51 protein-coding genes and 1 tRNA gene (2 of these 52 cut by a window edge) are annotated in these 57,671 nt (G+C 43.6%); 45 read left to right on the top strand and 7 right to left on the bottom strand.

The genetic code is table 11. The annotated features are described in order from the left end of the window. The 8 genes from BMI76_RS08025 to ftsX form a co-directional block, all read left to right on the top strand. On the top strand, positions 1-1,141 hold the 3' portion of the coding sequence (locus BMI76_RS08025; RefSeq protein WP_075347056.1) for a PTS galactitol transporter subunit IIC. The gene continues 203 nt to the left of window position 1, outside the view; 1,141 of the gene's 1,344 nt are visible here — the last part of the coding sequence; its start codon lies off the left edge, out of view; its stop codon occupies positions 1,139-1,141. A 32-nt stretch (positions 1,142-1,173) separates the two neighbouring features. After that, positions 1,174-2,211: a galactitol-1-phosphate 5-dehydrogenase gene (locus BMI76_RS08020; RefSeq protein ID WP_075347055.1), complete on the top strand. Its 1,038-nt coding sequence runs from the start codon at positions 1,174-1,176 to the stop codon at positions 2,209-2,211. After that, a complete protein-coding gene (locus BMI76_RS08015) occupies positions 2,208-3,140 on the top strand; it encodes a tagatose 1,6-diphosphate aldolase (protein ID WP_075347054.1) in 933 nt (310 codons plus the stop codon). Before BMI76_RS08020 ends, BMI76_RS08015 begins: the two co-directional genes overlap by 4 nt. Positions 3,141-3,471: 331 nt before the next feature. Next, a complete protein-coding gene (locus BMI76_RS08010; protein ID WP_075347053.1) occupies positions 3,472-5,394 on the top strand; it encodes a fructose-1,6-bisphosphatase in 1,923 nt (640 codons plus the stop codon). A 925-nt stretch (positions 5,395-6,319) separates the two neighbouring features. After that, positions 6,320-7,438, top strand: a complete 1,119-nt coding sequence (queG, locus tag BMI76_RS08005) for a tRNA epoxyqueuosine(34) reductase QueG (protein WP_075347052.1) — start codon at positions 6,320-6,322, stop codon at positions 7,436-7,438. A gap of 49 nt (positions 7,439-7,487) precedes the next feature. Next, positions 7,488-8,583 (top strand): peptide chain release factor 2 gene (prfB, locus tag BMI76_RS08000; RefSeq protein WP_142355071.1). Its coding sequence is split into 2 segments (ribosomal slippage): positions 7,488-7,559 and positions 7,561-8,583, totalling 1,095 coding nucleotides; the frame shifts between segments, so codons are not numbered across the junction. Between the two features lie 66 nt (positions 8,584-8,649). After that, positions 8,650-9,342, top strand: a complete 693-nt coding sequence (gene ftsE, locus BMI76_RS07995; RefSeq protein WP_075347051.1) for a cell division ATP-binding protein FtsE — start codon at positions 8,650-8,652, stop codon at positions 9,340-9,342. After that, on the top strand, positions 9,335-10,270 hold the full coding sequence (ftsX, locus tag BMI76_RS07990) for a permease-like cell division protein FtsX (protein ID WP_075347050.1): 936 nt from the start codon (positions 9,335-9,337) through the stop codon (positions 10,268-10,270). Before ftsE ends, ftsX begins: the two co-directional genes overlap by 8 nt. Before the next feature lie 188 nt (positions 10,271-10,458). Here ftsX and BMI76_RS07985 read toward each other — a convergent pair whose 3' ends face one another. After that, positions 10,459-11,091 (bottom strand): MBL fold metallo-hydrolase, encoded by a 633-nt coding sequence (locus BMI76_RS07985; RefSeq protein WP_075347049.1) that lies wholly within the window; start codon positions 11,089-11,091, stop codon positions 10,459-10,461. A 125-nt stretch (positions 11,092-11,216) separates the two neighbouring features. On the opposite strand from BMI76_RS07985, the gene BMI76_RS07980 reads away from it, so the two are divergent. The 3 genes from BMI76_RS07980 to BMI76_RS07970 all read left to right on the top strand — a co-directional run bounded on the left by BMI76_RS07980 (position 11,217) and on the right by BMI76_RS07970 (position 14,184). Then, entirely contained in the window at positions 11,217-11,981 is a 765-nt protein-coding gene (locus tag BMI76_RS07980) for a (S)-acetoin forming diacetyl reductase (protein WP_075347048.1), read from the top strand. Positions 11,982-12,163: 182 nt separating this feature from the next. Continuing rightward, positions 12,164-13,342 (top strand): acetyl-CoA carboxylase biotin carboxylase subunit family protein, encoded by a 1,179-nt coding sequence (locus tag BMI76_RS07975; protein WP_075347047.1) that lies wholly within the window; start codon positions 12,164-12,166, stop codon positions 13,340-13,342. A gap of 89 nt (positions 13,343-13,431) precedes the next feature. Further along, complete coding sequence (locus tag BMI76_RS07970) at positions 13,432-14,184, top strand: esterase family protein (protein ID WP_075347064.1); 753 nt, start codon at positions 13,432-13,434, stop codon at positions 14,182-14,184. A gap of 77 nt (positions 14,185-14,261) precedes the next feature. On the opposite strand, the gene BMI76_RS07965 is transcribed toward BMI76_RS07970, so the two are convergent. After that, entirely contained in the window at positions 14,262-15,095 is an 834-nt protein-coding gene (locus BMI76_RS07965) for an alpha/beta hydrolase (protein WP_075347046.1), read from the bottom strand. 162 nt (positions 15,096-15,257) lie between these two features. On the opposite strand from BMI76_RS07965, the gene BMI76_RS07960 reads away from it, so the two are divergent. From BMI76_RS07960 to BMI76_RS07935, 6 genes are all read left to right on the top strand, one after another. Beyond that, complete coding sequence (locus tag BMI76_RS07960) at positions 15,258-17,723, top strand: bifunctional DnaQ family exonuclease/ATP-dependent helicase (protein ID WP_075347045.1); 2,466 nt, start codon at positions 15,258-15,260, stop codon at positions 17,721-17,723. Positions 17,724-18,058: 335 nt separating this feature from the next. Beyond that, positions 18,059-19,240 (top strand): pyridoxal phosphate-dependent aminotransferase, encoded by a 1,182-nt coding sequence (locus BMI76_RS07955; protein WP_075347044.1) that lies wholly within the window; start codon positions 18,059-18,061, stop codon positions 19,238-19,240. A gap of 3 nt (positions 19,241-19,243) precedes the next feature. After that, positions 19,244-19,759 (top strand): protease inhibitor I42 family protein, encoded by a 516-nt coding sequence (locus BMI76_RS07950; protein ID WP_075347043.1) that lies wholly within the window; start codon positions 19,244-19,246, stop codon positions 19,757-19,759. 26 nt (positions 19,760-19,785) lie between these two features. Then, entirely contained in the window at positions 19,786-21,132 is a 1,347-nt protein-coding gene (gene asnS / locus BMI76_RS07945; RefSeq protein ID WP_075347042.1) for an asparagine--tRNA ligase, read from the top strand. Positions 21,133-21,387: 255 nt separating this feature from the next. Then, the gene (locus BMI76_RS07940) at positions 21,388-22,479 is read left to right on the top strand and encodes an iron-containing alcohol dehydrogenase family protein (RefSeq protein WP_075347041.1); all 1,092 of its coding nucleotides are present in this window, start codon (positions 21,388-21,390) and stop codon (positions 22,477-22,479) included. Positions 22,480-22,504: 25 nt separating this feature from the next. Beyond that, positions 22,505-22,882 (top strand): RidA family protein, encoded by a 378-nt coding sequence (locus BMI76_RS07935; RefSeq protein ID WP_075347040.1) that lies wholly within the window; start codon positions 22,505-22,507, stop codon positions 22,880-22,882. A gap of 149 nt (positions 22,883-23,031) precedes the next feature. Here the strand turns inward: BMI76_RS07935 and BMI76_RS10775 are convergent, their stop codons facing one another. Both BMI76_RS10775 and BMI76_RS10770 read right to left on the bottom strand, forming a co-directional pair. Then, positions 23,032-25,602 (bottom strand): acyl-CoA dehydratase activase-related protein, encoded by a 2,571-nt coding sequence (locus BMI76_RS10775; RefSeq protein ID WP_180372835.1) that lies wholly within the window; start codon positions 25,600-25,602, stop codon positions 23,032-23,034. Positions 25,603-25,613: 11 nt separating this feature from the next. Continuing rightward, the gene (locus tag BMI76_RS10770; RefSeq protein ID WP_180372834.1) at positions 25,614-27,416 is read right to left on the bottom strand and encodes a BadF/BadG/BcrA/BcrD ATPase family protein; all 1,803 of its coding nucleotides are present in this window, start codon (positions 27,414-27,416) and stop codon (positions 25,614-25,616) included. A gap of 498 nt (positions 27,417-27,914) precedes the next feature. Here BMI76_RS10770 and BMI76_RS07925 point away from each other — a divergent pair, with 498 nt between their 5' ends. From BMI76_RS07925 to BMI76_RS07880, 10 genes are all read left to right on the top strand, one after another. Further along, positions 27,915-28,523 (top strand): TetR/AcrR family transcriptional regulator, encoded by a 609-nt coding sequence (locus BMI76_RS07925; RefSeq protein WP_075347039.1) that lies wholly within the window; start codon positions 27,915-27,917, stop codon positions 28,521-28,523. Between the two features lie 104 nt (positions 28,524-28,627). Further along, the gene (locus BMI76_RS07920; RefSeq protein ID WP_075347038.1) at positions 28,628-29,401 is read left to right on the top strand and encodes a DUF1003 domain-containing protein; all 774 of its coding nucleotides are present in this window, start codon (positions 28,628-28,630) and stop codon (positions 29,399-29,401) included. Next, entirely contained in the window at positions 29,394-30,284 is an 891-nt protein-coding gene (gene rapZ, locus BMI76_RS07915; protein WP_075347037.1) for an RNase adapter RapZ, read from the top strand. Before BMI76_RS07920 ends, rapZ begins: the two co-directional genes overlap by 8 nt. Further along, on the top strand, positions 30,281-31,258 hold the full coding sequence (locus BMI76_RS07910; RefSeq protein WP_075347036.1) for a YvcK family protein: 978 nt from the start codon (positions 30,281-30,283) through the stop codon (positions 31,256-31,258). The genes rapZ and BMI76_RS07910 overlap by 4 nt, the downstream gene beginning before the upstream one ends. Then, positions 31,255-32,166: a DNA-binding protein WhiA gene (gene whiA / locus BMI76_RS07905; protein WP_075347035.1), complete on the top strand. Its 912-nt coding sequence runs from the start codon at positions 31,255-31,257 to the stop codon at positions 32,164-32,166. The genes BMI76_RS07910 and whiA overlap by 4 nt, the downstream gene beginning before the upstream one ends. Positions 32,167-32,183: 17 nt before the next feature. Beyond that, positions 32,184-33,581, top strand: coding sequence for a C69 family dipeptidase (locus BMI76_RS07900; protein WP_075347034.1), 1,398 nt, complete (start codon positions 32,184-32,186; stop codon positions 33,579-33,581). A gap of 321 nt (positions 33,582-33,902) precedes the next feature. Further along, positions 33,903-35,426, top strand: coding sequence for a zinc ABC transporter substrate-binding protein AdcA (locus BMI76_RS07895; RefSeq protein WP_075347033.1), 1,524 nt, complete (start codon positions 33,903-33,905; stop codon positions 35,424-35,426). A gap of 174 nt (positions 35,427-35,600) precedes the next feature. Then, positions 35,601-36,551 carry a zinc-binding dehydrogenase gene (locus BMI76_RS07890; RefSeq protein WP_075347032.1) on the top strand — a complete coding sequence of 317 codons (951 nt, stop codon included), beginning with the start codon at positions 35,601-35,603 and terminating at the stop codon, positions 36,549-36,551. A 91-nt stretch (positions 36,552-36,642) separates the two neighbouring features. Continuing rightward, on the top strand, positions 36,643-36,990 hold the full coding sequence (locus BMI76_RS07885; protein ID WP_075347031.1) for a cupin domain-containing protein: 348 nt from the start codon (positions 36,643-36,645) through the stop codon (positions 36,988-36,990). Then, on the top strand, positions 36,983-37,288 hold the full coding sequence (locus BMI76_RS07880; RefSeq protein ID WP_075347030.1) for an acetate kinase: 306 nt from the start codon (positions 36,983-36,985) through the stop codon (positions 37,286-37,288). Before BMI76_RS07885 ends, BMI76_RS07880 begins: the two co-directional genes overlap by 8 nt. A 376-nt stretch (positions 37,289-37,664) precedes the next feature. Here BMI76_RS07880 and BMI76_RS07875 read toward each other — a convergent pair whose 3' ends face one another. From BMI76_RS07875 to yghU, 3 genes are all read right to left on the bottom strand, one after another. After that, positions 37,665-37,907, bottom strand: coding sequence for a type B 50S ribosomal protein L31 (locus BMI76_RS07875; RefSeq protein ID WP_003087628.1), 243 nt, complete (start codon positions 37,905-37,907; stop codon positions 37,665-37,667). Positions 37,908-38,000: 93 nt separating this feature from the next. After that, complete coding sequence (locus BMI76_RS07870) at positions 38,001-38,936, bottom strand: bifunctional oligoribonuclease/PAP phosphatase NrnA (RefSeq protein WP_075347028.1); 936 nt, start codon at positions 38,934-38,936, stop codon at positions 38,001-38,003. 70 nt (positions 38,937-39,006) lie between these two features. Next, complete coding sequence (gene yghU / locus BMI76_RS07865; RefSeq protein ID WP_075347027.1) at positions 39,007-39,798, bottom strand: glutathione-dependent disulfide-bond oxidoreductase; 792 nt, start codon at positions 39,796-39,798, stop codon at positions 39,007-39,009. Between the two features lie 101 nt (positions 39,799-39,899). Between yghU and add the strand changes: the two genes are divergently transcribed. The 18 genes from add to hisG all read left to right on the top strand — a co-directional run. Continuing rightward, a complete protein-coding gene (add, locus tag BMI76_RS07860; protein WP_142355069.1) occupies positions 39,900-40,916 on the top strand; it encodes an adenosine deaminase in 1,017 nt (338 codons plus the stop codon). 60 nt (positions 40,917-40,976) lie between these two features. Next, complete coding sequence (locus tag BMI76_RS10690) at positions 40,977-41,420, top strand: flavodoxin (RefSeq protein WP_142355068.1); 444 nt, start codon at positions 40,977-40,979, stop codon at positions 41,418-41,420. Between the two features lie 193 nt (positions 41,421-41,613). After that, positions 41,614-42,996 carry a Fe-S cluster assembly protein SufB gene (sufB, locus tag BMI76_RS07855; RefSeq protein WP_075347026.1) on the top strand — a complete coding sequence of 461 codons (1,383 nt, stop codon included), beginning with the start codon at positions 41,614-41,616 and terminating at the stop codon, positions 42,994-42,996. Between the two features lie 161 nt (positions 42,997-43,157). Then, a complete protein-coding gene (locus BMI76_RS07850) occupies positions 43,158-43,835 on the top strand; it encodes a TVP38/TMEM64 family protein (RefSeq protein WP_075347025.1) in 678 nt (225 codons plus the stop codon). 44 nt (positions 43,836-43,879) lie between these two features. Continuing rightward, positions 43,880-44,170 (top strand): chorismate mutase, encoded by a 291-nt coding sequence (locus BMI76_RS07845; RefSeq protein WP_075347024.1) that lies wholly within the window; start codon positions 43,880-43,882, stop codon positions 44,168-44,170. Then, positions 44,154-45,371 carry a chloride channel protein gene (locus tag BMI76_RS07840; RefSeq protein ID WP_075347023.1) on the top strand — a complete coding sequence of 406 codons (1,218 nt, stop codon included), beginning with the start codon at positions 44,154-44,156 and terminating at the stop codon, positions 45,369-45,371. Before BMI76_RS07845 ends, BMI76_RS07840 begins: the two co-directional genes overlap by 17 nt. Before the next feature lie 34 nt (positions 45,372-45,405). Then, entirely contained in the window at positions 45,406-46,641 is a 1,236-nt protein-coding gene (locus BMI76_RS07835) for a voltage-gated chloride channel family protein (RefSeq protein WP_075347022.1), read from the top strand. A 226-nt stretch (positions 46,642-46,867) separates the two neighbouring features. Continuing rightward, on the top strand, positions 46,868-47,212 hold the full coding sequence (rplS, locus tag BMI76_RS07830) for a 50S ribosomal protein L19 (protein ID WP_075347021.1): 345 nt from the start codon (positions 46,868-46,870) through the stop codon (positions 47,210-47,212). Positions 47,213-47,339: 127 nt separating this feature from the next. Then, a tRNA-Arg gene (locus BMI76_RS07825) sits at positions 47,340-47,411 on the top strand. A 341-nt stretch (positions 47,412-47,752) separates the two neighbouring features. Next, a complete protein-coding gene (locus tag BMI76_RS07820; protein ID WP_075347020.1) occupies positions 47,753-49,000 on the top strand; it encodes an FtsW/RodA/SpoVE family cell cycle protein in 1,248 nt (415 codons plus the stop codon). Between the two features lie 159 nt (positions 49,001-49,159). Further along, positions 49,160-49,720, top strand: a complete 561-nt coding sequence (locus tag BMI76_RS07815) for an HAD-IA family hydrolase (RefSeq protein WP_307770185.1) — start codon at positions 49,160-49,162, stop codon at positions 49,718-49,720. An 11-nt stretch (positions 49,721-49,731) separates the two neighbouring features. Further along, entirely contained in the window at positions 49,732-51,684 is a 1,953-nt protein-coding gene (gene gyrB, locus BMI76_RS07810) for a DNA topoisomerase (ATP-hydrolyzing) subunit B (RefSeq protein ID WP_075347018.1), read from the top strand. A 93-nt stretch (positions 51,685-51,777) separates the two neighbouring features. Beyond that, positions 51,778-53,502 (top strand): septation ring formation regulator EzrA, encoded by a 1,725-nt coding sequence (gene ezrA / locus BMI76_RS07805; protein ID WP_075347017.1) that lies wholly within the window; start codon positions 51,778-51,780, stop codon positions 53,500-53,502. A 242-nt stretch (positions 53,503-53,744) separates the two neighbouring features. Then, positions 53,745-54,038 (top strand): bacteriocin, encoded by a 294-nt coding sequence (locus tag BMI76_RS07800; protein WP_075347016.1) that lies wholly within the window; start codon positions 53,745-53,747, stop codon positions 54,036-54,038. 346 nt (positions 54,039-54,384) lie between these two features. After that, positions 54,385-54,600, top strand: a complete 216-nt coding sequence (locus BMI76_RS07795; protein ID WP_075347015.1) for a hypothetical protein — start codon at positions 54,385-54,387, stop codon at positions 54,598-54,600. A 942-nt stretch (positions 54,601-55,542) separates the two neighbouring features. After that, positions 55,543-56,589, top strand: coding sequence for a histidinol-phosphate transaminase (gene hisC / locus BMI76_RS07790; protein ID WP_075347014.1), 1,047 nt, complete (start codon positions 55,543-55,545; stop codon positions 56,587-56,589). Then, positions 56,586-57,548, top strand: coding sequence for an ATP phosphoribosyltransferase regulatory subunit (locus tag BMI76_RS07785; protein WP_075347013.1), 963 nt, complete (start codon positions 56,586-56,588; stop codon positions 57,546-57,548). The genes hisC and BMI76_RS07785 overlap by 4 nt, the downstream gene beginning before the upstream one ends. Positions 57,549-57,556: 8 nt before the next feature. Further along, positions 57,557-57,671, top strand: partial view of an ATP phosphoribosyltransferase gene (gene hisG / locus BMI76_RS07780; protein WP_075347012.1) — the beginning only. It continues 533 nt past the right edge of the window; only the first 115 of its 648 coding nucleotides appear in the window; it begins with the start codon at positions 57,557-57,559; its stop codon lies off the right edge, out of view.

Raw genomic sequence — 57,671 nt, 5'->3', positions numbered from 1 at the left:
AAATTTTGGCTTAAATCTCAAGGTCGTTGATGTCGGCTGGCCAGGCATGTCACCGATTACTTGGGCCAGCAAAATTGCCTTGATTGCTATTCCCATTGCTATTTTAGTTAATATTGTCATGCTGCTTTTGAAAATGACCCGTGTGGTTAATGTTGATATTTGGAATGTATGGCATATGACTTTCACCGGAGCAATAGCCTATGCAGCAACTGGCAACTACTGGATAGGGATTCTTGGTGTCATTGTCCATGCTGTTCTTGCTTATAAGTTTGGTGATTGGTTCCGCTACGATACTGAGGAGTATTTTGGGCTGGAAGGTATTGCGGTTCCTCACGGAACATCAGCTTATATGGCTCCCTTTGCGGTTATGGTGGACGCTTTAATCAGTAAGATTCCAGGTCTAAATAAGATTACTATTGACAGCGACAAAATCGAAAAGCGTCTGGGAATCTTTGGTCAGCCTGTTATTGTCGCCTTCTTCTTAGGTATTATTATTGGGATTTTAGCTGGTTACGATGTTAAGGCAATTCTTCAGTTAGCTATTAAAGTTGCTGCCGTTATTTCCTTGATGCCTAAGGTTATCAAGCCAATTATGGAAGGTTTGATGCCTATTTCAGAAGTGGTTAAAGAAAGACTTTCGAAACGCTTCAAGGGCAGTGAATTTCTTATCGGTTTGGATCCGGCAATCTTACTTGGCGACCCAACCGTTGTCTCTGCAGGTTTGATTTTTATCCCACTCAGTATTGTCATCGCTCTTATTGTACCGGGCAATCAAGTTTTACCGTTTGGTGATCTGGCGACTATCGGCTTCTTTATTGCCATGGGAGTTGCAGTGCATAATGGTAATTTGTTTAGAACCTTAATTTCAGGTTCCGTTATTATGTATATTACGGTTTGGATTGCCAATCAATCTGTCGGCCTGACAACTAAGCTGGCACAAACGACAGGTACTTTATCTGATACCAGCGGTAAAGTTGCTGCGCTTGACCAAGGTGGATCACCGATTACCTATATCTTTACGCAGCTTTTTCATATGACAAATGCTTTGGGACTTGCGGTTATTGCAGTGATTTATGCAATTGGACTGTATATGACCTGGGCCCGCTTTAAAAAATTACAAAAGGCCAGAGAGGGTCAGTAAAATATATATTATGAATTGAAAGAAGATGATTGATGATGAAGGCAGCAGTCCTAGTAGAAAACAATAAGCTTGAAATACAAGACCTTGATAAACCAGTCCTTAAAAACGATGGAGACGTCTTAATAAGAGTTGCCTATGCGGGTATTTGCGGCTCAGACTACGTTCGTTTCTTTGAAAATCAGGCAAAGTTTTATCCCATTATTTTGACCCATGAATTTTCAGGTATTGTTGAAGCAAGCAATTCTGATAACTATAATTCAGGTGACAAAGTAGCTATCATTCCTTTGAAACCGGATTTTGAGGATGAACAAAGCAAAAAGGGCAATTATTCACTGAGTGAACAGTATGGTTTTATTGGCTCTCGTGAAAACGGCGGTCTTCAAGAATATGTCATTATTCCTGAAGAAAACCTTGTTCATATTCCGGAGAATATTGACCTTCGTACGGCAGCTTTTATAGAACCGTTAACCGTCAGTCTCCATGGTTTCAAAGTCGCTGGCCTTAAAGATTTAGCTGTTAAAAAAGCAGCTCTCATTGGGATGGGCAGTATCGGACTTTTAGCCCTTCAAGTTCTGGTCAGTTACGGCTATGATGTGACGGCCTTTGACATTAGTGATGATAAATTGGCTTTATCACAGCAGCTCGGTGCTAAAGCAGCTGTCAACACTCGAAATAAGGAAGAACTGGCAGCAGCTTATAATCAGTTTGACTTTGTTGTTGAAACGTCCGGAGCTAATCAAAGTTACTACATTGTCAATAAATTAGCCGCGAAAAAAGGAACTATTCTTTATATCGGAACGCCGCATAAGGATCTGACTATTGATTTTCAAACTTTTGAATTAATTAATCGGAAAGAATTAACGGCATATGGTTCGTGGATGAACTATTCGGCACCGTGGCCCGGTAAAGAGTGGACTGAGGCTGTAGAGCTCTTTCAAAAGGGAGCTATTGCGATTGATCCTTTAATTGCAGCAGAAGTCAGTTTGGAAAGCTTTCCGACAATCTTTGCAGATTATCGTGAACATAAAATTGATGGGAAAATTTTTATTACAGTAAGAGGAGAAGAATGATGAACCATTTAGAAAAGTTAACAACTCCAAGCGGTGTCATTTCAGCTCTAGCTATTGACCAACGGGGAGCTCTTCGCCGGATGCTCGGTAAGGACACCTCTCAAAAGGAATTAGAAAATTTTAAAATCTTAGTATCAGAAAATCTGACACCTTATGCTAGCTCTATCTTGCTTGATCCTGAGTTTGGCTTGCCTGCTGCTACTAAGAGAGACAGTAAGTGCGGACTTCTTATGGCCTATGAAAAGACTGGTTATGATGCAGAAACACCGGGGCGCTTGCCTGATTTGATTGACAATGAGAGCGTTAAGCGGCTTAAAGAAAAAGGAGCCGATGCCATCAAGCTTTTAGTTTACGTAGATATTGATGAAGCTGCATCTATTAATGATCAGAAAAAGGCTTTTGTTGAACGTGTCGGTTCGGAATGTGCTGCAGAAGGGCTGCCGCTTTTTCTTGAAATTGTCAGCTATGATGCCAATATTTCTGATAAGAGGGAATACGCTAAAATTAAGCCTCATAAAGTGATTGAAGCTATGAAAGCCTATGCCGATCCGCGCTTCAATGTAGCTGTTCTAAAGGTCGAAGTACCAGTGGATATGAATTTTGTTGAGGGCTTTGGAGCTGATGCAGTTTACAGCAGAAAAGAGGCAGCAGCATTTTATAGACAACAAGCTGAGGCGACTAATCTTCCTTTTATTTTCTTAAGTGCCGGAGTTAGTGCTCAGATGTTTCGCGATACTCTTCGCTTTGCCAAAGAGAGTGGATCGACTTTTAATGGTGTTCTCTGCGGGCGTGCAACATGGGCAGGTGCTGCAAAAATCTATAAAGAAGCCGGAAGCGATAAGGCTGCCGACTGGCTCCAAACAATAGGCCGGTCAAATATTACTGAGCTGGGCAAACTAGTTGAAGATCTGGCGACGCCTATAAACTAGACAAAGGAGAATGGGACAGAAAATCAGTCATTCGAAGAATTTGATTTTGCTGTCCCACTCTCCTCTTTATTAATACTTCAAGAGACAAGATATGATTTCAGCGGTTACCTCGGACCTTTCTATTGCTAATATTTAGGATACTTAGCAGAATTCAGCAGGGCTTTTCTTGCATTTTTGACGGTATTTGAAAGGGCTGCCAATGCGGTCTGTTAATGATTGACAGCGCTGTCAAAAAGCTTTATAATCGTTATGCAGCGGCTGTTTGCTGCAGCAGTTTTTAATGATTGTCACCAGCTTCCTTTTGAGGGATTGCACAGCTAAAGGAGATCAAATGAAGGCCTTTTATCAACTACTTAAGGAAAAATTTCCTACCAGAGCAGATATTCTGACAGAAATTATCAATCTGGAAGCCATTTGTCATCTGCCTAAAGGGACTGAGCATTTTGTCAGCGACCTGCACGGTGAATATCGTGCCTTTGATTATATTCTGAGGACTTGTTCAGGTTCGGTTAAGTCTAAAATTCAGGAATGCTTTGACTTGTATCAGCTGTCTGCCATGGACAGCCAAGAATTCTGCTTGTTTGTCTACTATCCTGAACAAAAGATAGCTTTTGATAAGCAGGATCTCTCGCACAATGCCCTGCAGGAAAAACTGATTGCTTTGGTACCTATTCAGATTCAAGTTCTTAAATACCTCGGCAATAAATACACGCGCTCCAAGGTTCGCAAAAGTCTGCCTGCCAACTTTGCTTATATTATTGAGGAACTCTTGGCAGAAATCGAAAGGAACCCTGATAAAGAAGGTTACTTTGATGCAATTATTGATAAGATTACAGAACTCAATCAGCTGGAAGAGCTCGTCATTGCTCTGTCCTATGTTATTCAGCGTTTGGCTGTGGATGTTTTGCATGTTGTCGGTGATATTTATGACCGCGGTAAATACCCTGATATTATTTTAAACCGTTTGGAAAAGCTGCCTAATGTTGATATTCAATGGGGCAATCACGATATTACCTGGATGGGAGCCGTTTCGGGCTCCTATGCCTGTATGATTAATGTCATTCGCATTGCTGCCAGATACAATAATTTAACCTTGATTGAGGATCGCTACGGGATTAATCTGAGAAAGCTTGTGGATTACAGCCGCAAGTATTATCAGCCTGTACCGGCTTTTGATCCTATTTTGGACGAAGGCGAGCTGTCTCAGGAGGAAAACAACTTGCTGAATGTTGTGCAGCAGGCAACCGCTATTTTGCAGTTTAAACTGGAGAGCCGTTTAATTCACCGTCGGCCGGACTTTCAGCTGGAGCACCGTCAGGTTCTGGAAATGATTGATTATGGGCAAAAAACGATTTGCCTAAAAGGCAAGGATTATGCCTTGTCGGATTTTAACAGCAGCCGTATTGTAGCTGAAAACCCCTGTGCGCTGGATGGTGAAGAAGAAAAACTTCTCAAACAGCTGATGCACGCTTTTCAGACATCAGAGTGCTTAAAGCGCCATGTTGATTTTTTGTTTGAAAAAGGCTCCATGTATTTGCAATACAATGGCAATCTGCTGTTTCACGGCTGTATTCCCCTGCATGAAAACGGCGATTTTAAATCCTTGAAAATCAAGGACAGAAGCTACTCTGGCAAGGAACTGTTGGATTTTTATGAGAAAGAAATCCGCCAATCTTATCGGCACCCTGATAAGCACGAGGATTTCTCGACGGATCTGTTTTGGTACCTCTGGGTAGGTGAAAATTCCTCCCTTTTCGGGAAAAAAGCCATGACAACCTTTGAGCGTTATTTTATTAAGGATAAGGCCACTCATGAAGAAATCAAAAATCCTTATTACCGGCTGCGAAATAAGGAAAGTGTCTGCCGGGACATCCTAAAAGAATTTAATCTGAGCGAGGAGGGGCATATTATCAACGGTCACACGCCTGTAAAGGAAAAAGACGGGGAGAATCCTGTCAAGGCAGGCGGTAAAATGCTGGTCATCGATGGCGGTTTTGCCAAGGCTTACCAAAAAAAGACAGGACTGGCAGGCTACACCCTGGTTTTTAACAGCTATGGCATGCTGCTGGTGGCACATCAGCCCTTTACCAATAGCCAGGATGTGTTAATGGGCAATTATGATATTCTTTCAACCAGACGTCTGGTTGAGGAGTCCAGCCGCCGTATTTTAGTCAAGGATACCAATATCGGCCATCGTATTTGCGATGAAATTAAGCATTTAGAGTATCTTTATCGGCATTTTGATAATTATTAAATCCCAGCAGCAACCAACTAACTGTTGGAACAATTAAAAGTATAAGACTGGAATGAACTTAAGGTTTCCAGTCTCAGACTGAAGAAAAAGTCAATTTTTATCAAAAGAATTATTGTGTTATGATACTTTCCTTAGGCAGCACGGACGGCAAAACCAAACGCCAACGCTATAGCTTTTGACTAGGTTTTGCATTAGATTGCCGTTAGAAATAGTATCGATTTCTAACGGCAATCGTCGCAGCAACTTCCTTTGGAATTTCATACTTAGATTTTGAGCCCAAGTCTCAAAATCTCCGAACGAGGCTGGGACAAAAGTCTTTCCTCCTTTAACTATTTAAGATATAGCAGTTTGACGCAGTGGTTGGGAGTAAGACTTGTTGGCTAGGTCAACTTAGTCTTACCCCTGCACAGTTCATTAGGTGCTTTAGCACCAATGAACCACTGCTGATTGGAGGTCCTTATCCCTTGCTAGGCAAGTGATAGCTCCAACAGTTTGGGGAACTGTTGGAGGATATCCAATTCTATGAACGTTAGTTCATGTCAATCCCTAATCAACTGTGCGGAGGTGGGACAACAAAATCAAAATCGTGATTTTGCCACGATTTACTGATTTTTGTCCCACTCTCGTTTTTTGCTGCAGCGGAAAGTATCTGGGCCAGGCTCGTTTCATTCGTCTATTTTTCTTATAGATTGTGAGTTGATACTATCCTAAGATGTGTGTGCTTGTGAAATGCTAACTATAGAGTTTGTCTGCAACCTGGGACTGGAATGAACTTAAGGTTTCCAGTCTTTATTTTTGCCTATGTGTTTTGTTGCAATCTTGTCTCAAGTTTAAAAAGCCGTGTTGATTTTTTATTCATATTTTAGTTGCATTTATTTTCATTTTGTGACTTGCTCTCTTTTTAAAAATCCTTTAAGATAGACTTATGAATATTAAGGAAGAAATCCAAAAGCTGGCTCGAGAAATCGGGATTTCAAAAATTGGTTTTACGACTGCCGATGATTTTGCTTATTTGGAAAAATCGCTGCGCGCTTCTGTTGAAGAAGGGCGTTCTTCGGGTTTTGAACATAAAAATATTGAGGAGCGGATTAAACCCAAGCTCTCTTTGGCAAGTGCCAAAACGATCATCTCTGTTGCTGTGGCCTATCCCAACAAACTGCCTGTTAAACCGCCCAAAACGCAGTATCGGCGCGGTAAAATCACTCCTAACAGCTGGGGTCTGGATTATCATTATGTGCTCCAGGACAAGCTCAAGCAGTTGGCCGATGGAATTGAAAAGCTGACTGAAAATTTTGAGTATAAGGGCATGGTTGACACAGGAGCCTTGGTTGATACAGCTGTTGCCAGACGGGCTGGGATAGGCTTTATTGGGAAAAACGGTTTGGTCATTTCCAAGGAATTCGGCTCTTATATGTATCTGGGAGAATTGATTACTAATCTGGAAATTGAGCCCGACAGTCCGGTTGATTACGACTGCGGCGACTGCCGCCGCTGTTTGGATGCCTGTCCGACATCCTGCTTGCTTGGCGACGGAACAATGAATGCCAAGCGCTGCCTGTCTTTTCAGACACAGGATAAGGGCATGATGGATCTTGAATTCCGAAAGAAAATCAAGACTGTCATTTATGGCTGCGATATTTGCCAAATCTGCTGTCCCTACAATAAAGGGCTCACTAATCCCTTGGGCAGCACCATTGATCCTGAACTGGCAGAACCAGAGCTGATTCCTTTTTTAAATTTGTCTAACAGTCAGTTTAAGAAAAGATTTGGTATGATTGCCGGTTCCTGGCGGGGAAAAAATATTTTGCAGCGCAACGCTATCATCGCTCTGGCCAATGCCCATGACAAAAGCGCAGTTGTCAAACTGCTGGAAATCATTGACAGCAGCCAAAATCCCATTCACGCTGCAACGGCTATCTGGGCCTTAGGTGAAATTGTCAAAAAACCAACAGAAGAGTTGCGGGATTTTATTTTAAGCATTGATTCAGATAATGAAGCTATCATAAAAGAACGAGATGCTGTGATTAATAGATGGCAATTTTAAATGAACTATGTTAGAATAAAACAGATACTGAAAAAATGAGGTATGAACTATGGATATGGCAGAAATGCGCCAAAAATTAGCAGAAAACAAAGAAAAGCTGAATGGCTTTCGGAGGTCTCTTTGACTTAGATCGCTTGGAAGAAGAGATCGCGCTCTTAGAAAATCGGATGACGGAACCTGACTTTTGGGATGACAATATTGCCGCTCAAAAGACGTCACAGGAGTTAAATGACTTAAAACTGAAGTACGATACTTTCCATAACATGGAAAATCTATCCGATGAGGCTGAGATTTTGTATGAATTGGCAGAAGAAGAGCCTTCAATGCAGGCTGACTTGGAAGAAAGTCTGGAAAAACTGGACAAGATGATGTCCAGCTATGAAATGACGCTTCTTTTGTCAGAGCCTTACGATGCCAATAATGCGATTTTAGAAATTCACCCAGGTTCCGGCGGTACGGAAGCTCAGGACTGGGGAGACATGCTGCTGCGCATGTACACTCGTTTTGGCAACAGCAAAAACTTCAAGGTAGAAGTGCTGGATTATCAAGCGGGCGATGAAGCAGGGATCAAGTCGGTAACGCTGTCCTTTGAAGGTCCCAATGCTTACGGTCTTTTGAAATCAGAGATGGGCGTTCATCGCTTGGTGAGAATTTCACCCTTTGATTCGGCTAAACGCCGTCATACGTCCTTTGCCTCAGTCGAAGTCATGCCGGAACTTGATGACACGATTGAAGTGGACATCCGGGATGAGGACATCAAGATGGATACCTTTCGCTCTGGCGGAGCCGGCGGCCAAAATGTCAACAAAGTCTCGACAGGTGTCCGTCTGACCCATATACCAACCGGTATCGTAGTAGCTTCAACAGTTGACCGTACGCAATACGGCAACCGCGACCGGGCTATGAAAATGCTGCAGGCAAAGCTCTATCAGCTGGAGCAGGAAAAGAAAGCCCAGGAAGTAGATGCCCTTAAAGGCGATAAAAAAGAAATCACTTGGGGCAGTCAGATTCGCTCTTATGTTTTCACCCCCTACACAATGGTAAAAGACCATCGCACAGGCTATGAAGTTGCGCAGGTTGATAAGGTTATGGACGGTGATTTGGACGGCTTCATTGATGCCTTTCTCAAATGGCGCATGGAGTAGAAGACTGGTTTTTACAAAGGAGAGCTATTCTCCAAAGATATTATTAAAGAAAAGGAAACGCAAGACATGGCATTAATTCAAATGAAGGGTGTTACCAAAAAGTATCACCGCAGTACGACTGCCTTGAGAAACATAACAATTTCTGTCGATCAAGGTGAATTTGTCTATCTGGTAGGACCATCAGGCGCAGGGAAGTCAACCCTTATCAGACTGCTTTACCGTGAAGAAAGAACGACTAAGGGGTTGCTTAAGGTTGGCAAATTTAACCTGTCTAAAATGAAAAAGCGAGAAATTCCCATTCTTCGCCGCGGCATCGGTGTTGTCTTTCAGGACTATAAACTCCTGCCCAATAAAACAGTGTTTGAAAACATTGCTTTTGCGATGGAAGTTATCGGTGAAAAGCCGCGTGTGATTAAAAAACGTGTAGCAGAAGTCCTTGATTTGGTCGGGCTCAAGCATAAAATGCGTTCTTTTCCCGATCAGCTCTCAGGCGGGGAACAGCAGCGGGTTGCAATTGCCAGAGCTATTGTCAATAACCCGAAAGTTCTGATTGCCGATGAACCGACAGGAAACCTGGACCCGGAAATTTCATGGGAAATTATGCAGTTGCTGGAGCGTATCAATCTTCAAGGGACTACTGTTTTGATGGCAACCCATAACCGCCAGATTGTAGATACACTTCGCCACCGTGTGGTTGCCATTGAAGACGGCCGCATTGTCCGCGACGAAGAGGAAGGAGATTACGGATACAATGATTAGAAGATTTTTCCGTCACTTATGGCAGTCCATTAAAAATATCAAACGCAATGGCTGGATGTCTATTGCAGCTATCACGTCTGTAGCGATTACCCTGACCTTGGTTGGTATCTTTGCAGCTTTTCTCCTGAATACCGAAAAATTGGCCTCCGGTATTGAAAAAAATGTCCAGATCAATACTTATTTGCAGGTTGATTCTAAAGATAATGTGAAGTCTTACGTTGACCCTAACGATTCAAACAAAAAAATTAACAACCCCGACTATCACAAGGTTTATGATCAGATCAAAAAGATCAAAAACGTTAAAAAGATTACCTTTTCAAGTAAGGATGAGCAATTAGAAAAGCTGAAGAAAACAATGGGTGACGACTGGACCCTGTTTGACGGGGATTCCAATCCTCTGTACGATGTCTATATCGTGCAGACAACTTCACCTCGCAAGGTTAAGTCGGTAGCCAAGGCGATTGACAAAATATCAGGCGTTGATTCAGTGGCTTACGGCGGTACTGACACCGACCGCATCTTTGGTCTGGCTAACTTTGTCCGTACCTGGGGACTGGTCGGAACCGGCCTTTTAGTTCTGGTTGCCATCTTCTTGATTTCGAATACGATTCGGATTACCATTCTTTCCCGCCGCAATGAAATTCAAATCATGCGTTTGGTTGGTGCTAAAAACGGCTATATCAGAATGCCTTTCTTCTTTGAAGGAGCCTGGGTCGGTCTTATCGGGGCTATTGTTCCGTCACTGATTGTCGGTTACCTGTATCAGTTTGTTTTTGAGCAGTTTAACCCAAATCTGGCCACTCAAAATCTGTCTCTTTATGAACCCAATCCATTTGTCTTTTATCTCATTGGAGCAATGTTTGTCATCGGTATTATTATCGGTTCCCTCGGTTCTGTTCTGTCAATGAGACGCTTCTTGAAGATATAAGAAAAAGACTGCGAAGCAGCCTGAGGACAAATCATATAATATAAAGTTAAAGGGGTCAGCCCCAAAACCGATTTCTGATAAGATCACGGTTTTGGGGCTGACCCCTTTTGTTCCAGTTCGATAATAAAAGAACAGCAGTTCAATGGTGCCTTAGCTAATTACAACAGGCTTCATGCAAAGCTCATCAGCTAAAAGAAGGGATTGAAATTTTTTTCATGTCCAATTGTTGTATCAAAGCCATGTCCAGGGAAAACGCTAAAATGATTGGGCAGGGTAAAAAGGTTTTCTTTGATACTATTAATAAGTTCATCAAAATTGCCGGTTGGCAGGTCAGTGCGGCCAATCGTTTCTCGAAAAAGAGCATCTCCTGAAAAAACAGCCTGCTCGTCGTCAAAGATAAAGGAGACACTGCCCCAAGAATGACCTGGTGTTGGAACGACTTTAAAAGCAAAGCCGGACAGCTGATAGGTTTTGTCATACTCAAAGTAAAAATCAGCAGGAGCTGCAATGACATCTTCCATATCACTGTGCCGATCCAAGCCCGATAGGTTATCCCGGGGACTGCCCAGCCAGGAAGCTTCCTTTTCAGAAATATAAACAGGCGGATGATTGAACTGCCGGCGCACCGCATCAAGGCTCATGATGTGGTCGTAATGGGCATGGGTCAGCAAAACAGCGGCAACAGGCTTATTGATGGTCTGTATTTGCTTAAAAATCTCATCGGTGTTGCTTCCCGGATCAATGACAAGAACAGCTTGGTCATTAACCAGATAATAAGTATTTTCAAGTGCAGCGTCATTTAAGGTCTTCAAAATTTTCATACTTTTAGTTTAACAAAAATGTCTTTCTTTTGAAATTAAAAAGAAAGAAATTGAAGAATATTTTCCATTGACTTTCTGCGGTGTCCTGTTTATACTGCTAGCATACGGGAAAATGGAGGTTATTTATGACAAAAGTTGCTATTGTTACTGGTGCAGGACAGGGAATTGGTCTTGCCATTGCCAAACGTCTTTACAAGGATGGCTTTAAAGTAGCTATTCTTGATTATAATACTCAGGCTGCTCAAGAAGCGGCTGCCAGCCTTTCAGAAACAGATGCTGTTGCTGTAACAGTAGATGTATCTAAACGCGACGATGTTTTTGCAGCCTTTGACAAGGTTGTTGAAAAATTTGGGGATTTGACAGTTGTTGTTAATAATGCCGGTCTTGGTCCGACAACTCCGGTTGAAACAATCACTGAGGAGCAGTTTAAGCAGGTCTACGGTGTCAATGTCGGCGGCGTTATTTGGGGAATTCAGGCCGCTCAAAAGCATTTTAAAGCTTTGGGGCACGGTGGAAAAATCATTAATGCAACTTCTCAGGCAGGTGTGGTCGGCAATCCGGAATTAACGCTTTATTCAGGAACCAAATTTGCTGTGCGCGGCATCACGCAGGTAACAGCGCGTGATTTAGCTAAGGATGGCATTACTGTCAATGCCTTTGCGCCGGGGATTGTCAAAACACCAATGATGTATGACATTGCTCACAGAGTGGGTAAAAATGCTGGCAAAGATGATGAATGGGGCATGCAACAGTTTGCCAAAGATATCACTTTGCAGCGTTTATCAGAGCCGGAGGATGTGGCCAATGTTGTTGCCTTTTTAGCCGGACCTGATTCGGATTATGTTACGGGTCAGACCCTGCTGGTTGACGGCGGCATGCAGTTTCATTAACATAAAAAACTCACATGCTGGAGTCCAAGCTGGAGAAAGAAGCTATGCTTTATTTTCTTCAGCTTTTTTTATTGTCGGAAAAATAAAGATTGGTAAATAATCAGAAAATTTTGTCATTTTCCTAGAATTCTCTGAAAAATTATGCTAGACTAAAAAAGTAAAAACTAGAAAGAAGAATGCTTATGGATAGAAAAATGAATTTTATCATGATTTCCCCCCATTTTCCGGCGAATTTTGAAACCTTTGCCCATCGCTTGCATGAAAATGGCATCAACACTTTAGGAATTGCTGACAGTCCCTATGAAGAACTGAGTCAGGGTCTGCGCGATCATTTGACCGAATATTACCGTGTAGACAATATGGAAGACTACGATCAGGTTTACCGCGCTGTGGCTTATTTTGCCCACAAGTATGGAAGAATTGACCGTATCGAATCCCATAATGAATACTGGCTGGAGCTGGATGCGCACCTGCGGACGGACTTCAACGTTTTTGGCTATAAAAATGAAGATATGCTCTCCATCAAGACCAAGGCACAGATGAAGGAAATCTTTCGCAAAACAGGACTCAAGGTTGCCCGCGGCCGCGTCTTTACCAGTGCTGACGATGCCAGAGCTCTGACCGAGGAACTTGGTTTTCCGGTCATTATCAAGCCTAATTCCGGTGTGGGGGCTTCTGATACCTATAAGATTAAATCTGAGCAAGAATTGGAAGACTTTTTTGGCTATCGCAATCCTCAAGTAGAATACATCATGGAAGAATTCATTGACGGGGATATTGTGACCTTTGACGGTCTGACTGACCATGAGGGCAATATTGTCTTTTATTCCAGTTTAGAGTATTCAGAAGCTGTTCTTGATACGGTGGAAAAAGACGGTGATATGTTTTACTATGTCCCGCGGGACATTGCACCTGAGCTTATTGAACTGGGCAAGAAATGCGTGCAGGCTTTTAATGTCAAGGAACGTTTCTTCCATTTTGAATTTTTCCGCATTAAAAAGACAAAAGACCTGATGGCGCTGGAAGTGAACTGCCGTCCGCCGGGAGGCTTGACCATTGATATGTGGAATTATGCGGATGATTTTGATATCTTTGACCAATATGCTAAGGTGGTTAAAGACAACCAATTTACAGCAGATGTGCAGCACCGCTACAATGTTGTTTATATTTCGCGTAAGGCCAATAAGAATTATGTCCATAGCATAGCAGATATTGAAGCCAAATACGGACACCATATCATTGATATCGAATCTGTACCGGGAATTTTTGCAAAAATTATGGGTGAAGTTGGTATTTTGGCTCGAACTGAAACCATGGATGAGCTGCGTGAGATCGTCCAATTTGCTCAGGCAAAACAGTAAATCTGTGTTTTAGGCCCGCATTTAATAGTTTAGAAAGGAAGAGAGCAGACACAAGACGGTTGTGTTTAGCTGCTCGCAATATCTTATATATGCATTTTGAAAGAAGAAGCCAATGGTCGGGAGAACTCGGCCGCGAAATGTACTTTAATGTTTACGGCCATGCCGGCAAGCCCGTCGTTGTTTTTCCATCGTCGGGCGGCAGCCAAAATGAATACGGTGATTTTGGCATGATCGAAGCCTGTCAGGATTTTATCAACCGCGGTCTGGTGAAGTTTTACACACCCGACTCTTTGGATAAGGAATCATGGCTGGCTCAAGGGAAGTCAGGCCATGATATGGCGCTTGCCCATGAGGCCTATGACCGCTATATTATCCATGAATTGGTGCCGCTGATTCGCTATGAATCCAATTGGGACGGCGGTATGATTGCTACCGGCTGTTCGATGGGAGCTTTTCACACTGTGAATTTTGCCCTGCGCCATCCGGATTTATTTGATGCTGCTATCGCCCTGTCCGGTGTTTATGATGCACGCTTTTTCACCGGTGATTTTGCCGGAGACTTAGCCGTGTATTACAATTCTCCTATTGATTATCTCTGGAATCAAAATGATCCTTGGTTCCTAGACCAATACCGCCGCAATCGTTTTATCGTGGCTGTCGGTCAGGGAGCCTGGGAAGAGCCGCACGTGATTGACACAATTCGCCTGCAGGAAGCGTTTGAAGCCAAGTCAATCCCAGCCTGGTTTGATTTCTGGGGACACGATGTTGCCCATGATTGGAATTGGTGGCGCGTGCAGATGCCGTATTTCTTAGGGAAATTGGAGGAAGAAGGACGGATTTGACTTTTTGAATCGTTTTCAAATCATAGAAAAACATGACAGACCGCTCATACTCGTAGTGGTCTGTCATGCTTTTTATGTTATTCTTTTAGGGTAAATTTTAAGAATTCAATAAAGTGATCTGCCCAGTATTTTTCATGGTGAATTTCGTTGGCCATGATATGCAAATCAATATTTTCCATGGGATGTCCTGTGCGCAGGAGGGATTGATAGTAGTGGAGGGTGCAGTCAATATAGGCCTGATTCATGTTTGGAGCAAAGGCTTCATCTACCTCATCGCCTTCTTTGGTGCCGACCTGAATGAAGACTTTACTGTCTGTATTTAGAGGATGGTAATCGCAAAAGCGCAGGAAATCACGTTCGCTGAACCAGGAAGCTAAGGAAAAGATACCCAGATTACCGAAGATATCAGGATAGGCTGCTCCCATGTAGGCAGTGATAATGCCGCCCATAGATGACCCTGCCAGCAAAGTGTTTTGACGGTCAGGTTTCGTTCTGTAATTGTCATCAATAAAGGGTTTGACCGTATGGACTAGCCAGTCGCCGTAGGCCATACCGTCGCCGCCGACACTGGCGGTTTCAGGTGTTGTTCCCACATCTGTCATCCAAGGAGCGTATTCATTCAGCCGGTTGCTGCCGGCATTGTCAATCCCCACAATAATAAGCTTGGGAAGTTCCTTGTGCTGCTTGATGGTTGGGATAATTTTCCAGGAATAGCCTGAATAGGACTCTTTGCTGTAAAAGATGTTTTGGCCGTCATGCATGTAGAGAACGGGGTATGAAGCCCAGTCTTCCTTATCGTAGTCCTTGGGCAGAAGCACCCGAATTCGCCTTTTTTCCTGATAATAGGGCACCTCTAAATAGTGCTCTTTCATTTCAAGATAGTAGTTGTTCAGCTTGGTTTTCTTTTTCACAGCAGTCTCCCTTGCAAAATAGAATTAAGCCTATTATAACATAGAAAATTTTGAAAAAATAGCTGGAATTGTTTGACAGATTCTGCGGAGCTCTTGTTCCTGCATTTGCCAATGAAGGATAAGCCATCTTTTTCCCTTTAAATATGGTATAATTTTAATGTTATGACGGAACGTAATTCAAGAAAGTACGCTGTGGTAGATTTGGAAGCAACAAGTGCCAGCAGCTCAGCTTCTATTATCCAAGTGGGTATTGTCATTATTGAGAACGATCGCATTGTACAGACCTATGCGACGGATGTCAACCCGCACGAGAAGCTTTCTCCGGCCATTGTCAATTTGACAGGGATCACCGATGGCCGCTTAAAAAAGGCTCCCGATTTTTCTGAAGTGGCTGCTGATATTTATGAACTGATTGCTGACTGTATTTTTGTTGCTCACAATGTTAAATTTGATGCCAATCTCTTGGCTGAGCATCTTTTTTTAGAGGGCTATGAACTGTTGAGCCCTCGTGTGGATACGGTTGAATTAGCCCAGGTTTTTTATCCGACTTTTGAAAAATATTCACTGGGCAATCTGACGGAACTTTTGGGGATTGAGCTGTCGGATGCCCATACAGCCATTGCTGACGCCCAAGCCACCGCAGAGCTGTTTCTAAAACTGAAAAAGAAAATAGCTACCCTGCCGAGGGTAACTCTGGAAAAGATTCTTGCCTTTTCTGACAGCCTGCTCTATGAATCCAGACTTCCAATTGAAGAAGCATTGGAACTGGCTCCCCTTCATCTGGCAGAAGATTATCAGGAAGTAGCAGGACTTGTCTTAAGAAAAGAGGAGCCTGTGCTGCATGAGCGCTGCTTATCGCAAGATTTTGCAGCCAATATCGCTCTTTTGAATCTTGAGGACAGACCAAAGCAGCTGGACTTTGCCAATCTGGTTGCTAAACGATTTGACGATCCCAGAGCAAGTTTCATCGAAGCGCAGTCCGGCATCGGTAAAACCTACGGTTACCTGCTGCCCTTGCTTAATAATGCTAAAACAGAGCAAATCATTGTCAGTGTTCCGACCAAGGTCCTGCAGGATCAGATTATGGCTAATGAAGCTAAAGCTTTGAGGGACGTTTTTCACCTCAACTGTCACAGCTTGAAAAGTCCTAACAACTACCTTAAGCTGGACAGTTTTTATGAGAGTTTGACCAGAAGCGATGACAATCGCCTGCTCAACCGCTATAAAATGCAGCTTTTGGTTTGGCTTTTGGAAACAAGGACTGGTGATCTGGATGAAATCAGGCAGAAGCAGCGCTACGCCGCTTATTTTGATGAAATCAAGCATGACGGCCGTCTCAGCAGGCACTCGCTTTTTTATGACTGTGACTTCTGGCAGAGAAGTTACCAGAGAGCTCAAAACAGCCGTTTAATTATCACCAATCATGCCTACCTGCTGACACGGATTGAAGATGACCCGGCCTTTGTAGAAAATCAGATTTTAGTCATTGATGAGGCTCAAAAACTGTTTTTAACCTTGGAGCAATTTTCTCAGCAGCAGATTAACATGACTAAGACACTGCAAACATTGAGTCAGCTCTTGGAAAATTCTCAGGATATTTTAGAAAAACGGCTGCTGGAGAGCATCCAATTTGAACTGAACCACCTGCTGACGCTTTTCTATAAGCGAAGAAGAAAGCAGCTTAAGGGCGAAGATGTCAGCGGTCTGAAGCAGAGTCTAAAAGAGCTCGATTTGCCGGAATTAGCTGATTTGCAGCAGCTGTTTGCAGATTCTTTTTCTGATTTTTGGTTTGAAGAAGAAGTTTCTCCGGACCACCGGGTTGTGCTGCTCAAGTCTGCCCGTTTGGACTTTACCGATTTTACCAGCTTTTTGCCGCCGACTAAAAAAACCTACTTGGTTTCGGCCACTCTTCGCATCAGTCCTCAGGTCAGTCTGGCTAATCTTCTTGGTTTTGCAACCTTTAGTTTCGACAGTGTGCCGGGTGATACTTCTAAGCAGCAGACTATTTGGATTGATGACAGTATGCCCGATATCGGTGAGCTGACAGACACAGAGTATGAGCATTTGCTGGCAGAGCGTCTGCTGGCACTGGCTGAGCTTCAGCAGCCCATGCTTGCCCTTTTTAATTCTAGAAAAACCATGTTTGCCGTGTCTGAACGTCTTGATGAGGCGCAACTGGTTCATTTGACCCAGGATAAAAACGGCACACCCTTTAATGTTAAGCGGCGGTTTGACCGAGGAGAGGCCAACCTTCTTTTAGGAACCGGCAGTTTTTGGGAAGGGGTTGATTTTGTTGAGCAGGAGCGGCTGATTGAAGTGATTACGCGTCTGCCCTTTGATAATCCTGAAAATATCTTTATTAAAAAGTTAAATCGCAGGCTCAGGCAGGAAGGCAAGAATCCTTTTTATGACTATGCCCTGCCCAGTGCCATTTTGCGGCTGAGGCAGGCTATCGGCCGTACGAAGCGCAAGAGCCGTCAGCTTTCAGCCATTGTTATACTGGACAGCCGCATTATGCGTAAAAGATATGGCAAGACTATTTATGATGCCTTATCTGCACAATTTCCTCTTGTCAATCAGAAGTTTCAAAATATCCTTGATGACATTGCTCATTTTTTACTGTCTTAAGGATAGGGGGAAGTAGCTTCCAAACTGCTATAGGCAGCCAGTTCTCACTCTAGGACAGTGCGCCAAGCTGTTTGTATCAGGAGGCTGAGGTTCTTGCCTTAGCCTCCTTTGCTCATGTGACAGAGCCTACTAACAAGTCGTGTAAAGAACGATGAAATATTTTTCGAAATATTTTTCCAAGTCAAAAAATTCGCAGGCCCTGTTTTGCAGCTGTGCGCGGACTTTAAGAATATTTAAATGGCAGTTGGAAATTTGGGGTCAGGTTTGATATAATAAAAAGTATTAGTGTGTAATGCTATGAATCAGTGTTTGAGAAGAAGGACAAAGGAGACAGGATGATTAAATTATCAAGGCGTGTTGTAGAGATGGAAGAATCAATTACTTTGGCTGCCAGTGCACGTGCTAAAGAACTAAAAGCACAGGGCCGGGACATTTTAGAGCTCTCTGTGGGACAGCCGGATTTTATAACGCCTAAACACATTCAGGATGCAGCTATTAAGTCTATCCAAGACGGCAGTGCTTCTTTTTATACGGTTGCTTCGGGTCTGCCTGAGTTAAAAGATGCGGTCAGCCAGTATTTTGAAAACTTCTACGGCTATTCTGTAGAGCGCAGTCAGGTAGTCGCAGGAACCGGTGCTAAGTTTATGCTGTATGCGCTCTTTGCAGCGCTTATTGACTCGGGCGATGAGGTTATTATTCCGACACCTTTCTGGGTATCTTATGCTGATCAGATTAAAATGAATGAGGGTGTTCCGGTTTTTGTCAAGACCAGTGAGGACAATCATTTTAAAGTTACCTTGGATCAGCTGGAAGCCGCAAGGACAGCTAAGACTAAAATGCTTTTGCTCAACAGTCCTTCTAATCCGACAGGGATGATTTACAGCAGAGAAGAGTTAGAAGCTATCGGCAACTGGGCTGTAGAACATGATGTTTTAATTTTGGCTGATGATATTTACGGCCGTTTGGTCTACAACGGTGCTAAATTTATCCCTATTTCAACTCTGTCAGAAACAATCCGCAAGCAAACCATTGTTGTAAATGGTGTTTCCAAGACCTATTCGATGACCGGCTGGCGTGTGGGCTATATTGTTGCAGATCCTGAAATTGTTGCAGCAATTTCTAAGATTGTCAGTCAGACAACATCTAATCTGACAACTGCGGCTCAGTATGCGGCTATTGAAGCTTTGACCGGAGCTCAGGACAGCGTTGAAGAAATGCGTCAGGCCTTTGAAGAACGTCTCAATACGATCTATCCGCTGCTGGAAGAGGTCCCTGGCTTTGATGTCGTGAAGCCGCAAGGAGCTTTTTACTTCTTCCCGAATGTTAAAAAAGCCATGGAAATGAAGGGCTATACGGATGTGACAGCCTTTACAACCGCTATTTTGGAAGAGGCTGGTGTTGCTTTGGTGACAGGAGCAGGCTTTGGCGCTCCTGAAAATGTTCGCATGAGCTATGCGACTGATATGGATACCCTCAAAGAAGCCATCCGCCGCCTCAAGGTCTTTATGGAGAACTGAGCCATGGCTCAGAAGCTTCACCGGTATTTCATCCCGGCCATTCTGCTTATAATCATCATAGGTCTCAGCTGGGCTCTTTTTCAAACCAAAACGGAGCTAAAAACTGTTAAAGAAAAGGCTATGCATCTTGCCTTTGACCGAGGAGACATTCAAATTCAAAAGTCTGGTGATACCTTTAAACTGACTTTTGTGTCCAACGGCTCGACCGGCTATGGCTGGAAAGTCAGTGATGTTTCAGAAAAGCTGGACTTAGATGACATAACCACTGAAGATCTGTCGCCGTTTTCCGGAGCTGATTATCAATTGCGGGCAGGAGGCTCAGGTCTTGCCTATCTTAAAGGGAAAGTGCTGGCAAATGGCCGGCACCAGTTTAAACTGTCTTACAAACGTCCCTGGGAGAAAACAAGTCTGGATAAAGACTATCTTGTGACTGTCGAAAGTCAGACAAAACACTATGGTAAGACTTCTTCAGAACCTGTCATCAGCTTCATCTCCATCAAAGAAATCATAACAAAATAAGAAAGTAGAAAAGAGAACCACTATACATGTCTAAAGAGTTAGTATCTATTATTGACGTTCCAAAACATGTTGGCGAAGAGGTGACCATTGGTGCCTGGGTTGCCAACAAATCAGGCAAAGGTAAAATTGCCTTTCTCCAGCTGCGTGACGGATCTGCCTTTTTCCAGGGCGTGGCCTTTAAACCAAACTTTATCGAAAAATTTGGGGAAGAAGAAGGACTTGAAAAATTCACTGCCATCAAGCATCTGAATCAGGAAACGGCTGTTTTGGTGACAGGAATTGTCAAAGAAGATGAACGGTCAAAATTTGGCTATGAGCTCGATGTAAAGGATCTTGAAGTAATTGGGGAATCGGAAAATTACCCCATTACTCCCAAGGAACACGGAACTGATTTTTTGATGGACCACCGTCATCTCTGGCTGCGTTCACGAAAGCAAATGGCCATCATGCAAATTCGCAATGCTGTTATTTATGCTTCTTATGAATTTTTTGATCAAAACGGCTTCATCAAATTTGACAGCCCAATCTTATCAGGCAATGCTGCTGAAAACACGACGGATCTTTTTGAGACCGATTATTTTGGAGAGCCTGCCTTTCTCAGCCAGTCCGGCCAGCTCTATCTGGAAGCAGGGGCTATGGCGCTCGGCCGCGTCTTTGACTTTGGACCTGTTTTCCGTGCCGAAAAATCAAAGACCCGCCGCCATCTGACAGAATTTTGGATGATGGATGCCGAATATCCTTTCCTGTCGCATGAGCAGTCCCTCGACTTGCAGGAAGCTTATGTCAAAGCACTCATTCAGGGTGTTCTTGATCGGGCACCGCAGGCTCTTGATATTTTAGAGCGTGATACTGATTTACTCAAAAGATATATTGCAGAACCCTTTAAGCGTGTATCCTATGACGATGCCATTACTCTTCTTCAGGAGCATGAAGCAGATGAGGATGCTGATTATGAGCATGTTGAGCATGGAGATGACTTTGGATCGCCTCATGAAACATGGATTTCCAATTACTTTGGCCTCCCAACTTTTGTAGTCAATTATCCGGCCGACTTAAAAGCTTTTTACATGAAACCGGTCCCTGGCAATCCGGATCGTGTTCTCTGTGCTGATTTGCTTGCACCGGAGGGCTATGGTGAAATTATCGGCGGTTCCGAACGTGAAACGGATTATGATACCCTGCTTGAGAAAATCAAAGAAAACGGACTTAATCCGGATGACTATGCCTTCTATCTTGACCTGCGCAAATACGGTTCTGTTCCCCACTGCGGCTTTGGTCTTGGATTGGAGCGCATGGTGACCTTTTTAGCAGGAACTAAGCATATTCGCGAAGCTATTCCTTTCCCGCGCATGCTCCATCGAATTGAACCGTAATTTTTGTCACTTTATTATTGAATCTGATGAAAGAGAGCAGGACAGGCACGCCATCATAGGTGGTCTGTTCCGCTCTTTTTTTATTTAGAAAGTCTTTGTTTTAATCTTCTGGATATTCTGCTATAATAAAAGGCATCGGGCAGGTATAAGAGAACCTTCAAACAGCTTGAAAGGGATCTTTTATCTCTGTTTCGTTGCTAGATTGTCACCGCCTAGAAAAAGACGATGGCCACTTATTTCATAGGAGGAACTAAAATGACAACTACTGTAATGGCAAACTATAGCTATGGTGAAGACTGCTATCAGGAAATTCCTGAGGTCCTAAAACCCTACCACATTAAGCGTGTGGTTTTGATTGGCGGAAAGAGAGCCTTGGCCAGCAGCGAGGATGAGGTCCGTGGTATTTTGGAACAGGCGGATATTGAAGTGACGGGCAGTTTTGTTTATGGTGTCGATTCGACACAAACAAACATTGATAAACTGGCAGCTAATCCGGATGTAGAGCGAGCGGATGCTATTTTTGGCTTCGGCGGCGGAAAGGCTCTTGATACAGCTAAAATGGTTGCCAAAGAACTGAACAAACCGACCTTTACCTTCCCAACGATTTGTTCCAATTGCTCAGCTGGGACTGCAATCGCAGTCGTCTACAATGATGATCATTCCCTTTTGAGGTACGGCTATCCTGACTCACCGCTCCATATTTTCATCAACACGCGGATTATTGCAGAAGCACCGGAAAAATATTTTTGGGCCGGCATTGGCGATGGTATTTCGAAAGCTCCTGAAGTAGAGCATGCGATCAAGGAAGCAAAGAAAAAGGGAACAGCAGAGCTTCCTCATACCGCAGCATTAGGTGAGGCTGTGGCACTGTCTTCAAAGGATGCCTTTTACCGCTACGGTCAGCAAGGGCTGGAAGATGTTCGAAACAACAAACCATCTCGGGCAGTTGAAGAAATTGCACTTGATATCGTGGTATCAACCGGCTATGCCTCTAATTTGGTCAACCAGCCTGATTTTTACTACAATTCTTGTCATGCCCATGCTTTTTATAATGGCACAACTGCCGTTCAGCGTGAAGGCGAATATCTCCATGGCATGGTTGTTTCGTACGGTGTGCTGGTCCTGCATGCTTATTTTGATGAGCAAGAAGAACTAAAACGTGTGGCCAAGTTCAATAAGGCATTAGGATTGCCGATTAGGCTGCGGGACTTAGGACTGACTCAGGAAGATATCCCTAAAATTGTTGAGGTTGCCCTAACCACCAATGAATACCGCAATACGCCTTTTGACCCTGAAAAATTTGCTCAGGCCATTCGCACGGTCGATTCGCTTGGTCAGCAGCTATAAGTAGATAAAAAGAAAGAAGGAAAAAATGAAAAATATTCACACAGATAAAGCACCCGCCGCTATCGGCCCTTACGTCCAAGGAAAAATTGCCGGCAATCTGCTATTTGCATCCGGCCAAATTGCTCTTTCACCGGAAACCGGTGAAATCGTCGGTGAAACCATTGAGGAACAAACACAGCAGGTCTTAAAAAATATCTCAGCTATTCTGTCAGAAGCAGGTACGGACTTTGACCATGTTGTTAAAACGACTTGTTTTTTGGCTGACATCAAGGATTTTGTTCCCTTTAATGAGGTTTATGCAACAGCTTTCGGTCAGGACTTTCCGGCTCGTTCCGCTGTTGAAGTTGCCCGTCTGCCCAAAGATGCTAAGATTGAAATTGAAGTTATCGCTTCCATTGACTGATAACAGCAGATACAAAAACTCGAGTTTATCGCCCGAGCTTTTGTTTATTTTGAGAAAGAAAAGCATTGATAAAACGTTCAAAACGAGAGGCGGAGCCATCATGGATGTCTGTTCCGCTCTCTCGTTTTTTAGGTCAGTCAGCGGTTTTGCTAGGCCTTTTGCATTTTCTTAGCGGTGGTCATCATGAGACGGATACGGTTGAGCTGATTGACTTCTGATGAACCCGGATCGTAGTCAATGGGAGCGATATTGGCACCCTTGTATTGGCGGCGCAGCTCCTTGATCATTCCTTTGCCAACAATGTGGTTAGGCAGGCAGCCAAATGGCTGCAGGCAAACGATATTTTTAACATCGTTGTTGAGCAGTTCAATCATTTCACCTGTCAGGAACCAGCCTTCGCCGGTATGGTTACCAATAGAAATAATCTTAGAGGCACCGTCAGCAATGTCATAGATGGACTCAATGCCTTCAAAGCGCTGCGATTTTTCCAGAGCCTTATTCATGGGTTTTTCAAGGAGGTTAATGGCATCGATCCCCAGTTTAGCCAGACGCTTGGTCTTGCTGCTCATATTGAGCTCATCAGCCTTCCAAATTTGGTTGAAGAGGGAGTAGTTCATAAAACCGATCAAATCAGGGACAACGGCTTCACCGCCTTCTCTTTCGATGATACCGACGATGTCATTATTGGCAGTGGGTGCATATTTGACTAGAATTTCACCGACCACGCCGACACGGGGTTTGTGACCGAAGTCAAAGGTTTCAAGCGTGTCAAAATCACGAATGATACGTTTCATATTGCGGTTAAATTCAAAGTAAGAACCAGATTTGATATTTTTCCTAGCGGTGCTCAGCCATTTGTCATAAAGAGCATTGGCAGAGCCGGCAACCTTTTCGTAAGGGCGGACGCGGTAGAGAACGCGTTCAAAAAGGTCGCCGTAGAGAACAGCAATGAGCAGCCGCTTGACAAAGGGTAGAGTGATGTTCCAGCCAGGTGTTTCTTCAGTCCCTTGATTGCCCATGGAAATTGAAACAACTGGAATTTGCGGGAAGCCGGCATCCTTTAAGGCCTTGCGCAGGAGCGGTATATAGTTGGTTGCCCGGCAGCCGCCGCCTGTTTGCGTCATCATGACACTGGTATTGTTCAGGTCGTACTTGCCGCTTTCCAAGGCCTCAACCAGCTGGCCGATAGTGATGATAGCGGGATAGCAGGCATCATTGTGAACAAATTTGAGGCCGACATCAACGGCTTCTCGGTCCATGGCAGGCAGAATAACAACATTGTAACCGGCCTGCTTGAAAGCTTCTTCAATAAGTCCGTTTTGATGGATAGGGGACAGCATGGGCATAAGCAGGGTATGGGTTTTCTTCATCTCTTTAGTGAAGACAGGATCGGCCGGCAGATCTTTTTCAGTTTGACTGGTAAATTGCGGCGCTTGATTGAAGATGTGGTCAAGATTAGCTTTTCTGAGTTTGTTATCACGTTCTTCTACAGCAGCCTTGAGCGAACGCAGGCGGATGCGGATGGCCCCCATATTGCTGCCTTCGTCGATTTTTAGGACGGTGTAAAGTTTATTGTGACCGCGCATGATTTCTTCCACTTGATCGGTCGTCACCGCATCGAGGCCGCAGCCAAAACTGTTTAACTGAACCAGTTCCAGATTAGGGTTTTTAGCGACGACTTTGGCTGCTGCATAGAGGCGAGAGTGGTAAACCCATTGGTTGACAACGCGCAGGCCGGAGACTTCTTCCAGACCTGACACCATGTCTTCTGTCAAAACATGGAAGCCTTCCTGAACAATGATATTGGCAATTCCATGGTTAATTTCCGGATCGAGATGATAGGGACGGCCGGAGAGGACAATAGCCTTTTCCCCATTCATGCTGATGGCTGTCAGCAGTTCATCAGCTTTTTTCTGCAAATCAGCCTTGAAATCGGCCAAAGCTTGGTAGCCGTGGTTAACAGCCTTGCGAATGTGCTCAGGCCTTATATCATCGTAGTCAGCAAAGGCCTGCGATAAAGAATGCACAAGGGTTTCAGGATCAGCCAAATTAACGAAAGGGTGGTAAAATTTAACGTCGCCGTCCCGAATGGAATCCATATTTTTTTCGATCACTTCCGGATATCCTTGGACGATAGGGCAGTTGTAGTGGTTGGGTGCCTTGCTGTTTTCCACGCGTTCATAGATAACGCTGGGGTAAAAGATGGCATCTACTTTTTTATCAATCAGGGACTGGATATGACCGTGCACCATCTTGGCAGGGTAGCAGACTGTATCGCTGGGAATAGTTTCGATTCCTTTTTCAAAGAGCTTCTTGTCAGACTTTGGGGAAATCTGCACGCGAAAACCAAGATCGGTCAGCACCGTATGCCAGAGGGGATAATTCTCATACATGTTGAGTACACGCGGAATTCCCATAACACCGTGGACGGCATCGCGTTTTGACAGTGCTTTAAATTTAAAGAGCTTTTTATATTTATAATCAACCAGATTTTCTTTTTGCTTGCTGCGGTCGAATTTAATCTTAGTGACCTTTTCAGCTCCGCGTTCACAGCGGTTGCCGGTAACAAATTTTGAACCATCATTGAAAATGGTGACCGTCAAGGCACAGTTGTTTTCGCACAGACCGCAGCGCGTGAATTCTTTTTTCGCGGTAAAGGTGTCTAATTCATCCAGATTCATGATGCTTGAACGTTTGCGGTGTATCAGTTGTTCAGACATAGCATTCTCCTTTAGCCCCTAGCCATTTCCGGCTGGGCAGCTCTTTGGTCAGTTTGTTCTTGATTGTCCAAGGTAAGCTCGTCTTCGTATTTCTCTTGGGCAATGAGAGCGCAGCCATAGGCTCCCATGAGGCCGGCAATATTGGGACGAACGACTTGGCGGCCGGACACCAGTTCAAAGGCACGAAGCACTGCTTCATTGTAGAAGGTGCCGCCTTGGCAGACAATTTTTTCACCTAAATCTTCAGGGCGTTTGAGTTTGATAACCTTATAGAGGGCATTTTTGATGACTGAGTAAGACAGTCCTGCGGAAATATCGGCAATGGTGGCACCTTCTTTTTGGACTTGTTTGACTTTTGAATTCATAAAAACAGTGCATTTTGACCCCAGATCGACCGGATGTTCAGCCAGCAGGGCGACCTGAGCGAAGTCCTTGACATCATATTTCAGCGATTTGGCGAAAGTTTCAATGAAAGAGCCGCAGCCAGATGAACAGGCCTCGTTAAGCTGAATGCTTGACAGAGCCCCGTCCTGAACAGACATGGCTTTCATGTCCTGCCCGCCGATATCTAAAATAAAATCAACACCGGGGTTAAAATAATTGGCAGCCTTGAAGTGGGCAACGGTTTCTACCTCGCCATAATCCACCCGCAGGGCAGCCTTGATTAAATTTTCACCGTAGCCGGTCACGCAGGAACGAGCAATGAAAGCCTCCTGGGGCAGCTGACGATACAAGTCTTTCAAAACAGCAATGACATTTTCCAAGGGCTGGCCTTGATTGTTGCTGTAATGCTGGAAGAGAATGTTACCACAAGGGTCGGTTAAGATGACTTTTGAAGTCGTAGAACCGGCATCTATACCCAAGAAAACAGGACCGGAGACAGCTGCAATATCCTTGTACTTGGCGCTGGCTTCATCATGACGCTCACGCCAGTCGTCCAGCTCTGCCTGATTTTCAAAAAGATGCTCCAAGGTATTTTGAGGAACCAGAGATTTTGAGGTGTTTTGTTCAAGATTATCAATAATTTGTGTCAGGCTCAGCTGGGCTTGATCTTCTTCCAGAGCTGCCCCCATAGCGACAAAGAGCTGCGGGTTTTCCGGGAAAATCACATGTTCGGGAGCAATATTTAAGGTTTCAATGAAGCGCTGGCGGAGCTCACTCATAAAGAAGAGCGGACCGCCTAAAAAGGCTATGTTGCCAGTGATTTTACGGCCCGAAGCAAGGCCTGCGATAGTTTGGTTGACGACAGCTTGGAAAATAGAAGCGGCAATGTCTTCCTTGCGGGCTCCTTCGTTGATGAGGGGCTGTACATCTGTTTTGGCGAAAACACCGCAGCGGCTGGCAATGGGATAGATGGTTTGGTAATCTTTGGCCAGTTCGTTGACACCATTAGCATCAGTCTTTAAAAGCTCTGCCATTTGATCAATAAAGGCTCCCGTACCGCCCGCACAGGTTCCGTTCATCCGCTGTTCCAGCGTATCGCCAAAGAAGGTCATCTTGGCATCTTCACCGCCTAACTCAATGACTACATCGGTTTGCGGAATGAGCTTTTCAACGGTGGTGGTGGCAGCGATAACTTCCTGAACAAAGGGAATATTGGCAGCATCCGACAGGCCGATGCCTCCTGAACCAGTAATAGCAATGCTGACTTCTTGATCACCAATATCAGCAATAGCTTCCTTTAGTACTTTAACAGTGGCTGTTTTGACGTCTGAAAAATGGCGCTGATAGCGTGAAAAAAGTAACTTATCATTTTCATCAAAGACAACCAGTTTAACGGTTGTTGACCCGACATCAATTCCTGCTTTATACATATTAAGACAGCACATAGGGGCAAACAAGCGGCAGACATGGAGAAATAGGCTCAGGTTCTGACCCTATCTCATACTGAATAGCTGAAATAAGCCTTTTTTCAGATACTGTGAGCTGCTGAAATCTTGCCCGCCTTGATCCTTTCTTTTGTTTTTAGGCGACAGGCTGTCGGTTCTGCAACAATCTGTTGCTTAATCAACAGTCTGTCTGTTATAATATTATTATAAAACTCATCAAGACAAATGCAATCGTTGATTTTTTAAAAACTGTTGTTTAAGCAACACATGACCAACAAAGTGTTGATTATCTTGCTAATAATCATCCTGACGGGGATAAGCTAACGGTGGCAGTCTTAAATATTCAGCCTCAGCATTAAGCTTTGTCATAAGGTACAGGCAGGCTTGCTTTTAGATGGTATCCGTTGTTTATGGCAGCTGATCCGGCTGACAGTTTTACCGGATTGGTGAGGGACTATTTTGGTTTTAAGAGAAAGAACGTTCATGAAATTTACAGATATTCGTTACCTGCGGACAGAAAAACTTATTTTTGATGCTTTTACCAAGCTTTTGAGTGAAAAGCCCTATGAAAAAATTACAGTGCAGGACATTGCAGATGAAGCCATGATTAACCGTGCAACCTTTTATGCCCATTATGCAGACAAGGATGAGCTGCAGCAGGGTATTCAAAAACAGCTCCTGCAGGAGCTGTCTGATATGATTGATGCGGCTCAGGTAACAAACGGCGATATTGTGCAGGTTAGAAAAGCTGAGAATCTATTGGCCGATTTCTATCACAGTCTGGAAAAAAATCGCTCCATTGCCAAAATCGCCTTAAAGAGTATTTCGCAGGAAATCATGCAGGAAAATTTCGGCAAGCTCTTAAGAGAAAAGTATGCTGATTTGCTGGAAAAATTAAACGTTACAGAATCTGGCGAGTCAGTGCCTACGGATTTTATCGTTGCTTATCTGACCAGTATTTTTACAGGGACGCTCATGTGGTGGATCAAATCTGATTTTGACATGCCCGCTAAAGAACTGGCACGTCTGGTTATTACTCTGGTCAGCAATGGGCATTTAACTGTTCTGGGAGTGACGATTAATCGTGATTAAAAGCGGGCGCTGTTTCAAGTCCGTTTTTTAGCGATCTGCTCCTTTAAAAAGTCCGCTAAAGCGGTTTTTTTGCTATAATAGAAGCAATAGAAAGAAGGCAGGATATGACCAAGGATGAACGGTTAGTGGATGCTATTGACCATAAAAGCTATCTGTTAGAGGAAGGGATTTTTTTATCTGATTTGGATAAGCGTCTGCAAAAGCTCCTCTTGCAGCATCATCCTCAGCTGACTGAGCAAAGTTTTATCAGCCATAAGAATCTGGCGCAGTTTCGCTTGATGTTTTTACAGGAGATTGTTAAAAAGGCTAATAAAAAGAACGATTACGTCCGTGAAACGGTTTATGAAGTAAGCAAAAATCAGGACTATATGCCCTTAGATCTGCAGGAAGAGTGGGACAGCAAAATTACATTTGGTCAGCGAATAGCTGATGATGTTGCGCGCTTTGGCGGTTCATGGACCTTCATCATCTGCTTTGTAGCCTTGATGGTTCTGTGGATGGCTTTCAATGTTATTAAACCTTTTGGCTTGGTCTTTGATGCCTATCCTTTCATTCTTTTGAATTTGGCTCTGTCTACCTTGGCGGCTATTCAGGCTCCTTTGATTATGATGAGCCAAAACCGTGCCTCGGACTATGACCGTCTGCAGGCTAAAAATGACTATAATGTTAACAAAAAATCGGAAGAGGGCGTGAGACTTCTGCATGCTAAGATTGACCATTTGGTGCACCAAGATCAGTCAGACCTTTTGGAAATTCAGAAATTGCAGGCAGAAATGCTGGTTTCTATCACCAAACAGCTAGCGGATATGCAGGAGCAAAATCAGGCCTTGATGGAAAAAGTGGAAGAGCTAGAAAAAAGGAGCAGTGAAAATGTCTGACAAAAAAATTGATCTTGTCTTTGTTACAGGTATGAGCGGTGCCGGGAAAACCGTTGCCATCCAGTCTTTTGAAGATTTAGGTTACTTTACAATTGATAATATGCCGCCGGCCTTGGTGCCCAAATTTTTAGAATTGGTTGAAAGCAGCGGTGAAAATGACAAGGTTGCCCTGGTAGTGGATATGCGCAGCCGCCTTTTTTTCAAGGAGGTCAGCTCTGTTTTGGACAAGATAGAACTCAACGATTCTATTAATTTTCGCATTCTCTTTTTAGATGCCACTGACAGTGAATTAGTATCACGCTACAAGGAAACCCGCCGCAGCCATCCTTTGGCAGCAACAGGCCGTGTTTTGGACGGTATTGCGCTTGAACGCAAGCTCTTGGCGCCTTTAAAGAACCTCAGCCAGAATGTTGTCGATACGACAGAATTAACACCGCGGCAGCTGCGCAAAACCATCACAGATCAGTTTTCAGGGGAACAAAATCAAGCCAGTTTTCACTTAGAAGTTGTCAGCTTTGGTTTTAAATACGGTCTGCCTTTGGACGCTGATTTGGTATTTGATGTGCGCTTTCTGCCCAATCCCTACTATAAACCCGAACTGCGCAACAAAACTGGTCTTGACAAAGATGTCTCAGACTATGTCATGAATCATGAGGAATCAGAGGAATTCTATCACAATCTTTTAGCTCTGATAAAACCTATCCTGCCCGGTTATCAAAAAGAAGGAAAATCCGTTTTAACCATCGCTATTGGCTGCACAGGCGGTCAGCATCGCAGCGTGGCCTTTGCCCACCGCTTGGCGGAAGACTTAAAGCACAATTGGACCGTTCATGAAAGCCACCGTGATAAGAATCGACGTAAGGAGACAGTGAATCGCTCATGAGAAAACCAAGAATAACCCTTATTGGCGGCGGTACAGGCTTGCCTGTTCTTTTAAGCAGTCTGCGTCATGAAGATGTGGATATTACAGCTATTGTCACGGTGGCAGATGACGGCGGCAGTTCCGGAGCGATTCGCCATGTCATGCAGCTGACTCCTCCTGGAGACCTCAGAAATGTTCTGGTAGCGATGAGCGATATGCCCAGATTTTACGAGAAAATTTTTCAATACCGTTTTAATGCCGAAGACGGTGCGCTTGCTGGGCACCCGCTGGGCAACTTAATCATTGCCGGCATTTCAGAAATGCAAGGTTCTACCTATAATGCCATGCAGATTCTGTCCAAATTTTTCCACGTTACTGGCAAAATCTATCCCTCCAGTGAAAAAGCTCTGACGCTTCATGCTGTTTTTCAGGACGGTCAGGAGGTTGTCGGTGAGAGTCAGATTGCCAAGCACAAGGGCATGATAGACCATGTTTATGTAACCAACAGCTATGACGACGCCAAACCTGCTGCCAGCCGCAAGGTTGTTGATGCCATCATGGATAGTGATATGATTGTCTTGGGACCCGGTTCACTTTTTACTTCGATTTTGCCAAACTTGGTTATTGATGAGATCGGGAAAGCACTCTGTGAGACCAAGGCAGAAGTGGCTTACGTCTGCAATATCATGACCCAATACGGAGAGACCGAGCATTTTACCGATGCGGACCATGTGCGGGTGCTCAACCGTCATTTGGGGCAGCAGTTTATTGATACAGTCTTGGTCAATGTTGAGCAGGTACCTAAAGAGTACATGAATTCTAATAAATTTGATGAATATCTCGTTCAGGTGGAGCACGATTTTGCCGGCCTTAAAGAGCAGGTGCCCCGTGTTGTTTCGTCAAACTTCCTCTGTTTGGAAAATGGCGGCGCTTTTCACAACGGCAAGAGTGTTGTTGCCGAGCTGATGAGCCTGATTAGAATGAAAGAATTATGAGTTTTACCACATCTGTTAAAGAAGAAATTTTAAATTTAGACACAGCTGACAAAAATGAATTGTCAGCTATTATTAAAATGTCGGGGAATTTGGGCCTGACCCAGCAAGGTCTGACCCTGTCCATTATTACCGAAAATGCCAAAATCGCCCGTCATATCTATGCCCTGCTGGAGCAATTTTATCAGATAGCCCCTGAAATCAAGTACCACCAAAAGACCAATCTGAGAAAAAATCGAGTCTATACGGTTTTTCTTGAGCATCATGTGGATAAGATACTGTCTGATTTGCAGCTGTCGGATTCCTTTTTTGGCATTGAGACGGGGATTCAGAAAAAAATCCTGTCTGACGATGATGCGGGACGCTCCTATTTACGAGGGGCCTTTCTGTCTGCCGGTTCGATCAGAGACCCGGAATCCGGCAAATACCAGCTGGAAATTTTTTCGGTCTATTTAGATCATGCTCAGGATCTTGCCCAGCTGATGCAAAAATTTATGCTGGATGCCAAGGTGATTGAGCACAAGCACGGTGCGGTTACTTACCTGCAAAAGGCAGAAGATATCATGGATTTTCTGATTGTTATCGGCAGTATGGAGGCCATGCTGGCCTTTGAAAAAATCAAAATCATGCGGGAAACCAGAAATGATGTCAATCGTGCCAATAATGCAGAAACTGCTAATATTGCCAGGACTGTCAGCGCCAGCATGAGAACAATCAATAATATTATTAAAATCAGGGACAGTGTTGGTCTGGAAAGTCTGCCCTTGGAGCTGCAGCAGATTGCTCAGATAAGAGCGGCCAATCCTGATTTTTCCATCCAGCAGATTGCCGACAGTCTGGATACTCCTTTGACTAAAAGCGGTGTCAATCACAGGCTGCGAAAAATCAATAAGATAGCAGAAGAATTATAATAAAGGAGACGCTTTATATGACGTGCACAACTATTCTGGTTGGTAAAAAGGCCAGCTACGACGGCTCCACCATGATTGCCAGAACCGAAGATTCACAAAGCGGCGATTTCTGTCCTAAAAAGTTTGAAGCCATCACTCCTCAAAAACAACCCCGGCATTATCAGGCTGTTTTGTCGTCTTTTCACATGGACTTACCAGACAATCCCCTATCTTACACCTGCGTTCCCAACGCTTTGGATAAGGATGGCATCTGGGGAGAAGCAGGTATTAATGAGGCCAATGTAGCCATGAGTGCCACCGAGACCATCACCACCAACAGCCGTGTTTTAGGGGCAGATCCCTTGGTTGAATCAGGCATTGGCGAAGAAGACATGCTGACCTTAGTTTTGCCTTATATTCATTCCGCGCGTGAGGGTGTTGAACGTCTGGGGAAACTCCTTGAAGAATACGGCACCTATGAGTCCAATGGTGTCGCTTTTTCGGATAGTGCTGACATTTGGTGGCTGGAAACTGTTGGCGGCCATCACTGGATTGCCCGCCGCGTTCCGGATGACTCTTATGTTGTCAATCCTAATCAGTTAGGCATTGACCATTTTGAATTCAATAATCCCGATGACTACCTTTTTTCCAGTGATTTAAGAAGTTTTATTGAGGAAAATCATCTTGATTTGACTTATTCCAATGAGCATTTCAATCCGCGCTATGCCTTTGGCAGCCAAAAGGACAAGGACAGACATTACAATACGCCTCGTGCCTGGGCCGTGCAGCATTTTTTCAATCCCGAAATGGAGCAGGATCCGCGCAGCTTCTTTCTTCCTTGGTCGCAGAAGTCTTACCGCAAGATTACCGTGGAAGATATTAAGTATGTTTTAAGCAGTCACTATCAAGACACGGCTTTTGATCCTTACGGTCCTGAAGGAGATAAGATCAGCCGAACGGCTTTTAGAACGATTGGCATCAATCGCACCAGTCAGACTGCCCTGCTGCAGATAAGGCCTGATAAAGCTCAGTCAGTCAGAGGTGTTCAGTGGCTTTCCTATGGTTCCATGCCGTTTAATACCATGGTACCCTTCTTTACACAGGTGTCAAAAACACCAGACTATTTTGCCAATACCACTGACAAGGTATCTACGGATAGTTTTTACTGGGTCAACCGTTTGATTGCCGCCCTTGCCGATCCTCATTACCATCAGCATGAGAGTGATTTAGATGCTTATGTTGAAAAAACAATGGCTCAAGGGCATGCCATGCTTCATCGTATTGATAAGGCCTTGGCAGCAGGAGAAGCCGTTGATTTTGAAGCGGAGAATCAAGCCATGAGTGATTTTATTGAGCAGGAGACACAGGTGTTGCTTCAAAAAATTCTTTTTGATGCCAGCAATCTGATGACCAATCATTATGGCGTCAGTGATTAAGCTGGTCTTCTTGCTTTCCCAAAACTTATATCAAGCTAAACATGCAGGAGCTGAATGCTGTGCTGACTTTCCAAGCTGTTTTTTTCTATCCGGCTTTTGGGGAGCAGTGCCAGCTGCAGCTTCTTTTTTCGTTAGAAAATTTTATATTCTTCAAATATAGGTTGCTGCCGTCACTTTGCCCTAACCTAGTACAGCCTGCAGCTTGCCGCCCAGTCAATTTTTGATTTTTATTGGATATTGGTGTAAAAAGCTTGCAAAAATTTTTAAATATGCTATACTTAACCAGTAAATAATTAACTGGTTAACGAAAAGGAGATTTGCATGAAGAAAAAACCTGTTATCATCATATCACTGCTCATGGCTATATTGCTGGCAGCCGTCGTCTTTTTAATGAATAGGGAAGAAAGCAGGAAAACTGATGGCAAGATAGCTGTCGTTACCACCTTTTATCCCATGTATGAATTTACGAAAAATATCGTTGGCAATCAAGGACAGGTCTCACTCTTGGTTAAAGCAGGCACGGAGGTCCATGACTTTGAACCTTCAACCAGAGATGTCAGCAAAATCCAGGAAGCCGATGCCTTTGTCTATGATTCTGACAGCATGGAATCCTGGGTGACGTCTGTGAAAAAATCTGTCGATACTAAAAAAGTCCCCTTCATTGAAGCCACTGAAAAGATGATTCTAGCACCGGGAACGGAAGAAGGAGACCATGACCATGGGCATGAAGGACACCATCATGCTTATGATCCGCACGTATGGCTGTCGCCTAAGCGAGCAGTCAGCCTGGTGGAAAATATCCGTGATGAACTCTCACACCATTTTCCTAAGAAGGCCGAGGTCTTTAAGGAAAATGCTGCTGCCTATATCAAAAAATTACAGGCACTGGATAAAGACTACAGCCATGCTCTGAGCAAGGCTCAGCAGAAATCCTTTGTCACACAGCATGCAGCCTTTGGTTACTTAGCCCTTGATTACGGTTTGACACAAATTCCTATTACGGGTTTGACAGCCGAGTCTGAACCCTCAGCCAAGCGCTTAGCTGATCTGTCTCAATATGTCAAGGGATATGGGATTGATTATATTTATTTCGAAGAAAATGCTTCTTCATCAGTTTCCAAAACCTTGGCCGATGAAGCCGGCGTTAAAACGGCTGTACTGAGCCCTCTGGAAAGTCTGACCAAAAAGCAGATGGAGGCTGGCGAGGATTATTTTTCTGTCATGCGGCGCAATCTAAAGGCACTCCGCAAGACGACAGATGCAGCCGGCAAAGCTATCCAGCCTGAAAAAGATAACAGCAAGACTGTTGCTAACGGCTACTTTAAGGATAAGAATGTGAAGGACCGCAAACTCTCCGATTGGACGGGCAAGTGGCAGTCTGTTTATCCTTATTTAAAAGACGGCAGTTTGGACAGTGTCTGGGATTATAAGGCTAAGTCTAAGAAAGATATGACTGCGCAGGAATATAAGGCTTATTACACGAAAGGCTACAAGACAGATGTAGACAAGATTGCTATTGATGGCAAGAAAAATACGGTTACCTTTACCCAAAAAGGCAAGGATTATAAGTACACCTATAAATATGTTGGTTACAAGATTCTTAACTATTCAAAAGGCAATCGCGGGGTGCGCTATCTTTTTGAAACAAAGTCAAAGAATGCCGGTTCCTTCAAATACATTCAATTCAGCGACCATGGCATCAAGCCTCAAAAGGCAGAGCATTTCCATCTGTTCTGGGGCAGTGAGAGTCAGGATAAGCTGCTGGAAGAATTGGAAAACTGGCCAACCTACTATCCCAATAAACTAAGCGGTCAAGAGATCGCCCAGGAAATTGTGGCTCACTAAAGACATCCTGTTAGAATCAAGAAAAAAGCAAAGCAGCCGGCATTTTAAGATGAAGCGGCTGCTTTGCTTTTTGTGAGTCATTGAGGAATGATGAAAAGAGCTATTGAGATGAGTAAACGTTTGCAAATACTTCTGCTATTTCTTATAATAGCAGTAATGAAGAAAGGAGTGCTTATGAAAGCAGCAGTTGTTTATAAAGCTGGCGGTCCGGACACTTTTGTCATCGAGGACAGGCCGCTCCCTAAACTCAAAGACGGCTGGAGTCTCATCAAGGTTTTAGGCTTTGGTATCAACCATTCAGAAATTTTCACAAGGCAGGGGCTGTCTCCCAGTGTCAGCTTTCCCAGAATTTTGGGAATTGAATGTATCGGAGAGGTTGTCCAAACACAGTCTCCCCATCTAAAGGCCGGTCAGCAGATTATTTCTATCATGGGAGAAATGGGACGCGATTTTGATGGTTCTTATGCAGAGTACACCCTTCTGCCGGATGAACAAATCTATCCTGTTAAAACAGATTTGCCGATAGAAAAATTAGCGGCTCTGCCCGAAACCTACTATACTGCCTACGGCGCTTTTAAAAACCTGCAAATCAAAGCAGGAGATGTGACCCTGATACGGGGAGCATCGTCTGGTGTCGGTCTGGCCATGCTCGGTCTGATTAAGGCCCAGTTTCCTCAAAATAAGGTTTTCGGCAGCAGCCGCCATTTAGAAAAAGAGGCCATTTTATTAAACTTAGGCTATGATGGGATCATTCTGGATGAAAACAATGTTTTACAGACGGATTTGCGCTTTGATAAAATTTTAGAATTAATCGGGCCGGCCTCAGTCAAAGATTCTTTTGATCATATTAATGAGCAGGGAATTGTCTGTTCCAATGGCCAGCTGGGCGGCCGCTGGTATCTGGAAGACTTTGATCCGATTATGGAATTAAAGCACAACAGTTACCTGACAAGTTTTTACTCTGGCGATGTGGACCAAGAAAGGCTGCAGGAAATGCTGGACTATGTGGCGAAATTTCAGGTACCGATTCGTGTTGAAAAGATTTTTAAACTAGAGGAAATTAGCAAAGCCCATGCTTATATTGAAAGCACGGCGGGTTTCGGCAAGGTTATTGTTTTAAATTAGGGTTTCTGAGCCCGCAAAACAAGGAGTGATCAGCCTGTCCTGCAGTTTGTAACATACAGTAGAGACCGGTTGTAAAAAGAAGGGAGAAAAGATGGCTTATATTGAAAAACTTCAGCCTAGCAAGGTATTAGATTTAAAAAGGGAAGTTCCAATTGAAGAAGAGCAGATGCTCAGCAAAACACTGGTACAGCGGAAAGATCTGGGAATGACACTTTTCTCACTGGATAAGGATCAGGAAATCAGCCGCCACTCGTCACCGGGTGATGCCATGGTCAATGTTTTAAGCGGTCTGGCAGAAATCACTATTGATGAAGATGTTTTTGAAGTGGCTGCCGGTCAGACCATCATTATGCCGGCGGGTATTCCCCACAGCCTTTATGCCAAGGAAGCCTTTCAAATGCTCTTGGTTGTTGTCAAACCTGAGGTGAGCCATGATTGATAATCTTTTAGACTTAGTAACCTACCATGACGGTCAAATCGCCAGCCGTTCTTTAACTAAGAAATTAGAAATGGCCAGCCCCATTACCCTCTATGCTATGGCTGCAGGAGAGTCCATCAGCAATGAATCCGGTAAACTGACAAAGCTGATTCAGGTGTTGGAGGGCAGCCTTCAAGTTGAGACAGCAGATGAAAAGTACCTGCTTAATGCTCAGGGAATGCTGAGCATCGCTGCTGATCAAGTCCATAATCTCTACGCTCTTAAAGACAGTAAGATTCTGCAGATAGAAGTGAAATAGCTAAGACAGCTGGACAAACGACAACCAAAAAACCTTGCCAAAGCAAGGTTTTCTCAGACTGAAGAAAAAGTCAATTTTTATCAAAAGAACTATTGTGTTATGATACTTTCCTTAGGTAGCACGGACGGTAGCAACTTCCTTTGGAATTTCATACCTAGATTTTGAGCCCAAGTCTCAAAATCTCCGAACGCCAGAAATAAAGTGATTTCTGGCGTTTTTGCTACAGCGGAAAGTATCTGGGGCAGGCTCGTTCAATTGCCTATTTTTCTTATAGATTGTGAATTGGTATTATCCTAAGATGTGTGTGCTTGTGAAATGCTGACTATAGAGTTTGTCTACAACCTGAAAAAACCTTGCCAAAGCAAGGTTTTCTTTCTTATTTGAGACCGTATTTTTTGTTGAAACGATCGACACGTCCGTCTGCTTGAGTGAATTTTTGACGTCCTGTGTAGAATGGGTGTGAATCTGATGAAATTTCAACACGGATAAGCGGATAAGTTTCACCTTCAAATTCAACTGTTTCGTTTGAAGTCTTAGTTGAGCCGCTGAGGAACTGATAACCAGTTGAAGTATCCATGAAGACAACTGGACGGTATTCTGGATGAATATCTTTTCTCATTTTAAAAAATTTCCTTTCTGCCATAGCTCTTTTTGAGCCATAGTTAATAACCATTTTATTTTAACAAAAAAGCCAAACTTTGACAAGTTTTTTCTACGATTTTAACACATTTTTGAGTTCTTGGTAAATGTCGTCATTTTCGGCCAAACTATAGGAATTAGCACCGCTTGCTAAGGGATGGCCGCCGCCGGCATGTCTCTTAGCGACTTCATTGATAACAGCCGTTTTGCTGCGAAGTCTGACGCGGTAATGGCCATCCGGCTGCTCAACAAAAATGGCCCAGACTTGGACAGTGTCGATTTTCCCCGGAGCAGAGACAATGGCTGAAGTTTCCGCATCTGTCAGGTTAAAAGCTTTCAGCACTTCCTGACTGAGAAGGATGCGAGCCGCTCCATTTTCATCAATTTCAAGGTTTTCAAAAATATAGGCTAAGAGCTTTGCAATCTTGTAAGGGAAAGAATCCATCTGACGTGCTAAAGCTGCAAAATCAAAATCGTATGTAAGCAGCTTACTGGCAATTTTTAACGTTTTTGATGTGGTTGCAGGGTAGAGAAAGCGTCCTGTGTCGCCGATAATACCGGCGTAGAGCAGGCGAGCCGCCTGAGCAGACAGCTGCAGCTGATTGTGCAGGGCAAAATCAGTGATAATTTCACTGGCGCTGGAGGCTGTTGTATCAACATAGGACAAATCACCGTAAAAGTCTTCGTCCGGATGGTGGTCAATTTTGATTAAAAAGTCACCTTTTAAATAGCGCTGATCATCAATACGCGGGCGGTTAGCTGTATCAGTTACAATGACAAGCGCCCCTTGATAATCTTCATCAGCGACCTCATCCATTTGAGCCAGCCAATCTAGGGTTGGCTCATCATAGCCAGTCACTTTAACGGTTTTTTGGGGAAAATTCGTCTGAATAATGTCTTTTAAACCGACCTGACTGCCCAATGCATCCGGATCAGGCTTCATATGGCGGTGAATAATAATGGTGTCGTAAGCTTTGATTTTAGCTAGAATAGTTTTGAAAGCAGTCATAGATACCTCAATTCATTTTTTTAATTATACCATAGAAAAAGCCAATCTTAGAAAGGATTGACTTTTATTTTTACTTGATATCTTTGTAATCAGCTGCCAAAGCTCGCTTAACAGCAGGACGCTGAGCGATTCTTTCGGTCCAGTCCAATAGGTGCTGGTAGGTATCTAAAGCGAGAAATTCATAAGCTCCCTCATAAAGGGCATCTTGTGCCAAACGTCCGTACCATGACCAGACAGCGATATCAGCAATGGTATAGTCTTCACCGGCAATGTAGGGCTTATGAGCCAATTCCTTATCCAACAAGTCCAGCTGACGCTTGGTTTCCATGGTAAAGCGATTGATAGGGTATTCTAATTTTTCAGGAGCATAATTGAAAAAGTGGCCAAAACCGCCGCCAACAAAGGGTGCAGCTCCCATCTGCCAAAAGAGCCAATTAAGGACCTCTGTTCGCTGAGTCCAATCTTTAGGGATGAGGTGTTCAAATTGATCAGCCAGATAAAGCAGGATAGAGCCCGATTCAAAGACACGGACGCTTGGTTCCTGAGACTTATCTAAAAGAGCTGGAATTTTGGAGTTGGGATTAATGGCAACGAAATCAGAACCAAATTGGTCACCCTCCATGATGGAAATTTTGAAGAGATCATAATCTGCTTCTTTGACACCAAGTTCACGCAGCTCTTCCAGCATAATAGTGACCTTGATACCGTTAGGTGTGCCTAAAGAATAGACCTGCAGCGGTTTGTCACCCTGAGGCAGTTTTTGGTCGAAGCGGCTGCCGGCAGTCGGACGGTTGATGCCCGAAAATTTTCCTTGATTGCTTTCCTCAGCAGCCCAAACTTTTGGCGGGATATAATGAGACATCGTTTCTCCTTTCCAGATGTTTTCAAAATATATCATAGAAAAAAGATAAAATCAACTAAAATATGTTATCATAGATAGCAATACGAAAGTGGAGTGATACAATGGGAAATAGCTTATATCATTTAGCAAAAGCAGAGTTGCACTGTCATTTGGACGGCTCTTTGTCTTTGGAGGCAATCAGAAGATTGGCTGCTCTGGCAGATATTGCTTTGCCGCAATCGGACACCGAGCTTTCAAAATTGGTGACAGCCCCTGAAAAAACAGAAAGTCTTGTTGATTACCTAAGGACCTTTGATATTATCCGTCCGCTGCTGCAGACCAAGGAAGCTCTTCGTCTGGCAGCCTATGATGTGGCCAGACAGGCTGCTGCCGAACATGTTATTTATATTGAGATTCGGTTTGCACCTGAGCTGTCCATGGATAAGGGGTTGACAGCTGTTCAGACAGTGGAAGCGGTAGAAGAGGGCCTGAAGCAGGCTCAGGCTGACTTTGGTATTGTCGCTAAGGCCTTGATCTGCGGTATGAGGCAGTCGTCTCAGCAGCTGACAAAAGATATTTTTGGGCAGATTAGTGCTGCAGAAGGACTGGACTATGCTGGTTTTGACTTTGCCGGCAATGAGCATGATTTCCCGCCGGAAGATATAGCTGAGCTCATCCGCTATACACAGAGTTTAGAGCGGCCTATGACTTTTCATGCCGGCGAGTGCGGCTGCCCCAGCCACATTGCTCAGTCTATCGCTCTGGGACTCAAACGTTTGGGGCATGTTACCGCTATCCACGATCATCCCGAATTGATAGCAGACTTTGTTAAAAATGAGGTAACAGCCGAGCTTTGTCTGACCAGCAACCTTCAAACCAAGGCGGCCAAATCTCTAGCAGCTTTTCCCTATCAGGAACTCTATGAAGCTGGTGCAAAACTGACGATTAATACCGATAACCGCACTGTCTCCAATACCAGTTTAACAAAGGAATACCAGCTATTTGCGGATTATTTTGGGACCAGTCAGGCAGATTTTTACCACTTTAATCAGAATGCTATTGAGGCTTCTTTTGCCTCTGCAGCTGAAAAGGCCGAGCTTTTAGCGGCACTGGCAGCAGCTTATCAGGAGATTGACTAAGATATTTTAAAAGTGATTAAACTGTGATATAATCAAGTTACTATTATTTTGGAGGGAATTATGGCTTTCGCTAAAATTGTTTTTGCTAGTATGACGGGAAATACAGAGGAAATTGCTGACATTGTCGCTCAAAAGTTAGAGGAATTAGGGCACACGGTTGATGTGGATGAGTGTACGACAGTAGATGCCGATGAGTTTCAGGATGCCGATATTGCAATTGTAGCCAGCTATACTTACGGTGACGGTGATCTTCCTGATGAGATTGTAGATTTCTATGAAGATCTGCAAGACCTTGACCTTTCAGGTAAGATTTACGGTGTTGTTGGTTCTGGTGATACTTTCTACGATGATTTTTGCAAATCTGTTGATGATTTTGAACTGGCCTTTGAAGGAACGGGTGCCACCAAGGGAGCCGATTCTGTCAAGGTTGATTTGGCAGCAGAGGATGAAGATATTGATAATCTGGAACGTTTTGCAGAAGAGATTTCCAATAAGGTCGGCTAGATAAGATATACTGAGGCCGTGAGCTGCTTTAGGCATTAACATGTTATTGTTAACCAGCAGCTTGCGGCTTTTTATTATGGCTAATGCAGCCTTTGAGAGCCGCAGACCTGAATTTTCATCAGAAAAGGAGTATAATGAGAACGAAAGCGAGCGCTTTCACTAATTTTTAGATCTTACTGTGAGGTGAAGGAAATTGAAAAATAGAGATTATGCCTTTGGTTTTCACGACGATATAAAACCCCTTTATTCAACCGGCAAGGGCTTAACAGAGGAAATTGTCAGGAATATTTCTGAGATTAAAAACGAGCCTGAGTGGATGCTGGACTATCGTTTGCGCTGTTTAAAGCTCTTTTATCAGCTGCCCATGCCTAGCTGGGGACCGGATCTAGCCGGAATTAATTTTGATGATGTCATTTATTATCAAAAGCTCAGCGGCCAGCCGTCCAGAAGCTGGGATGATGTTCCTGACAACATTAAAAAAACCTTCGAGCGTCTGGGCATTCCGGAAGCAGAGCGCCAGTTCCTGTCTGGAGCAGTAGCCCAATATGAATCAGAAGTGGTTTACCACAATATGAAAGAGGAATTTGAAAAGCAAGGGATTATTTTTACGGATACGGACACAGCCCTGCAGGAATATCCTGACCTTGTTAAAAAGTATTTTGCGACAGTTGTCTCGCCGGCTGAGCATAAATTTGCGGCACTAAACGGTGCTGTCTGGTCAGGCGGAACCTTCATTTATGTGCCCAAGGGCGTTCAGTGTCAGATTCCTGTACAAACCTATTTTCGGATTAACGGTGAAAATGCCGGTCAATTTGAACGTTCTCTCATAATTGTTGAAGAAGGAGCCTCCATTCAGTATATTGAAGGCTGTACGGCGCCAACCTACTCAACGAACAGCCTGCATGCAGCCACTGTGGAAATTATTGTCAAGCGCGATGCTTCTTTCCGCTATACCACTATTCAGAACTGGTCCGATAATGTTTACAATCTCGTTACCGAACGCGGTACGGTTGCAGAAAACGGAACGCTGGAATGGATTGACGGCAATCTTGGCAGCAAGGTCAATATGAAGTATCCGTGTTCGATTTTAACTGGCCCGCATGCCAGAACGTCCGTTCTGTCCATGTCCTTTGCCAATTACGGTCAGCATCTGGACGCCGGCTGCAAGGTTTACCATAATGCTCCCCACACATCCAGCACGCTGATTTCAAAGTCGGTTGCCAAAGACGGCGGCAAAACAGATTATCGCGGAACGGTTAAATTTGGCAGAGACAGTGCAGGGTCTAAATCACATATTGAATGCGATACGATTTTGATGGACGGTGAGTCCAGTTCAGACACCATTCCGTTCAATGAAATCCATAATTCAAATGTCTCTTTGGAACATGAAGCTAAGGTTTCCAAGGTATCTGAAGAACAGCTCTATTACATTATGAGCCGGGGAATCAGTGAAGAAGAGGCTACGGCCATGATTATCAACGGATTCATGGATCCGATCACAAAAGAGCTGCCCATGGAATACGCGGTAGAGCTAAACGCTTTAATCAACATGAGCATGGAAGGCTCAGTCGGCTGACAGCGTGCAGCAGCCTGGAAGAGTTTGGGCCAAAAGTCTCAAACTCTTTCAATTTATGAAGTATCACATATTTAACACAGTGGTTGGGAGTAAGACTTGTTGGTTTAGCCGATTTTTTCCCACTCTCTTCCTTTTGAGTGTCTTGTTAGAAAAAATGAACTATGAAAAAAAGATCTGTCAAATACAGGCAAGTCAGCCGCTTCTTTCTTTGGCTGGGATTGGTCATAATGGCTGCCTATCTTGCTTTTATTCTTTATCAATATTGGGATCGGTGGCTGTTGCTTTTTAATCCTCAAAGAACCATTAAAGATTTTGAACAGCAGCTGCGTTCAGAAAATATACTGAATTTTGTCATTTTAACCCTTTTAACCGGCCTGACGTCTGCCATACCGTTTTTGTCCAGCTCTGTCCTGTCTGTTTTTAACGGACTGGTTTTTGGACCTTGGTTGGGTATTTTGATGAATATCAGCGGCAATGTGCTGGGGCATTTTTTCCTGATTCAAGTCATGGCCCGCATAGATTTGACAGAAAAAGACAGCAGATTAAATGAGCGGCTGGATAAACTTGCACAGATTAAAAATCCTTATCTGGCTTTAACATTGGGCTATATGATTCCTTTCATCCCGTCTTTTTTGGTGGATTATACAGTTCTTGATACAAAGGTACCACGGCAGCGCTGGCTGCTTTGCCTGATATTGGGAGTAACTCCGACCAGTGTTCTCTATGCTTTCGGCGGCCACGCCCTGATGCTGGGAGATGTGAAACAGCTCCTTTTCATTGTTGCTGTTATTCTTGTCTGCTTGATTATTTATAAAGGTTTTGAACAAAAGAAGGGCTAGAAGCAGGGCCTTTTTTTTGCTATAATGAAGCAAAGGAGTAGATGATGGATTTACAAGATATTAGAGAGCAGATTGATGCTATTGACAGAGAATTAGTTTCTTGTTTGGAAAAGCGCATGGATTTGGTCAGCCAGGTTGCGGCCTACAAAAAAGCAACCGGCAAGGCAGTGCTGGATCCCGAACGTGAGCAGCTCCTGCTGCAAAGAGTAGCCGAATTAGTGGCCAATGAAGCTTACCGTCCAGCTGTTTTAGCGACTTTTGCTGATATCCTCAAACATTCAAGAGATTATCAGATAAAAACATTGGGAGAGGGTGCAGATGAAAGCCTTTCTTGATTTGGAGAAAAACGGCCGCTTATTGCTGGTATCAGCGGCCGCCATTCTTGTTGGCCTGCTGGTCGGCCTTGTTGACATGGTCTTTGGTGTTGTTTTGAATGCCTTGACCGTATTTCGTGACAGTCATTTTTTGCTCCTCATTCCTTTTTTGCCCCTGTCCGGCCTCTTGATTGTTTTTCTTTATGATCATTTTGGCGGCAAAAGTATTAAGGGAATGGGATTGGTTTTTGATGTCGCTGATGAGAAGGAAACGGCTATTCCTAAAAGATTGGTGCCCTTAGCCATTTTTTCAACCTGGCTGACCCATCTGTTTGGCGGCAGTGCCGGCCGTGAAGGAGTGGCTGTCCAGATAGGAGCGGCCTTGTCTCATGCCTTTTCTCCCATTTTTTCATTTAAAGAATCTTCAAGAAGCTTTTTGATTATCGGAATTGCAGCAGGTTTTGCAGGACTCTTTCAAACGCCCATAGCGGCCATACTCTTTGCCCTTGAAGTTCTTGTTATCGGCCGTTTAGAGCTGGCTGCGCTTTTGCCTACCTGTCTGGCTGCTTATACGGCAAGTTATACTTCGCATTTATTAGGATTGAAAAAATTTACCCGCTTGATAGAGGTCAATATGGAGCTCAATCCTCTGCTCTTTTTGAAATTTGCCCTTTTGGGCATATTGTTTGGGCTTGTAGGGACTCTTTTTGCCTATTTATTAAGAAGAACCAAGCTAGCCTTGGTGCTGCGCTTTAGAAGACCCTACCAGCGCATAGTGATAATGGGGCTGCTGCTCAGTGCATTATTGATTGTGCTGGGTATGGGACGCTACTCTGGTTTGAGTACAGATCTGATTGCAGCCAGTTTTTCAAAGGACGGCGGTGTCTATCCTTTTGATTGGTTTTTCAAACTGCTTTTAACAGTTCTGACCCTGTCTGCAGGCTATCAAGGCGGTGAGGTAATGCCCATGTTTACAATTGGAGCGACCCTTGGTGCGGTGCTTGCGCCCTTATTCCATTTGCCGGCAGATTTTGTTGCTGCTCTTGGCTATGCCAGTGTTTTCGGCAGCGGAACGGGAACCTTTTTAGCACCGATTTTTATTGGCGGTGAAATTTTCGGCTTTGATAACATTCCTTATTTTTTTATTGTCGTTTGTTTTGCCAGCATTGTTAAAAAACACATCAGCGTTTACGGTGCCCAAAAAACAAGCCCCAAGATTTAAAAAGGGTCTAATATCTTTTTGAAAAGGAGATGGAATGACTGAAAAGAAACTTCAGGAAGCGAAGGAACTCCCTTATTCAGTCTTGCTTTTGCTGGCTTTAATGGGAATCCTTATAGGCGGCATTGCAGGAGCGATTGATGCTGTATTTGGCCGTGTGCTTTTGTATTTGACTGCTGTCAGAACGGCATATCCTTGGCAGTTACTGCCCTTTTTAGGACTTATCGGTTTAGTGATTGTCTATGCTTACCGCACTATCGGCGGTAAAAGCAGCAAGGGCATGGGGCTGTTGTTTGAGGTTGGTTTTGACGAGGAAGAAACGATTCCAAAACGGTTAGTGCCGATGGCTGTTGTAACAACTTGGCTGACCCATCTGTTTGGCGGCAGTGCCGGCCGCGAAGGTGTTGCGGTGCAGCTGGGAGGCGCCGTTTCTCACTGGTTCAGCCGCTTTTTTCACTTTCCTAATAAATCGCGGATTTTTCTCCTTACCGGAATGGCAGCTGGCTTTGCAGGTCTTTTTCAAACACCGATGGCTGCGATTCTATTTGCCCTAGAAGTATTGATTGTTGGCAATCTTGGCCTCGGTGCTTTGGTGCCAATGACTGTTGCCTCTTTTACTGCCAGTCTGACCTCACACAGTCTTGGGCTGGAAAAATTTTCTCATGTCATTTCTGAGCCTCTTTCGCTGACCCCAAAACTCTTTATAGAATTGCTTATTCTGGGTCTTTTCTTTGGCTTGGCCGGAAATCTTTTTGCCTATCTCCTGGCAAAAATCAAACAGCTGCAGGCACGGCTGTTTCCCAATCCCTACTTGAGGATTTTAGTGGCTGGAATAGTGCTAAGTATTCTTTTTCTAAGCCTTCATCAGGGACGTTATTCGGGACTGGGAACCAATTTGATTGCGGCCAGTTTTTCTGGTCAGCAGATTTATGTTTATGATTGGCTGTTAAAATTAATTTTGACCGTTCTGACCTTATCTGCCGGCTTTCAAGGCGGTGAAGTAACACCCTTATTTGCAATTGGTTCTTCCCTGGGCGTTTTCTTGGCCGCTTTCTTTCATTTGCCGGCTGAGCTGGTTGCGGCTTTGGGTTACATCAGCGTTTTTGGCAGTGCCACCAATACTTTTTTAGCTCCGATTTTTATTGGAGGAGAGGTTTTTGGCTATCAGAATTTGCCAGCCTACTTTATTGCAGCAACTTTTGCCTATATTGTGAACCGCAGGCAGTCTATCTATGCGCTCCAGAAGATCAGAGAAAATTCAGCAGAGCAGTAAAAATAAGTCATTCTTTCCATGAAGATAATGAAGTGTATCTTAGGGTGATTTCGCTGCTAAGCATTTAATAAGATTTTTAACAAGCGGGACTGAAACTTTTGTGAACTTTTACTTTACAGCTGCTGCAGATTTTGTTACAATATTTTTTGTGTGCAATGGACGCACAAAAACGACTAATCCGCTGGGACAGAGCTCTTATGATTAGTAAGATAAGGAGAAGAAAAAAATGAATCCATTAATCCAAAGTTTGACAGAAGGTCAGCTTCGCACTGATATTCCAAGTTTCCGTCCTGGTGACACTGTCCGTGTTCACGCCAAGGTTGTCGAAGGAAACCGCGAACGTATCCAGATCTTTGAAGGGGTTGTTATTTCCCGCAAAGGTCAAGGAATTTCAGAAATGTACACTGTTCGTAAGATTTCAAGCGGTGTCGGAGTTGAACGTACTTTCCCTATTCACACACCGCGTGTTGAAAAAATCGAAGTCATTCGTCATGGTAAAGTGCGCCGTGCTAAACTTTACTACCTGCGCGCATTGCAAGGTAAGGCTGCACGTATCAAAGAACGTCAGTAAAAATCATTTAAAAAGGTCTTCATTAGCGAGGCCTTTTTAAATTTTCAAAATTTACAGGACTATTCTTTATCCGGCAAATAAGGCTTGCATTCCTTTTTTGTCTAGGGTACAATAGAAAAAGCAGATTGTCCCCTTAGTTAAATGGATATAACATCTTCCTCCTAAGAAGCAGTTGCTGGTTCGATTCCGGCAGGGGATATTTTGAAATTTTAATGAGCGATTTTAGAGCATTTAAGCGATAGTGATTGTTGAAATAAGTCGCTTATTTTTGGAGATAAAAAATTTTGTCCTGTAAATAAAACAAAGCCTTTTGGACAGCAGTCAATAAGAATTGACTTGCAGCAAAGGGCTTTTTTAGTATATCCATCTTTAGATTTGTGCTTGGCAAGTATCAGAAAGCTGGCAGGCAAATGCAGCACAGAAAAGTGGTTCAATCTGTTCAATGACCACTTTAATATTTGTCACAGGATTTTAGTTTTTAAGACACGATGAAGTGATAAAAATGATATAATATTTTCTATAACATTCTTAGGAGCAAGCATGGCAACGAAAAAAAAACCTATTGACAGTCGAGTTGATTATTCTCTTATTTTACCAGTCTTCTTTTTAGTACTTATTGGACTTTATTCTGTTTATACGGCAACCATTCATGACTACCCCAATAAGATTCTTCTTGTCATGGGGCAGCAGATGATCTGGCTGGTTATGGGAGCTGCCATTAGTTTTGTTGTCATGCTTTTTAGCACAGAGTTTCTCTGGAAAATCACACCGTATTTATACGGCCTGGGCCTTATCCTGATGATTCTCCCCTTGATTTTTTACAGTCCGGAACTAGTAGCTTCAACTGGTGCCAAAAACTGGGTTTCCATTGGCTCCGTCACGCTCTTTCAGCCTTCGGAATTCATGAAGATTTCTTATATTTTAATACTGGCGCGTCTGACCGTCAGCTTTAAGCAGAAATATAAGGATGGGGAAAAAGACTTGCGGGAAGATGGCAAGCTGTTGCTGTGGTTTGCCCTCTTGACCTTGCCGATTATGGTTTTGCTGGCCTTACAGAAAGATTTGGGAACGGCTATGGTCTTTATGGCCATTTTGGCCGGACTGGTTTTAATCGCCGGTATTTCCTGGCAGATTATTTTGCCGGTCGCAGGAGCAGCAATCCTTATAGCTGCGCTATTCATGGTTGTCTTTTTGGTTCCGGGAGGAAAAGAGTTTCTCTATCATCACATGGGCATGGACACTTATCAGATTAATCGTCTTTCAGCCTGGTTAAATCCCTTTGATTATGCCGGTAGCATTGCCTATCAGCAGACGCAAGGGATGATTTCGATTGGCAGCGGTGGCTTGTTTGGTAAGGGACTTAATGTTGTCGATTTGCCTGTTCCTGTGCGTGAAAGTGATATGATTTTTACAGTCATTGCTGAGAATTTTGGCTTTATCGGCGGCAGTATCGTTTTAGCCCTGTATTTGCTTTTGATCTACCGCATGCTGCGCGTAACCTTTGCTTCCAATAATTTATTTTATACCTACATTTCAACTGGCTTTATCATGATGATTCTCTTTCATATTTTTGAAAATATCGGAGCAGCCGTTGGAATTTTGCCTCTGACTGGTATTCCGCTGCCCTTTATTTCTCAGGGCGGAAGCTCTCTGATTTCAAATTTAATCGGTGTCGGTCTGGTGCTTTCGATGTCTTACCAAAACAGCCTCAATCAGGAAAAAGCAATGGAAAAACACTTCAAATACCCTAAGAAAAAAGCAGGCGCTAAGAAAGCTTCCAAGGCTTAGCCAAATGAGGCTGCCAGGACTTTATAAGGACTTCTCAGCTGTTCTTAGCTATCAGAATAATAAGAGTTTGAGACAGACAGCCATGATGGCTGCCTGTCTCAAACTCTTTCTTGTGGCCCTAACTGTCAAAAATCTTAAAAATATGTTACAATGAAAGATATGAATTATCAGGATTATATCTGGGATTTAGGCGGAACGCTGCTTGATAATTACGGCATGTCAGCCAAGGCATTTGCTGTTACGCTGGCAGATTTTGGCATTTCGGCCTCTTATCAGCAGGTCTATGACAAGCTACGGGAGTCAACAGATGCTGCGATTGCTTATTTTGTGCCTGATCAGCCGGATTTTTTAAAGGCCTATAAGAAAAATGAGGCTAAATTTTTAGAACATCCCATTCTTTTCAAGGGAGCTAAGGAAATTCTTGAGAAGATTGCAGCCAGCGGAGGACGCAATTTTTTGGTCTCTCACCGAGATGATCAGGTTTTGGAGCTTCTGGAAAAAACAGGGATTGCTCACTTTTTTACAGAAGTTGTTACCAGCAGCAGCGGCTTTGCCAGAAAGCCGGATCCCGCCAGCATGCTTTACCTCAAGAAAAAATATGCTATCAAAAAGGCGCTGGTTATCGGTGACCGCAGGATTGATATCGAAGCCGGTCAGGCGGCTGGTTTTGATACAGTATTGACAGACGGCTCTAAATCTCTGGTAGAAATCATAAATTAAAGGTTAGGATAATGACAGAAGAAAATAAAAGTTTAGATCAATTAGCTCAAGAATACGATGCCAGTCAGATTCAGGTTCTGGAAGGTCTGGAAGCTGTGCGTATGCGTCCGGGAATGTATATCGGCTCAACTTCTAAAGAAGGTCTTCATCACCTGGTCTGGGAAATTGTTGATAATTCCATTGATGAAGCTTTGGCAGGTTTTGCCAGCCATATTCAGGTTTTCATTGAAGAGGACAATTCGATTACGGTTATCGATGACGGCCGCGGTATTCCGGTTGACATTCAGGAAAAAACGGGCCGTCCGGCAGTTGAAACAGTCTTTACGGTTCTCCATGCCGGCGGTAAATTTGGCGGCGGCGGTTATAAGGTATCCGGCGGTCTTCACGGTGTTGGTTCATCTGTTGTTAATGCCCTGTCAACACAATTAGATGTCCGTGTCCATAAGAACGGCAAGATTCACTTTCAGGAGTATCATCGCGGCGTTGTTGCGGATGATTTGAAAGTGATTGGTGACACTGATATTACCGGAACGATTGTTCATTTCACACCAGACCCTGAAATTTTTACTGAAACAACCGAATTCGATTTTGACAAACTGGCCAAACGTATTCAGGAACTTGCCTTTTTAAATAAAGGGTTGAGAATTTCCATTACAGATAAGCGTCCCGGCCAGGAAAAAAGCGAGGAGTTTCATTATGAGGGCGGTATCGTCAGCTATGTGGAATTTATCAATGAAAATAAGGATGTTATCTTTAACCAGCCTATTTATACGGACGGTGAAATGGACGGTATTGCGGTTGAAGTGGCCATGCAGTACACAACTGGCTTTCATGAAAACATCATGAGTTTTGCCAATAACATTCATACCCATGAAGGCGGAACGCATGAACAAGGTTTCCGTACAGCCCTGACCCGTGTCGTCAATGACTATGCCAAGAAAAATAAGATTCTCAAAGAAAATGAGGACAATTTGACAGGGGAAGATGTCCGCGAAGGTCTGACAGCTATTATCTCAGTTAAGCACCCCAATCCGCAGTTTGAAGGTCAAACCAAGACCAAGCTCGGCAATTCAGAAGTGGTTAAGATTACCAACCGTCTTTTCAGCGATGCGCTCAGCCGTTTCTTATTGGAAAATCCGCAGACGGCTAAAAAAATTGTTGAAAAAGGAATATTGGCTTCCAAGGCGCGGATTGCGGCTAAACGGGCACGTGAAGTGACCCGCAAGAAGTCCGGTTTGGAAATTTCCAATCTGCCGGGCAAGCTGGCAGACTGCTCCTCAAACGATCCTATGCAAAATGAGCTCTTTATCGTGGAAGGGGATTCTGCAGGCGGTTCTGCCAAGTCCGGCCGCAATCGGGAATTTCAGGCCATTTTGCCTATTCGCGGTAAAATCCTCAATGTCGAAAAGGCCACCATGGACAAGATTTTAGCCAATGACGAAATCAGAAGTCTCTTTACGGCTATGGGAACGGGCTTTGGAGCAGAGTTTGATGTCTCCAAGGCACGCTATCAAAAATTGGTTATTATGACTGATGCCGATGTTGACGGTGCCCATATCAGAACCCTTCTTCTGACGCTTATCTATCGCTTTATGCGTCCGGTTCTTGAGGCCGGCTATGTTTATATTGCTCAGCCGCCGATTTACGGAGTCAAGGTCGGCAGTGACATCAAGGAATACATTCAGCCGGGCAATGACCAGGAAGAAAAGCTGCAGGAAGCTTTAGAAAAATACAGTCAGGGCCGCTCTAAGCCGACTGTTCAGCGCTATAAGGGTCTGGGAGAAATGGATGACCATCAGCTGTGGGAAACGACAATGAATCCGGATAACCGCCTGATGGCCCGTGTCTCTGTAGATGATGCTGCTGAGGCTGATAAGATATTTGACATGCTCATGGGGGACCGTGTTGAACCTCGCCGTGAATTTATTGAAGAAAATGCGGTTTATAGTACGCTTGACATTTAATCGAAGATTTTTTTGAAAAGCAGCTGGAAGTATGTTATAATCGTAACGTTATAGCCTATTTTGACAATAATAAGACAATTTAAGGAGATTAAGATGTCTAGCGGAATTGTATTGCTGATAGTGGCAATAGTGCTGGTAGTTATTACAGCCTACCTGATTGCTATTATTATCAGAAAACGAAATGATTCGTTAATCACAAAATTAGAAGAACGCAAACAAAATCTTTTTGATCTGCCTGTCAATGATGAGATTGAAGAAGTTAAGAAACTCCATCTAATCGGTCAGAGTCAGACGGCCTTTCGTGAGTGGAATCAAAAATGGGTTGATTTATCGCTCAATTCATTCAGCGATATTGAAAATCATATCTTTGAAGCAGAAAATTTAAATGACACTTTCAATTTTATCCGTGCTCATAATCAAATCAACAGTATTGAAAGTCAGCTGAATCTTGCGGAAGAAGATATTAAAGCAATCAGAGAGGCTCTTGCTGTTTTAAAAGAGCAGGAAGAAAAAAACAGCGCCCGTGTTTTGCATGCGCTTGAAATGTATGAAAAGCTGCAGGCTTCAGTTGAAGAAGGGGACAGCAATTTTGGGACCACCATGCCTGAAATTGAGAAGCAGCTCAAAAATATTGAAGCTGAGTTTTCACAGTTTGTTACCCTGAATTCTTCAGGTGACCCTGTAGAAGCTTCCGAGATTCTTGACCGTGCCGAAGAGCACACAATTGCACTGGGTCAGATGACCGAGAAGATTCCGGCTATCGTTGCTAAATTGGAAGATGATTTCCCTGATCAGCTGGATGATTTGGAGTCTGGCTATCGCCGGTTACTGGAAGAAAATTATCACTTCCCTGAGAAAAATATTGAAGAACGTTTTCAGGAAATCCGCGAAGCAATCGGCAGCAATTCTAACGAGTTGGTCTCTTTGGACTTGGATAAGGCCGAGTCAGAAAATGAATCCATTCAAGAAAAAATTGACGGTCTCTACGATATCTTTGAACGTGAAATCAGAGCTCATAAGAAAATTGTTAAGAGCAAGAAGATTATTCCGGCTTATTTGGAACATGCCAAGAAGAACAACGAGCAGCTGGAAGCAGAAATTGAACGTCTGACACATCGCTATATCTTGAATGAAAAAGAAGAAATCAACGTTCGTGACTTCAATGAAGATTTGACAGTTATTGAAAAAGATGTGCTGCCGATTATTGAGAATTTTGACGTACAGGAAAAACCGTTCTCACTTTTAGAAGATAAGTTTGACCGTGCCATCAAGAAGCTTGACTTGGTTGAAGAAGGCCAGCTGGACGTTTTCAACAGTCTGAAAGATATTGAAAATATTGAAAAGACCTCCCGTCAAAAATTGGACGGCTACATCAATCAGCTGCATGCCATCAAACGTTTTATGGAGAAGCGCAATCTTCCGGGTATTCCTCAGGAATTCTTAAGTGTTTTCTTCACAAGCAGCGCTCAGCTGGAAGCCTTGATGGATGAACTGAATCGTGCCCGTATCCATATTGAAACGGTGAATCGTCTGACAGAAGCAGCAACAGCCGCTGTTGCTAATTTAGAAGAAACTGCTTATCGGGTGGTTCAAAATGCGACATTGACAGAGCAGCTTCTGCAGTATTCAAACCGCTACCGCAGCTTTGAGCCGAGTGTTCAGGAAAGCTTTGATATTGCTCTTAAACTCTTTGAGGAAGAATACGACTATCAAGGTTCCTTTGATGAAATTTCCTATGCTTTGGAAACAGTAGAGCCCGGTGTCACAGACCGCTTTGTCTCCTCCTATGAAAAAACGCGTGAAACTATTCGCTTCTAATTAATACTGACAACACTGGTTAGCAGGGCTAATCAGTGTTTTTTGGCTTGTAGTGGCTGACAAATGATTTTCTCTTTTATCAATAGATAGTAATTAAAAAATACAGAAAATTATGCTTTTTACAACAATAATTTTGAGATTTCATTAAAATAAACTCAACGATATTGCTAAATGAAAGGGAAATTGATAGACTGGGCACTGTTAGCCAAGGATAATTGGCAAAAAATAAAAGAAAAATTTTGATGAATTTCTTAACTTTGGAGTCAATAACATTTGACAACTTTGAAGCAGCGGACACAGCTCTTCTTTCTGAATCAGAAGGAGGCTTGCTGCTTGGTATTACTGGTGCTGTCGTAGGTGGTATTGCCGATGGCGTTTATGGAGCTGCAACTGGTGGAACAATTGGATCAATGGTTCTTCCAGGGATAGGAACTGTATCAGGTGCCACAATTAAAGGTGTAAGAGATGGTGTGGCATTAGGCGGCGCTCTTGGACTGGCTGGTGCGGCTGTTGATACATGGGGACCATGGATTTAAAGAAGGTATGAAAATGCATTTTCCTAAATTTATTAGCATTATCATGGGAGCTATACCAATACTGTTACTTTTGTTGGTTATATTTCCAAATAATAAAATGAGACTGTTCATCTATGCCCTACTTGTGATTAATGCACTGGTAATTATTTATATTTATTTGAAAAATAATTATCTTAATCGCTAATGATTTGAATTTCTCTGCACCACCAATTACTATTTATCTGTGGTTGAAAGAGCCTCAGCCGCAGTCGGCGGTATCGGTGGTGCAATTACTGGAGGCATTGTCGGATATAACTTACCATTTTAATAAGTCGTTTATCTATCATCTATAGAAAGGCAAGTCATTATGATACCTTCAAAAAGATCACTTTATCTGAGTTATGGATATTTATTTAGCCTGCCAATTATCTTATTGGTTTCAGCTGTTTCTGAAAATACAACGGTTAAGATTATTATTTTTGGAATTTTTATGACTGAATCTATCTTGGTCACTGCGCTTTGCTGGAAAGATTTTGTCAAAATTTTCAAGGGCATTGTAGATTTTATGAAAAATAAAAAGTAAGACTTGTCTTTGGTTTGGAGCAGCCGCAATCGCAGAGGCTTCAAATCCACTTGGTTAGGTATTTCTGGGTGCTCAAGGTTTGGCATTAGCTGCTGTTATTTTTCAGTTTTTATCTGAGAAATAATAGACTGATAAATTACTAACCAAGAACTGGAACAATTGTGACTCTGCTCAAACAAAAAGCGCAACGGCTGCAAAGCCGTTGCTTAGTTTGAAGAAAAAGTCCTTTTTCTTTGATACTTCCTTAGGTGATGTCGGACGGCAGCGACTTCCTAGGGAATTCCATGCCTAAACTTTGAGCCACGGTCTCAAAGTTTCCGAGTGTCAGAATTGGCTAAAATTCACCATTTCTGACACTTTCATCACGGCGGAAGTATCCTTTAAACTCGTTTGCGTTCGTGGAATTTATATGGTAGTCTGCAGACTTTTTTGCTGATCAAGGTAGGCAAATGGAGATTTGTCTACAGTCTGAGCAACGACTGCAAAGCCGTTGCTTTTTGGTTGTTAGTGATGGTATCGGTAACTTCAAGAGGTTTACTTTAGTATCAGTAAACAGGTGTCTGGCGGAAGTCAGATAATAATTTAAGGCTTGCAATATTCAGAATTTTCTTGTAGAATAGAGAAAAATAGAAAAGCGATGAGAGAAAAAGTCTAAGTCACCGGGTGGATTACAGGCGCAGACAAGCTGATAATCTATCCGGCAGTAACAGAGAGTATGGTAGCTGAGAACATACAGGACATTTAGACGACACATTCTTGAGTGCGGGTGCCAAATCTGAGGAAAGTAGTGCTCGACGGGTCATTCACGTTACGGATTGGAGTTTCAAACTCCCTGAGGGCAGTCTGGCGACAGGCTGCTGAATTGAAGGTGGAACCACGTTTCAAGCGTCCTTGCAAGTTTTTTGCGGGGGCGTTTTTTGCATCGCTGGCAGAGGTGATAAGATGATTAGAGGATTGCGACAAATTGAACCCTATGTAGCAGGCGCTCAGCCTGCTGAGAAGAATATGATTAAGCTCAATACCAATGAGAATGCCTACGGTGCCAGCCCTAAGGTCCGTGAGGTTTTAGCACATTTTGATGCAGATAGTTTACGCAAGTATTCGACTTTGGATCAGGCTGATTTACGAGCTGTCTTGGCGGAAAACTTACAGGTCAGACCTGAACAATTGATGATTGCTAATGGTTCAGATGATGTCTTATCCATCGCCTTTCTGGCCTTTTTCAATAATGACGAACCTGTTCTTTTTCCGGATTTGACCTATGGTTTTTACAAGGTCTGGGCAGATCTGTATCGGGTTAACTACCATGAAGTTCCCTTGGCAGAGGATTTCACCATCAAAACAGAGGATTATTTAGCCGATAATGGCGGTATTATTTTAACTAATCCTAATGCCCCTACCGGCATTTACAAACCGCTTGCAGAGATTGAAGCTATTTTACAGGCCAATCGTGATGTGGTTGTTATCTTAGATGAAGCCTACATCAATTTTGGCGGTCAGTCGGCCCTTTCTCTCCTTAGCAAATACGATAATCTTGTGATTACACGAACCTTTTCTAAAGATGCAGCCTTAGCCGGTCTGCGTGTGGGCTATGCGATTGCGAGCCCTGAGCTGATTGCGGTGATGAATGCCGTCAAACATTCTATCAATCCTTATTCTGTTGATTTGCTGGCAGAAAAATTGGCAGCAGCAGCTGTTGAGGATTGGTCTTACTATCAGAAAACTGCTAAGAAAATCCAAAAGACCCGAGATTGGTTTTCTCAGCAGTTAGTCAAGCAGGGCTTTACTGTTTTGCCCAGTCAGGCAAATTTTGTGCTGACAAAGCCAGCAGGGATTTCTGCGGCAGCCTTGTTTAAAGCCTTGGAAGCCAGAAAAATTTATGTGCGCTATTTTCCAACAGTTGACAGGATTAAGGATTATCTGCGGATTTCAATTGGCCGTCAGGACGAGATGGAAGCAGTTATCAAGACTATTGAGGATTTGAAATGAAAAAAACAAGTTTACCAGTTGGCATGCATGATAAGCTCTTTAAACGGGCGCGTGTCATGTATGAGATCGAACGAGATATCAGTGATCTTTTGATAAATGAGGGTTTCAATCGGATTGAAACACCTACTTTGGAGCACTTTGAAGTCTTTGCGGATGAGGTGCTGCCAGAGCATTATCACCTTTTTGACAAGAAAGGCAATCTTTTAAGCCTGCGTCCTGATATTACCAGTCAGATCGGACGGGTCATTGCCTCGACCCGTGTTGAAACGCCTATTAAATTTTCTTATTCCGGCAAGGTTTTTAAGGATAATGAAGAGCTGCGCGGGTTACTGAACGAACATACTCAGGCGGGAATCGAAATCGTAGGCTATGAGGCTGAAGATGCCCTCAAAGATGCCTTGCTGTCAGCGAATAATGCGCTGCAGGTCAGCGGTCTGAAGGATTACAAATTTGAATTTTCCCACGCTCATATTTTGCAGACCATTTTTGTTTGCCAGCAGCTGCCGGCCCATGCAAAAGAGGAGCTGGCTGTGCTTATTCAGGATAAAAATATTACGGGGCTTAATGAATTTACTTTTCGCTATCCCAGTGAATTTGATGCCCTTATCAGAGAACTGCCGTTTTTGTTTGGCGAGAGCACTCAGGTCTTGCAGAAAGCCCGCTCTTTGAGTCAGAATCCTGGCATTTTACAGGCTCTGTCTGATTTGGAAAGGGTGCTTGAGGATTTGTACGGCATACTTTCAGAAGTTACTTTGGATTTGGCACAGATTGCTGCCATGCCTTATTATACAGGTATTATGTTTAAGGTGTTTGGCGATAAAATTCCGGATGCCTTTGTCTCTGGCGGCCGCTATGATAAACTCTTTGAACGCTTTGGGGCCAAAGAACTGACGGCTTTTGGCTGGGCCCTTGATATTGACAGTGTTTATCAGGCTATTCATGATCAGATTCATTTTTAGGAGGCGCTATGACTAAGCAATTAACTATTGCCCTGACTAAAGGGCGGATTGAAAAAGGCACAGTAGAACTGCTGGAAAAAGCAGGATTTGATATGTCTTTTATGGCTGATAAGGGCCGCAATT

It is taken from the genome of Streptococcus sp. 'caviae' (assembly GCF_001937065.1).
Taxonomy (GTDB): Bacteria; Bacillota; Bacilli; order Lactobacillales; family Streptococcaceae; genus Streptococcus.
The sequence above is the reverse complement of the archived record's forward strand: the minus strand, read 5'-3'. Positions and strand labels throughout refer to the sequence as shown.

What these genes read in the sequence shown, in the direction of transcription:
- BMI76_RS08020 (WP_075347055.1), top strand. Translation starts at nt 1,174, where the DNA reads ATGATGAAGGCAGCAGTCCTAGTAGAAAACAATAAGCTTGAAATACAA.
- BMI76_RS08015 (WP_075347054.1), top strand. Translation starts at nt 2,208, where the DNA reads ATGATGAACCATTTAGAAAAGTTAACAACTCCAAGCGGTGTCATTTCA.
- BMI76_RS08010 (WP_075347053.1), top strand. Translation starts at nt 3,472, where the DNA reads ATGAAGGCCTTTTATCAACTACTTAAGGAAAAATTTCCTACCAGAGCA.
- queG (WP_075347052.1), top strand. Translation starts at nt 6,320, where the DNA reads ATGAATATTAAGGAAGAAATCCAAAAGCTGGCTCGAGAAATCGGGATT.
- ftsE (WP_075347051.1), top strand. Translation starts at nt 8,650, where the DNA reads ATGGCATTAATTCAAATGAAGGGTGTTACCAAAAAGTATCACCGCAGT.
- ftsX (WP_075347050.1), top strand. Translation starts at nt 9,335, where the DNA reads ATGATTAGAAGATTTTTCCGTCACTTATGGCAGTCCATTAAAAATATC.
- BMI76_RS07985 (WP_075347049.1), bottom strand. Translation starts at nt 11,091, where the DNA reads ATGAAAATTTTGAAGACCTTAAATGACGCTGCACTTGAAAATACTTAT.
- BMI76_RS07980 (WP_075347048.1), top strand. Translation starts at nt 11,217, where the DNA reads ATGACAAAAGTTGCTATTGTTACTGGTGCAGGACAGGGAATTGGTCTT.
- BMI76_RS07975 (WP_075347047.1), top strand. Translation starts at nt 12,164, where the DNA reads ATGGATAGAAAAATGAATTTTATCATGATTTCCCCCCATTTTCCGGCG.
- BMI76_RS07970 (WP_075347064.1), top strand. Translation starts at nt 13,432, where the DNA reads ATGCATTTTGAAAGAAGAAGCCAATGGTCGGGAGAACTCGGCCGCGAA.
- BMI76_RS07960 (WP_075347045.1), top strand. Translation starts at nt 15,258, where the DNA reads ATGACGGAACGTAATTCAAGAAAGTACGCTGTGGTAGATTTGGAAGCA.
- BMI76_RS07955 (WP_075347044.1), top strand. Translation starts at nt 18,059, where the DNA reads ATGATTAAATTATCAAGGCGTGTTGTAGAGATGGAAGAATCAATTACT.
- BMI76_RS07950 (WP_075347043.1), top strand. Translation starts at nt 19,244, where the DNA reads ATGGCTCAGAAGCTTCACCGGTATTTCATCCCGGCCATTCTGCTTATA.
- asnS (WP_075347042.1), top strand. Translation starts at nt 19,786, where the DNA reads ATGTCTAAAGAGTTAGTATCTATTATTGACGTTCCAAAACATGTTGGC.
- BMI76_RS07940 (WP_075347041.1), top strand. Translation starts at nt 21,388, where the DNA reads ATGACAACTACTGTAATGGCAAACTATAGCTATGGTGAAGACTGCTAT.
- BMI76_RS07935 (WP_075347040.1), top strand. Translation starts at nt 22,505, where the DNA reads ATGAAAAATATTCACACAGATAAAGCACCCGCCGCTATCGGCCCTTAC.
- BMI76_RS10775 (WP_180372835.1), bottom strand. Translation starts at nt 25,602, where the DNA reads ATGTCTGAACAACTGATACACCGCAAACGTTCAAGCATCATGAATCTG.
- BMI76_RS10770 (WP_180372834.1), bottom strand. Translation starts at nt 27,416, where the DNA reads ATGTATAAAGCAGGAATTGATGTCGGGTCAACAACCGTTAAACTGGTT.
- BMI76_RS07925 (WP_075347039.1), top strand. Translation starts at nt 27,915, where the DNA reads ATGAAATTTACAGATATTCGTTACCTGCGGACAGAAAAACTTATTTTT.
- BMI76_RS07920 (WP_075347038.1), top strand. Translation starts at nt 28,628, where the DNA reads ATGACCAAGGATGAACGGTTAGTGGATGCTATTGACCATAAAAGCTAT.
- rapZ (WP_075347037.1), top strand. Translation starts at nt 29,394, where the DNA reads ATGTCTGACAAAAAAATTGATCTTGTCTTTGTTACAGGTATGAGCGGT.
- BMI76_RS07910 (WP_075347036.1), top strand. Translation starts at nt 30,281, where the DNA reads ATGAGAAAACCAAGAATAACCCTTATTGGCGGCGGTACAGGCTTGCCT.
- whiA (WP_075347035.1), top strand. Translation starts at nt 31,255, where the DNA reads ATGAGTTTTACCACATCTGTTAAAGAAGAAATTTTAAATTTAGACACA.
- BMI76_RS07900 (WP_075347034.1), top strand. Translation starts at nt 32,184, where the DNA reads ATGACGTGCACAACTATTCTGGTTGGTAAAAAGGCCAGCTACGACGGC.
- BMI76_RS07895 (WP_075347033.1), top strand. Translation starts at nt 33,903, where the DNA reads ATGAAGAAAAAACCTGTTATCATCATATCACTGCTCATGGCTATATTG.
- BMI76_RS07890 (WP_075347032.1), top strand. Translation starts at nt 35,601, where the DNA reads ATGAAAGCAGCAGTTGTTTATAAAGCTGGCGGTCCGGACACTTTTGTC.
- BMI76_RS07885 (WP_075347031.1), top strand. Translation starts at nt 36,643, where the DNA reads ATGGCTTATATTGAAAAACTTCAGCCTAGCAAGGTATTAGATTTAAAA.
- BMI76_RS07880 (WP_075347030.1), top strand. Translation starts at nt 36,983, where the DNA reads ATGATTGATAATCTTTTAGACTTAGTAACCTACCATGACGGTCAAATC.
- BMI76_RS07875 (WP_003087628.1), bottom strand. Translation starts at nt 37,907, where the DNA reads ATGAGAAAAGATATTCATCCAGAATACCGTCCAGTTGTCTTCATGGAT.
- BMI76_RS07870 (WP_075347028.1), bottom strand. Translation starts at nt 38,936, where the DNA reads ATGACTGCTTTCAAAACTATTCTAGCTAAAATCAAAGCTTACGACACC.
- yghU (WP_075347027.1), bottom strand. Translation starts at nt 39,798, where the DNA reads ATGTCTCATTATATCCCGCCAAAAGTTTGGGCTGCTGAGGAAAGCAAT.
- add (WP_142355069.1), top strand. Translation starts at nt 39,900, where the DNA reads ATGGGAAATAGCTTATATCATTTAGCAAAAGCAGAGTTGCACTGTCAT.
- BMI76_RS10690 (WP_142355068.1), top strand. Translation starts at nt 40,977, where the DNA reads ATGGCTTTCGCTAAAATTGTTTTTGCTAGTATGACGGGAAATACAGAG.
- BMI76_RS07850 (WP_075347025.1), top strand. Translation starts at nt 43,158, where the DNA reads ATGAAAAAAAGATCTGTCAAATACAGGCAAGTCAGCCGCTTCTTTCTT.
- BMI76_RS07845 (WP_075347024.1), top strand. Translation starts at nt 43,880, where the DNA reads ATGGATTTACAAGATATTAGAGAGCAGATTGATGCTATTGACAGAGAA.
- BMI76_RS07840 (WP_075347023.1), top strand. Translation starts at nt 44,154, where the DNA reads ATGAAAGCCTTTCTTGATTTGGAGAAAAACGGCCGCTTATTGCTGGTA.
- BMI76_RS07835 (WP_075347022.1), top strand. Translation starts at nt 45,406, where the DNA reads ATGACTGAAAAGAAACTTCAGGAAGCGAAGGAACTCCCTTATTCAGTC.
- rplS (WP_075347021.1), top strand. Translation starts at nt 46,868, where the DNA reads ATGAATCCATTAATCCAAAGTTTGACAGAAGGTCAGCTTCGCACTGAT.
- BMI76_RS07820 (WP_075347020.1), top strand. Translation starts at nt 47,753, where the DNA reads ATGGCAACGAAAAAAAAACCTATTGACAGTCGAGTTGATTATTCTCTT.
- BMI76_RS07815 (WP_307770185.1), top strand. Translation starts at nt 49,160, where the DNA reads ATGAATTATCAGGATTATATCTGGGATTTAGGCGGAACGCTGCTTGAT.
- gyrB (WP_075347018.1), top strand. Translation starts at nt 49,732, where the DNA reads ATGACAGAAGAAAATAAAAGTTTAGATCAATTAGCTCAAGAATACGAT.
- ezrA (WP_075347017.1), top strand. Translation starts at nt 51,778, where the DNA reads ATGTCTAGCGGAATTGTATTGCTGATAGTGGCAATAGTGCTGGTAGTT.
- BMI76_RS07800 (WP_075347016.1), top strand. Translation starts at nt 53,745, where the DNA reads ATGAATTTCTTAACTTTGGAGTCAATAACATTTGACAACTTTGAAGCA.
- BMI76_RS07795 (WP_075347015.1), top strand. Translation starts at nt 54,385, where the DNA reads ATGATACCTTCAAAAAGATCACTTTATCTGAGTTATGGATATTTATTT.
- hisC (WP_075347014.1), top strand. Translation starts at nt 55,543, where the DNA reads ATGATTAGAGGATTGCGACAAATTGAACCCTATGTAGCAGGCGCTCAG.
- BMI76_RS07785 (WP_075347013.1), top strand. Translation starts at nt 56,586, where the DNA reads ATGAAAAAAACAAGTTTACCAGTTGGCATGCATGATAAGCTCTTTAAA.